Origin of the sequence: Thermococcus thioreducens (genome assembly GCF_002214545.1) — an archaeon.
In the GTDB taxonomy this organism is placed as follows: domain Archaea; phylum Methanobacteriota_B; class Thermococci; order Thermococcales; family Thermococcaceae; genus Thermococcus; species Thermococcus thioreducens.
Genome location: NZ_CP015105.1, coordinates 1,706,252 through 1,760,074, shown reverse-complemented (window position 1 = coordinate 1,760,074; position 53,823 = coordinate 1,706,252). Strand labels below are relative to the sequence as shown.

Below are 53,823 nucleotides of genomic sequence, written 5' to 3'. Positions count from 1 at the left end.
GTCACCCTGACCTCTATGAGAGCCTTCCCCTTGTCCAGCTTTATCTCGTATATCCCGGGCTTCGTGACCGTTATGGAGCCCGAGCCGAGCTGTGTGTTTGAAAAAATGGTGTTGTGCTCCTCCATGCCCACCTCAACAGTTATCGGCTTTATCGGGGAGCACTCCTTGTGGCTGTAGAGCAGGCGCTTTTTTATGTAGCCGTTTTTGCCCTTCAGCGTGTCCCAGTCGTAGTAGAACATATCGATCTTTCCGTCTTTGGTGCCGTGCCCGCTGTGCGTGACCTTATACGTGCCGATTATGTCCGCGTATCCGTTCGCACCGTCGTCCATATCCTCGCTCAGGGACATGCCTATAAAGTACACGTTTACCTGAACCGCAGGCTGACCGGGCGGGTCAAAATCGGCCTCCACGAAAGGGGCTACAATCACCAGGGTGGCAAGAACAGCCACCGGTAACAAATCTTTTCTCACATTTGCCACTTCCAGCATTTCTCCACAGAAAAACGAAACCTTTCAATCGCCTTTGCCACGCCTCATATCAACTTTGTTCAATATATGCGTCAGAAACTTATTAATATGCCTGGACAGATCTGGGTAGGGGAGTGAAATGCTCAGGTTTCCGGATGGATTTCTCTTCGGGACGGCAACGTCTTCCTACCAGATTGAGGGTGACAACGTCTGGAGCGACTGGTGGTACTGGGCTGAAAGGGGAAAGCTCCCGCCAGCAGGGAAGGCCTGCAACTCCTGGGAGCTGTACGAGAAGGACATCGAGCTGATGGCGGAGCTGGGCTATAAAGCCTATCGCTTTTCTATCGAATGGGGTCGCATTTTTCCAGAGGAGGGAAGGCCAAACGAGGAGGCGTTAATGCGCTACCAGGGGATAATCGACCTGCTCAGAGAGAACGGGATTACCCCGATGCTCACGCTCCACCACTTCACACTTCCAACTTGGTTCGCCCTCAGGGGAGGCTTTGAGAGGGAAGACAACCTTGAGCACTGGAGGAGCTACGTTGAGCTGATAGCCGACAACATAGAGGGCGTTGAGCTGGTGGCGACCTTCAACGAGCCGATGGTCTACGTCGTGGCCTCATACGTCGAGGGGATGTGGCCTCCCTTCAGGAGGAACCCGCTGAAGGCCGAGAAGGTCGCTGCAAACCTGATCAGGGCCCACGCCATCGCCTACGAGATTCTTCACGGCAAGTTCAGGGTCGGGATAGTGAAGAACCGCCCGCACTTCGTGCCGGCGAGAGATTCTGAGAGGGATAAAAAGGCGAGGGACGAGATAGACTACACCTTCAACCGCTCGCTCCTTGACGGAATCCTAACCGGGGGATTCAGGGGTTTCATGAGAACCTTCGACGTTCCGGCAAGCAGCCTCGACTGGCTCGGGATGAACTACTACAACATCATGAAGGTCAGGGCTTCGAGAAACCCGCTCAAACGCTTCGTCGTTGAAGACGCCAACGTGAGCAGAAAGACTGACATGGGCTGGAGCGTCTATCCGAAGGGCATCTACGAAGGATTAAAGGCCTTTTCAGAGTACGGCCTTCCGCTCTACGTCACCGAGAACGGAATAGCGACGCTCGATGACGAATGGCGCGTCGAGTTCATAGTCCAGCACCTCCAGTACGTCCACAAAGCTTTGAGAGAGGGTATCGACGTGAGGGGCTACTTCTACTGGTCGCTGATAGACAACTACGAGTGGGCTGAAGGCTTCAGGCCGAGGTTCGGGCTGATCGAGGTGGACTACGATACCTTTGGGAGGAGGCCGAGAAAAAGCGCCCGCATCTACGGCGAAATCGCAAAGAACGGAGGAGTAAGCGACGGGCTGCTTGAGAAGTACGGCCTTTGGGAAAAACTTTAAATGCCTAATCGCAAATATATAACCATGATTATGCAAGAGTTCGTAAACCGCTCTGAGGAGCTGCGGAAGCTGGGGGAGTACCTGAAAAAACGCTCGCTCATCATAGTTTACGGTCGGAGAAGGGTAGGCAAGACGAGACTGATAATCGAGGCCCTGAAAGGCATTCCCCACGTGTACCACTTATGCAAAGAGGAAGAGCCCAGAGAAACGCTCGTCAGCCTCTCTAAAAAGCTCTACCGCGTTACGGGGGATATTAAATTCTTAGAGTACCCACCTTCTTCCTTCGATGAACTCTTTAATCTCCTGAGCGCTAGCGGAACAGTACTGGTTCTCGACGAGTTCCCGGTACTCGTAAAGAACTATCCCCGGATACTGGGTCTTCTTCAGGAGTACTGGGACTTCGGTGAGGGAGGGAGCATCATTCTGTGCGGTTCTAGTGTGTCAATGATGAAGAGACTCACGGACTACGGAAGTCCACTCCATGGCAGAAGAACCATGACAATTAAGGTTAAACCCCTGGAGTTCAGGCACATTGGAGAGTTCTTTCCGGGCTATTCTCCTGAGGAACTGGTTAGGGCATATGGCGTTCTTGACGGTATTCCTGAGTACCTGCTTCGCTTTGACCCCTCCTTATCGGTGGAGGAGAACGTGATTCGGGAATTCTTCGGGAAGGGATACCTCTACGAAGAAGCTGAACTTCTCCTGCGCTATGAGCTCAGGGACCTGAGCACTTACAACACAATCCTTGAGGCGATAGCCTCTGGGTACACGTCCTTCAACGAGATCAGAACCAAAACTGGAATAGACGGCTCGAAACTTTCCCGTTATCTCTCTGTCCTTGGGGAGCTGGAGATAGTCAGGAAAGAATACCCGGTGCTTCCTGGGGTTTCCAGGAGGAGGAAGGGGGCGAGGTACAGTCTATCGGACAACTACTTTGCCTTCTACTACTCCTTCGTCTATCCCTTCAAGGAGGAGATAGAGCTCGGCCTCTCAGATGTCCCTCTTGAGAACTTCAGGAGAAAGTTTAACCTATACCTGGGGAGGGTTTACGAGAAGGTGGCCCTTCAGCACCTCATGCTCCTCAACAGAAATGGAAAGCTTCCCTTCAGGTTCACCCGTATAGGGAGATGGTGGTGGAAGGGGGAAGAAGTTGACCTGGTGGCCCTGGACGAGAAAGAGAAAAAGGCCCTCCTTGTTGAGGTCAAGTGGAGGAAACTGGGCCCCAGAGAGGTCTGGGGAATAAGAAAAGACCTGGAGAGGAAAGCCGCCCTGATGGGACTTGACGGATGGGAGGTTCATACTGGCATAGTTGCCAGGGAGTTCGTGGAACGGCCGGCTCCCCTGCTCTGGGACATTCATGATATCACCGGTGAATAAATCCCTTTATCTCTTCCACATCACCCTCAGTGAACTGTGGCATCATGTCGAGGTGAGCCCTCATCAGCTCGGCCATGGCCCTCAGCCCAGCCTTGGCGTTGTGGACGACCGGGTCGAGGAGCACGGCTTTTATCACCTTCTCAACGTTTCCTTCTACCGCTGCCTCCGCAGATAACCGCTGTATCTCCGCCTGAACTCTGAGAGGGGCTAAAGCCTCCCGCGGGAGCTCGACGCGGAGCGGCTTCACTCCCTTCGGCGAGACCTCGGCCGGAACCTCTACTATCGTGCCTCCAGGCAGGTCGATGTAGTCCCTGTTGGGGACGTTTATGGCCTCCTGGAGCTTTTCCCTGCCCTCAAGCCCCTCAACGACGTTCATGGCAACGTCGGGGAACTTAACGAAGCGGTTGAAGGCGAACTTGGGGACGAGACCGCGGAGGAACAGCCTCAAAAGCCTTCTTACCTCATCCCCCTCCTTCCTGGTTCTCTCTATCCATTTAAGCCCCTTTTTCTCCTCCGGAATCAGCGGCCAGGCGAAGCTCAGGTACTCCCCTATGTGGTTGTCGTCCGGCGAGGGGAATAGGCCGTACGTCCGGTAGAGAAGCTGGCTCAAAGGCTCGAAGTCCGGCCTTTTCTTTAAGGCCTCGTCAAGCTGTGGATATGCATCCTCGCCGTTAATGCGGAGCTCCCTTATCCAGGTGAAGTGGTTCAGGCCGCCGGCGATGAGGCTTATCTCCCTCTCGTCGGCCTTCAGCAAGGGGGCCAGCATTTCCTTCCTCTCAAGGTAGCCCGTGCAGAGGCCGTAGACGTTTTTTAAGCTTGTATAGTTCAGAACCGCGTAGGTCACCCTCGGCTCGGGGTTGGAGTAGATAAACGTGTGCGCATCCCGGTTTATGTCCTCAATGACCCCGGCGATGCTTAAAACCAAGGGGACGACGCGGAGCGTGTGGGAGAGTCCACCTAAACCACCGTTCTCCCCGAGAACCTGCCTGATGCCGTACCTATGGGGAATCTCGAAGTCCAGCCTCCAGCGTTCGTACCGCTCCTTCTCGACGGAGATGACCGCGTAGTCGACGCCGTAGTTTTCAAGCTCCGAAACGTCACGCAGAGGAGTTACTCTGAAGCCTGCCTTGAAGGTCCTCTTTATCTTCTCCGCTAAGGCCGTTATGAACTTTCTCCGCTCGCCCTCTATCTCCACGAGGTAAACCTCAGCGTTCCTCAAAACCTCGCTCGTGGCTATCGTGTAGAGGCCCAGAGGGGTGAATATGCTTCCGGCTCCGATGAAGGCTACCCTCATTCACAGCACCCCCGCAAGCGGGTTTGCGTGGAAGAGAACCGTGGGGAGAATCTTCAGCCCCTCGCCGTATTTGAAGCCCGCTATCTCCCCGTAGAACCTGGCTATGCTCTTCACGAAGACCTCCCACGAACTCCACTCGCTCCCGAACTGGCTCTTGTGGGCTTTCAAGGCCTTCAGCTTGAGCTTGAGGAAATCTCCTATGTCCTCAATGTAGTTTGGATTGTCCGTGTAGTAGAAGCCGAGGAGCCTCACCTCCCAAGGCTCCCCCTCCCCGACGCTTGGAAGGGCGGAGAAGAAGGCCGCCTCCCCGGTTAAGAGCCCCGCGTTCCTGTGGTCTGGATGGACATCGTATGGGAGCCATGGATCTGGAGCGAGTACGAGGTGGGGCTTTTCCGAACGGATTATCCGCAGTATTTCATTCCTGACCTCCCCGCTGTGGGGGAGCCTCGTATCATGGTAGTTGAGCCAGAGGAGTTTCTTGACGCCTATTATCTCCGCCGCCCTCTCCTGCTCCTCCCTCCGGACTTCCTTCAGCTTCTCTGGCGGAACCTCCCTGCTCCCGGCCGATCCGTCCGTGAGGGTGAGGTAGGTTATCTCCCTTCCCTCCCGCGAGAGCTTCGCCAGCGTTCCCCCAACGGCGAGCTCGCAGTCGTCTGGATGCGGCTGGACGCAGAGGATCCTTCTGACGCCATCGAAGGGCCTTTCCACGTCGAAGCCCAGGGCTTCCTTCAAAAGCGCCCTGAACTCGCCGGGCGAAACCCCCCTGAGCTTAGCCCTGGCGAGGAGAAAAGGCTTCAAGCTACATCACCCCCCAAAAGTTCCCAGGTACGCTTCCTGAGTATCCCCCTGACCTCCTCCCTGTCCTTTGGATACTGATGCCTTATCCAGAACCACACGAGGGCGCAGAGCGTCCAGAAGAGCGAGCCTATTATGAGTGTGTACTCGTAGGCCTGGGCGTTGGTGTAGCCCGCTTTTCTGAGCGCCTCGATTAGGAACCCGCCGAAGAGCGGGCCGAGGGCCTTTCCGACGTTGTCTATGATGTTGAACACTCCAAAGACCGTCCCCCTGTCCTCGGGGAGGTTCACCTGGGAGATTATCGCCGTAACGTTCGGTCCCGCGAAGCTGACGAGCTGGAGGAAGAGTACCGAGTAGACCGTTAGTGCGAGCCAGCCCTTGAGGGAGAGTTCCGGTGGGAGCGGATAGACTATGACCCCAATCGCCGCTATCATCCCGAGGAAGACTGCCGCCCCCGTCACCAGCGCCCTGCCCCCGGGGCTTCTCCTCTCGAAGTAGTCCCCGACGTAGCCTCCGACGAGGGTTCCTATCACGGTTGCTATTCCGAGGATCAGCAGAACGAAGGTCGCGGTTTCCTTTGCCATCCCCCTCGTCACTATGAGGAACGAGACGAGCCAGTACATCAGGACGCCCCAGGGGACAGTCCCGGCCAGGCCCTGGAGGAATATGAGGAGGTTTGTCTTCGTCCTGAAGGACTTTCTAACGGCCTCCCAGCTCAGCCGGTAGGTGTACTCCACTCCCATCTCGATGAGCTTCCTGACCTCCTCCTCCCCGGCGCCCCTCTTGGGCTCCTCTGCTATAACGTAGAAGAGGGGCGCGAGAATGAAGTTTGGAACCGAGGCGAGGATGAAGGGGAGCCTCCAGCTCCCGATAAGGCCGGCCATTATCATGCCAAATAGGGTTCCGAAGCCGAAGGCGGTCTGTATGAAGGCGTAGCCCTTTCCGCGCTCCTCGCTCGGGAACATGTCTGCTATGAGGGAGTATCCTATCGGGATTATGGAGCCGACCCCAATCCCAGTGAAGAGCCTCATGAGGAGGAGCTCGTAGTAGCTGCTGACGAAGGCCGTCAGGAAGCAGGGTATCTCACCGAGGAGAACGCCCACAACGAGGAGCTTCTTCCTCCCCTTGATGTCGGAGAGAAAACCCCAGACTATCGTTATCAGGGCGCTCGTTGCAACGAATATCGTCGAGACGAGCCCCATCTGGGTCTCGCTTATCCCGAACTCGGCCATTATCTGCTGGTAGTTGGGGGGAAGCAGGTTCTGGTCGGCCATCAGGAAGGCCGCCATCAGGACGAGAAGGAGTATGGAGAGCCTGTTTCTCAGGTTTCCCATTCACCACCCCTCCAGGCTTCGTAGATGGCCCTAAACGCGTCGAGCCTCCTCTCAGGCAGGGGCTCCCATCCCCTCGCATCGCTGTTCTCTGCGAGGAAGGCCTTCTCTCCCCTCAGATTCCGCGAAAGGAAGTTTAACCTGGCGTTACCGTCGTCGAGGCTCCATATTGCGAGGCTTTTGTCGGGAGTCCAGCTCGAAGTCCTCAGGTAGAGCCTCCTTCCGGAGTGGGGGAGCTCGCTCGGAAGCTTTACCTCCCTTCCCAGGGTATCAAAGACTTCGAGGAAAGAATCGACGGTTATCAGGTAGTCCGCCAATGGACGGTAGCCGAGGAACTCTATGTCGGTGCCGTAGAGGATGATGTCATCGAGGTTTTCCAGCCACTTCGCGGCCTTTCTCGGGTTCATCAGGGGAAACTTTCCGGCACCGAGCATGACAACGGTGTTCACGTTCACCCATACCGGTATCGCCTCGATCTCCTTAACCGCTTTGAGGGTCACCTTGCCCGGAAAGACTAGTTCCAGCGACTTTTTCAGCTCCCTCAGGCCGAGGAGGTAGTTGACGTACCTGTTGCCCTCGCCCCGCTGGGCTTTAATGAGGTGGGGATAGAGGGGCTTCACGGGCTTTATCGCCCTGTTGAGGTGGCTGGAGAGGATGAGGGCTTCTCCGTCAACGAAGACTTCGCTATAGCCGTTGTCCCTAAGTATGGCAGGCAGGACCGGGTCGTAGGCCAGCTCCGGCGGGAAGAAGAGCTTTGGAGAGACTTCGAGCAGGTTCTCCTTTACCTCCCTGTCCCTCCTCACCTGGGCTTCAACCCTGTCGAGGCTCAGGAAGGGCAGTATCGCGTGGCTGTAGGCGGTCCCGGTTACCTCTATCAGCCCCGATTCGATGCCATCGCGTAGAAGCCCCAGCACATCCCCCGGAAGGAGTTCGAGTGTGAAGCCTGTGACGTTGAGGGCGAAGGAGGTCTCCCTTTTGAGGAGCGCCGAGAGAACCGGCAAGTAGGCCTTCTCGATGACCCTCCCTATTTCCCCCTTTGGTATCTCAGCGTACTGCAGGTTGCCGTGGAGGAGGAGAGCGATCAACTCAGACCCTCCTCACGCTCACCCCGTCGCTCGGGCTGACGAGGTGGTAGTCCGGCTCCCAGTTGAAGTGCCTTATGTACTCATCGGTGATCCTCATCGCTATATCCAGGGCCAGATCCCTGGGCACTATGGCCACTGCCGACCCGCCAAAGCCGGCACCAGTCAGCTTGGCACCGTAGGCGCCGAGTTCAATCGCCTTCCTCACGAAGAAGTCCAGCTCCTCGCTTGAGACCTCGTAGTTTCTGGCGAGATCCCAGTGCGAGACCGTCATCAGCTCGCCGAAGGTTCCAATATCGCCGTTCCGCAGTGCGTCCCTCGCCTCAAGGACGCGCCTGTTTTCCCTCACTATATACCCAAAGAAGCGCCGGTAGAGTGATGGAAGGCTCCTGAGGTCGCTCTCCTCAACCTCCTTGGAGGTTCTCCTTCCCAAGAGCCTCAGCGTTTCCTCCGCGACATTCCTCCTCTCCCCGTAGGCTGATCCCGCAAGTTCCCGTTTGACGCCTGTGTAGAACACCAGAGCCTGCACATCCTTCGGAAACCTGATGTACTCATGCTCCAGGGTGTCAGTGTCGAGGAATATCACGTGCCCCTCCTTTCCGTGGACGACCGCGAACTGGTCGAGTATGCCGCAGGGGACGCCGACGAACTCGTTCTCCGCCTTCTGGGCGAGAAGGGCCATCTCTATCGGGGGGAGGTTCAGCTCATAGGCCTCGTTGAGAAAGGCTAAAACGGCCAGCTCAAGGCTCGCCGAGGAGCTCAGCCCGGAGCCTATCGGCAGGTCTCCGCCGAGGATTCCCTTCATCCCCCCTATGGGGTGGCCGTTCTCCCTCAAAACCCAGAATATCCCCCTGACGTAGTCCGCCCAGTCGCTGGCTTTTCTGATTTCATCGAGACCGAACTCCTTCACTTCACGGAAAATCTGGGAGTAAACCCTAACCCTCTCGTTCTTCTGGGCGTGCAGAACCGTGTAGAGGTCTATCGCCATCGGCATGACGTAGCCGAGCGCGTAGTCCGTGTGCTCCCCGATCAAATTGACCCTTCCAGGAGAATCAACGCGGTACATGATTCCACCCAGAGGGTTTAGGCTCGAAAATATTTAAGGCTGACCCCCTCCCCGCCAATGGCGAGGGGTTAAACCCCATGCGGAGAGGTTCGAGGGGTTCTCATCAGGGAACCCATTAAAACGGGTTCTTCGAGCCCCTCTGGCCCGGTCTTAGGCCGGTTACCCCTCCCTTGGGCGTATAGGCCACCCAAGTTCGGGGTTATGGTTTCCACAACCTTCCTCAAAATGTTAAAAGCACCAACTAAATCCGCGTTAAAGATAAGCCCCGTTGCGGGACACTTAAACAATCCTCTAACAAAGCGAGCCCCTTTGTGAGGCTTCCCACAAACGGGGCATGTCTTCGAAGTGAAAGCCTCATTAACAACCAAAACCCGAATACCATACTCCTCAGCAACTTCAGTAAGGCGTTTAATCATGTAATTGAACCGCCAGACGTGAGAGAGGATAAAATTCTGCTTCTTACCCTTATCAGAGTTCCGAGCTATTCCCTTAGGATAGCCGATCACAATCTTAGAAACTCCCAATTCGTAAAGCCTCCTGACAGTTTGCCTCACAGCAGTGTTAATGTAGTGCTTTGCCTGAAGTTTGGCCCTCTCGTGCATTCTTTTGAGTTTCCTACTTGTTTTAGCTCCATTCTTATTGAGTTTGGACTGGTAGTCCGCTATTCTCCTCCGCCAGTAGAAGTCAATGCTTTTGAGAGGTCTCCCATTCACAAGAAAGCTTTCTCCACTCTCCACGTAAACGGCCATTAAGTTGTTCACTCCCAAGTCTATCCCAGCGGAGAGGTTTCCCTTTGGAATTCTCGGGAATTCAATCCACTCCCCGCCTTCGAGTTTTTCCTTCACCGTAACGCTGATGTGAGCGTACCATTTGCGTTTAACCTCGTCATAAGTTATTTCTAAACGCCCTCGCTTGCCTTTCAAATGAATTCTGCCCTTGAACTGGATTTCAAGGCGTTTGAATTTGCCAAGGCCTTTGAGAACCAGCTTGTTCCCCTCAATCCTGTACTGGTCGTTTCTGAGAACGATTAAGGCTTTTCTCCTCCCATCTTCTTTGAGATAGTTTGGTGGTTTTGGTTTGAACCAGTTGGGGAGTTCTCCATTCCGCTTCTTCCGCAGGAGGGAGAAAAACGAACGCCATGCCTCGGCGTTTTTGCGACAGATTTGTTGGACTGTGACTGAACCGATTTCCCGTTTAAACTCCTCATAAACGGTTTTCTGAGTTTTCAGGAAGTCAATGGGGGTTCCCTGAAAGTATTCCTGTCTCCTCAGGTGGTTTGCTCTGTTCCAAGCCTTAGCGCTAATATCTGATAACTCGAAAAGGGCTTTCTCTTGGGTTTTTGAGGGCTGGAGTTTGACTGTTACCGTCCGTTTCATTCTAGTATATAGTATGGATTTTAAGCCTTAAAAAAGTATCACTTTCCTGCTCAAAGGCTGGTTGAGTGGTTTACTGCATCCTAGCAGCGGACGGCAAGATTTTCAAAAGAGAGATACAACGAGGGAGAAAAGAAAAACTTCAGCCCATCTGGAGCGCCTGTCCGCGGAGTTCTCCCCTTTCGAAGCGGTACGGGTCGTACCATTCAACTGGTAGGCTGGTTCCTCCCCTGGTTATGAGGTCGGCGACCATCTCCGCCACCGCCGGCGCCATCATGAAGCCGTGACCGCTGAAGCCTGCTGCAATATAGTAGTCGTCCAGTTCCTCGATCTTTCCTATCGCCGGGTTGCTGTCGGGAGTCTTGGCGTAGTAGCCCGCCCACGTCCTCAGTATGAGGAGTTCCCTCAGGGCGGGAACTATCTTGGTGAAGTAGTAGCTCACCTCGCGCATAAACTCATAGGTTGGGTTGAGGTCGTAGGTTGGCCCGAGCTCGTAACCAACGCCTCCAACGATGCCGCCGTGGGCCGTCTGGGTGAGGTATGCGTGGCCATATTTGAAGGAGATGACCATAGGCTTGATGGCCCCTTTCTTGATGGGCTGGGTTATCACCGCCTGGTGCTTGTAGGGCTCTATCGGTATGTGGGTCTTTATCCCGGCCATCGCGTTGATGAGCTTGGCCCACGCGTTGGTGGCGTTCACAACGATGCCCGTCTTTATGACTCCCCTGCTCGTCTTCAGACCTTTAATCTCGCCGTTCTCGGTTATGAAGTCCTTGACCTCGGTGTACTCAACGAGCTTGGCGCCAAAGCGCTCGGCGTTGAGGGCAAAGGCAGCCGTGGCATAGAAGGGGTCTGCCTTTCCGTCGGTGGGGTTCCAGGAAGCGGCGATAACCTCGCTTATGTCGAGGAGCGGGACTATCTCCTTGGCCTCCTCGGGAGTTATGAGCCTCGTGGGGACGCCGAAGCGGTTCTGTATCGCTATGTTCTCCTTGAACTCGGCAACCTCATCGTCGTCGTAGAGCAGGAAGAGGTAGCCGGTCTGCTCGAAGGAGAAGCCGTACTCCTCGCTATAGCGCTTCCACAGCTCGACGGAGCGCTTCATGACCTGGACGTTGGCTTCGTCGTTGAACTGCTGCCTTATCCCCGTCCCACAGCGGAAGGTCGAGCCGGAACCGATGAAGCGCTTCTCTATTACCGTGACCTCCTCACCGCGCCTGGCAAGCTCGTGGGCGAGGGTTACGCCGACGATTCCCCCGCCGATGATAACTATCTCACTCCTCCCGGGGAGCTCTTTACTCGGCATATTCTTTCACCCCCTCGGCAGTGACCTTCATCCTGACGTTCTTCAGCGGCGGCCTGGCCACAGGAAGGTCGATGTGGCTCATATCTGAGCCCGTTCTCTGCGAGACCACCACTGCCCCGTTGAAGAGGCAGAAGCGTCCCTGGCAGAAGCCCATCGCGAGGTGGGTAAGGCGCTTGATTATCTGCAGGTCTGTTATCCCGCTCCTAACAACATCGTCGACCTTCTTCAGGGAAACGTCGCAGCCGCATATCTGGACGTCCTCAAGGTTTAAGCTCTCGAAGGGTATCCGGTGAACCGCCATAGGAATCGGTTCGTACTCCTTCAGCTTTTCTTCGTAAAGGCACGGGTTTGAATCAAAGCCGAACTCCCTGAGAATGTACGCCCCGACAAGCCTTCCCTCAAGGTAGTTTGCGTAGTGCGGCTTTATGGAGACCGCACTCCCGGCGACGTATATGCCGTCGCGTATCCTGTGCCGGGAGTCGAGGACGGGCATGTAGTAGCCGCGCTTGAACTTCAGCTTTCCGCCGGCCTGGGTTATCGGGTTGATGTCCGGCCTCCTCCCGTCGGAGACGATGACAGCATCCACCTCGTAAACGTGCCCGTTCATGTCGATGAGCCTCTCGACTCTCTCGCTCCCCTCAACGCGCTTTGGATTGGGCACTATCACGTACTCAATTCCCCAGCGTTCAAGTTCTGGGACTATATCCTCGGGCCTGCTGCCCACCACTGCTACTTTCTTTCCCGGGGCGACACCCCAGACGTTCATGACCTCAAGGGCGAAATCGCGCCTGAAAACACCAGGGAACTCGTTGTTCTCGAAGAGGAGGATGTTGTCAACCGCACCAACGGCAAGAACGACGCGCTTGGCCATCAGCTCGATGAGCTGGTTTTTCCCGGTAACTATCGGCACCAGGAAATACTCGCCCTTGTCGAAGACGCCGAGGGCTATCGTGCCTTTAAACACCCGGACGTTTTCATTGAATTTTCCGGTGAGCTCTTTAACGGCCTTCTTTGGGTCACCGAACCCTTCCTGGGGCAGGCCCTTGAGCCACAGGTCTCCTCCGAGCCAGCCCTTCTCCTCGATTATTGCCGCGGTTAGGTGCTCCTGAACCTCAAGTACTGCACCTATCCCTGCAGGCCCCCCGCCAATGACCGCCACGTCAACGACCAGCCTCTCAACGGGCTTGCCCTCGTCGATCTCCACAGTTTCTTGGAACTCTCCGTAGTTCTGGCGCTCTATCCTCATGCCGTCCTTGACCTTGGTCTTCCTCCCGTTGATGTTTTTGATCCCGTTGAGAACAACCGGAACCGGGCCGAAGGTGAACGCTCCCCTTTTCCTGCCCTCCGTGCTGGTCGTTAGCCAGTATATCCCGTTGGCCAGGAGGGCAACGGTGAGCTTTTCCCCTTCGTAGGCTTCCAGGGGCTGACCTTCAAAGTAGATTGTAACCCTTCTAGAAGGGTCTTTCCCTGTCAGGTCGAGCGGTCTCATGCTCCCACCTCAAAAAACTTTGACGTACGTTCATATGTGAACGGAGATGCTTATAAACGTTAGGTTGGCCAAAAATGGTTTAAAACCATAGGTTAGTCTTTTAAGACTCGGAATAGCGTAAGAAATGGCGGAGAAAAATAGAGAGGGTGTCAGGCGAGCCCCTTGGCGAGAACGAACTCGGCAACGTTCTCTACCTGGCTCTTGGCCCTGGTCTCGGTGATGGTCTTCTTGCCGGTTCCCTCGATGGGAACCTTTCTGAATATCTCCTCGTGGAGCTTGACGGCGTCCTCCGGCGGCTTGGTGAGGAGGCTGACGATTATTATTACCACCAGCGTCACGAAGAAGTTGATGAAGAACACCGGTATGCCGTTGAACCAGCCACCAATTGTTCCAAAGAAGCCTGGAGCGTCCGGGTTGAATGCCCAGCCGTACACCTTGGCCTCCAGGAGAACCTCGCTGACCAGACCGTAGGCCATTCCGACTATTGCTCCCTCCTTGGTGGCCCTCTTCCACCAGAGGCTCAGGGTGAGTATCGGACCGAAGCCGACGGCTAAACCTCCCCAGGCCGTTGCGACCATCTGGTAGATGACCTTCGGGCCGGTGATGGCGAACCAGAGGCCGACGAGGGCAACGCCGGCAACGACGAGCCTTGATATGTTGACCATCTGCTTCTTCCCGAGCTCCTTGCCGAGAACCTTGTGGTAGAAGTCCCTCGCTATGGCCGAGGAAGCGACGAGGAGCTGTGAATCTGCCGTACTCATGACCGCAGAGATTATACCGGCTATGACGAAGCCCGCAAGCCAGCTCGGCATGAGCTCAACCGCCATAGCGGGAATGACCTTCTCCGGATCGCTGACCTGCAGTATTCCAGCCTGATACATGGCAAATCCAAGGAATCCTGCAAAGAACGCTCCCCAGAGGACGAGTATCGTCCATGTGCCGCTGATGAATATGCCCGGCCTCCTGAGCTTCCTCGGGTCTTCAACGCTCATGTAACGGGTGACTATGTGGGGCTGGCCGAGGTAGCCGACTATCCACGAGGCATAGCCTATGGCGAAGACTATGGCGGCGAGTCCGGTGGCGCCCCCGAAGGGGTGGAGCTTCGTTGGGTCAGCTGAGGCTATTATCTCCGTGGCCCTCTCAAAGCCTCCTATTTTTGACAGCGCAAGGAAGGGGACTATAATAAGCGTCAGCAGCATAAACGTGGCCTGAACGACGTCGGTCCACACGACCGCGAAGAATCCACCGGTGATGACGTAGGCCGTCAGTATGATGACGGTAATGAGTATCCCCATGTTGTCGCTTATGCCGAAGCCCTCCGCGAAGGTCTTGCCTCCTGCAGTGAACTGGGCGGCCACATAAGCCGTCATGAAGATGATGATTATCAGGGCACTCAGTATTCTTATCAGCTTGGTGTCGTCCTTGAGCCTGGCTTCAAGGTAGTCAGGGACAGTTATGGCCCTGAATTTACCCGCGTAGATTCTCAGCCTCGGGCCAATGAGGACGTAATCGGCGAGGGTGCCGAAGAGACAGCCGATGGCCGCCCAGAAGGCACCGAGGCCGCTCTTAAAAGCCGCTCCTGGATAGCCCAGCATCAGCCAGCCGCTGAAATCACTGGCCTTGTCCGAGAGCGTCGCGGCTAAGACGTGAACCCTTCTACCGCCGACGAAGTACTGGTCCTCTGTCTTGGTGTATCTGTTGGCCCACCAGCCGATGTAGGCCAGCAGAGCCAGGTAAACGAGGAAACCGAGGAGTATTCCGGCGTTCATAGCTTACCCTCCTCCCTAAGCGTTGTCATGAGGTCTTCGTCGTAGGCCAGGATCTCGTCGTCTACGTAGTACTCCTTGCCGGTTATCCTGTCCCAGTAGCCGTAGAGCAACATTGTCAAAATTCCCAAAAGAGTGGGCACCAGCAGAGTTGCCCAGGCCGAACCACTCAAGCCCATCTTACTTCACCTCGATACATCGGTGTGAATTAAGGGACATCAGTCCACAATATAGGTGCATAAAAATATAAACATATTGGTTTAACAGTTCCCGGTCAGGAACGGAATGTTGGAATATTGTGACAAACAAAGGATAACAGTTAATAACATATCTGATGAACAATGACAGGGGTGGATTATGAAGGTCATGGTCATGCGGCCGATATTCAAACCCGGAGAAACCTCGAATCCAGACTTCGTGCTGTACCCTTACCACATATTCCACCTCAGGCTGTTCTACAAGCGGCTGGGAAGAAGCGACCGGGTTTTTGACTACTTCGCTTACGTGGACCTGTACCGCCTCGGGGCGGAGAGGGGGGACGGTTTCATAGATCTCTATGAGTGGGATGTCGAGGAGAAGAAGGTTATGGAACCGCTCGTGGACTACGAGGAGGCAAAGATGAAGGCCTTCGAGAGCGCGATAACCTGGGGCAACTCCCGCGTCGTTTCGTGGTGGCTCCCGAGGATAGAGATAATCAGGGAGGCTCAAGCCTACAAGGTGTTCTGGATCTTTGAGAAGAACAGGGAGAAGTTCCTCATGGACAGCCTTGAGGGCAAGGAGTTCAGCCTAGAGAAGCTCGTCGGGAAGGACGGGAGGAAGTGTAAAGGAGCATGGTGCAGGTAAATGAGCTTGCTGGAGAAAATAAGGGGGCTTCACCTCCATCCTCTCAAGAAGAGCGTCGAGGTTGACGTTGCTACAAAACGGACCCCACCCGGTTTAGTACGGCGTGGAAGTATTTAGGGGTTTCGCTCGCTCCTTTGGATTTTGTATGAATCTTAATGTTCATTATTACCCAATTTTTTGAGCACGTTAAAAGTCCTCTGTAATGGGCTTTCCAATCATCTCTTAGGCCATTTCAAAGCTTCAAAACACTTAAATACCAGATTTTTTAATCTTAAAAAATGTGGTGGATGGTATGAAACCCTTTCCAGAAACCCCGATAATTAAAGTTGAGGAGTTGTATGGCAGGGAGAAGGAAGTTTCCCAGTTGCATCAGCTTGTCCTCGGAAAGAAACGGTGGGCGGCGATCATAGGACCAAGGGCCGTTGGGAAGACCAGCCTCGCGAGGGCGTTCGCAACCCACTATTCTTCCACAACGGGTAAACCCGCGGTTTATTCAAACTTTGCTGGCATTCACAACTTTACCGAATTCGTGGAGAGGTTCGGGCTGGAAGGAAGAGGGAAGAACTCCTCGAAAAATACGGCGAGAGGGAGAAGAACACGCTTAACGACTTGTATCATAAACTTGCGAATAAAATCGTCGAGCTGGCGGAAAAATACGGTGGCCTCGCCTTGGAGGATTTAACGGAAATCAGGGACTCAATTAGGTATTCTGCCGAAATAAATGGTCGTCTTCACCGCTGGAGTTTTAGGAAGCTTCAGAGCATTATCGAATACAAGGCGAAATTAAAGGGCGTTAGGGTTGTTTTCGTTAATCCCGCTTACACTTCCTCCCTGTGCCCGGTATGTGGGGAGAAACTAAGCCCGAATGGGCACAGGGTTTTGAAATGCAAGTGTGGGTTTGAGGCTGACAGGGATGTGGTCGGCTCTTGGAATATTCGTTTGAGGGCCTTGAAGATGTGGGGAGTCACCGTTCCCCCCGAAAGCCGGCCGATGAAGATGGGAGGGTGGAAGGTCAGCCGTAACGAGGCTTACGCACTTTACACAAGTTACGGCTGACCAGAACGGTTTCGCTTTCCTGTTGTCCCGGATTCTGGGTATGTTGCCTCCCCGGAAATGTTCACTTTCAGAATTTGGGCTTTATTTGAGGCAAGGACTATCGGTGAACAACCCTGTTCGGACCCCCTGTGTTACATGGGGGCCCTGTTGTTCGGTCTTCTCCTTTGGGCTTTTTTGTTGGTATTCTTAGCGTTATTTGTAGGCTTTTCTCTGGGAACTGGGGAGAAAAGAAACCCTTACCTCGCGTGAATCTCTACAATATCCCCGTCCTCAAGCACGTGGTCGGCACCAACGCGCTGGCCCGGGAACTTGACGCTCCTGCCCCAGACTCTAGCATAGCGGAAGTTCTTGGCGAAGTCCTTGTGTATCCTCTCTGCCAGATCCATAACCGTTGAGCCCTTCTTCAGCGGCACCGGCGGGTAAGCTGGCTCCTCTCCGGGGCTTTTGGTGAAGACGCGAATAATCCCTGCCAGCTCGTAGAGCTCGTCCTTGAGCTTGTCTAGCTGTATCTTCCTCTTGGCGGAAACGGGGATTATCCTGAACCTGTCCCCGTAGGCCTCAACGAGCTTCTCGTAGTTCTCCCTGCTTCCAGGGGCGTCGCCCTTGTTGGCTATGATTATCGCCCTTCTCCATACGAGGCTCTCATCTAAAGCGTCTGCGAACTCCTCCAGAGTTACGGGCTCCTTGACGGTTATCTCGGCCGAGTGAATCCTCTCCTCCCGGAGCATCTTCATGACCTCGCTTATGTCGCCCTTGATGTTCTCCTGGCCGTTGATGACGATTCCGCCCATTGCCGTCCTCTTTATCTCGACCCTCGGGCGGCGCTTGTTGAGCTTTATCCCGGCCCTTTCAAACTCCTTGAGGAGGGTTTCCATCTGCTTGACCGGGTCCTGGGAGAGGTCAACCACGATAGCTATCGCATCTGCATTCCTTATGACGCTCAGGAGCTGCGGCCCCATACCCTTTCCAAGTGCAGCACCTTCCACGAGGCCAGGAACCTCGACGAGCTGTATCTGGACGTCCTTGTGGTGCATCATCCCGGGAATCGGCTCGACGGTCGTGAACGCGTAGTCCGCAACGTCTATGTCCACGTTTGTTAAAGCCTTCATGAGCGAGCTTTTGCCGACATTGGGCAGGCCGGTAAGGACTATCTGTGCCGCACCTTCCTTCCTCACCGACATCGACGGCCCGCCACCGCCTTTACGCATCTGCCTCTGCTTCTCAAGCTCCTTCCTCAGCTCGGCGAGCTTCCTCTTTATCTGGAGCCTGAGCTTCTCCGTCCCCTTGTGCTTTGGCACAGTGGCGTACATCTTTTCCAGGGCCCGTATTTTCTCCGGGATAGTCTTGGCGTTCCTGTACTCTTCCTCCGCCGCGAGGTACTCCGCTGTCACGTTCGTTGGCATCGCTGACCCTCCCAGAAGTTCTGAATTAAGAAGCGGAGGCCTTTTTATAAAAGTATGGTTTTCCAAAATCGGCAGGTTTATAAAACCTTTCGAAAATTTTTTACCTGCGGTGATGCTCATGCGAACCGGCTTGGACGATACAGACAGGAAGATCCTCTCAATACTCCAGAGAAACAGCAGGACTCCCCTCAGGGAGATATCCAAGGAAGTTAATCTCGCAGAATCGACCGTCTACGAGAGGATTAAGAAGCTGAAAGAGAAGGGCATAATAAAAAAGTTCACCGTGATACTTGACCCCAACGCCCTCGGCTTCGGCATTCTGGCGTTCATACTGATAAAAGCGAAAGCGGGGAAGTACTCCCACGTGGCGAGTGAGCTCAAAAAGTATCCGGAGATAGTCGAGATTTTCGAGACCACCGGGGACTACGACATGCTCGTCAAAATAAGAACCAGGGGTAGCGAGGAGCTCAACGAGTTTCTGGACACGATAGGTGAAATAGAGGGTGTTGAAGCCACCCACACCATGGTCGTCCTCAAGGTTCATAAGGAGACCACCGAACTTCCCCTCTGACCATTTATGTCCAAAAAGTCTTATAAACGTCCATTTCTATTTCTCTCTGAACGTTAGCATGGAGGTGTGCTTATGAAGGTGCTGTTTCTGAGCGCGGACGGTTTTGAAGACCTGGAGCTCATATGCCCCCTCCACAGGATAAAGGAGGAGGGCCACGAGGTCTACGTGGCGAGTTTTGAGAGGGGCAAGATAACGGGCAAGCACGGCTATTCCGTCAACGTTGACCTTGCCTTTGAGGAGGTTGGCCCGGACGAGTTCGATGCCCTCGTTCTGCCCGGCGGAAGGGCGCCCGAGATAGTCAGGCTCAACGAGAAGGCCATCGAGATAACCAGAAAAATGTTTGAGGCAGGAAAGCCCGTCGCCAGCATCTGCCATGGCCCGCAGATACTCATCTCGGCGGGAGTGCTGAAGGGCAGGAAGGGGACTAGCACGATAACCATCAGGGACGACGTGGTAAATGCGGGCGCTGAATGGGTGAACGAGGAGGTAGTCGTTGACGGCAACTGGGTGAGCTCAAGGCACCCCGGCGACCTCTACGCCTGGATGAGGGAGTTCGTGAAGCTCCTGAAATGATTTCCCATTTTATGCGCCTTCCCATCTTGCCACCTTTCTTTTTAACCTCCACTGAGCGTAACCTTTATACGGTGTATGATGAAATCTTCATCGGTGGTATTTATGAGGAGACGGGCTGGCCTCTTGGGAATCTTGGCTGGTATCTTTCTGGCCCTTCTTATCGTTGGCATAGTCGTGACTGCTCTGGCATTTCGGGGCTACATTCACATGGAGGGGACGCCATTCAAGGAGGACGCCGGCCCGGTTAAGGAAATCGGTCGCTTCCACGCCGACTCCATAGTGGTTAGAAACCTGATAGGAAGCGTTGAGGTGGTCTCGTCGGAAACTGAAGGTGTTGTCGTTAAGAGCAACCTGCCGATAAACGTCAGCCTTGAAAACGGCATTCTGACCGTTTACTGTCCCGCTGAAGAGAAGAGAAGCGGATTTGGGATCAGTACCCACAACCTCTGCTCTGAATATCGGAACGGAAAGGTCGTCATAGAGGTGGGGACGGGACTGAGGGATGTGTGGGTTCGGGACACCGTCGGGGATCTTAAGGGGGCCGCCCCGGCGAAATACCGGATTGATGACGTGGTTGGCGACGTTGTGATTCATGCCGGGGGGAACGTTATCATAAACGACGTCGTGGGCGACGTTAGAATACACGTGCCCCCCGACTATACCGTCAGCCTTTCCCTCCACGACGTCCTTGGGAAGGTCAAGAATGCCTACGCCGGCGAGGGAAGGCCAATCACCATCAGGATTTCCGACGTCGTTGGCGATGTGTCCATAGGGCAATGATTTTTAAGCCGGCTTCCTTTTTCTTGTGTGGTGAAGAAGATGGCAAAGAAACTGGTAAGGTCAAAGAAAGACCGAATGTTCCTCGGCGTCCTCGGTGGAATAGCCGAGCCCCTCAACGTTGACCCCACCCTCGTAAGGCTTATCTTTGTCGTTCTCCTGGTGTTCAACCCTGCGGCCATGACGCTGCTCTACTTCCTCGCGGCCCTCGTGATACCTGAGGAGGAAAGAGAGGAGGAAAAATCCCTCTCTGAGAGAATCGAGGAACTGATAGGGGAGACGGGAGAGCGGCTGGAGGATGTGATCTCGGGCAATGAGAACTATAAGGCGGTAGCCCTCCTGCTGATACTTCTGGGCGCAATACTGCTGGCGGGACCGTTCATGCCGTTCCTCCTTCCTGCCATTGATTTCAGGACGTTGCTCGCGGTTGTGTTCCTGGTAATCGGCATAATCCTCCTTTTGAGGGGTGAGTGAGATGAAAACCCTCGGCTGGATACTCGTTTTCCTCGGCGTTCTTCTACTCCTCCGGGAGTTTCAACCGGCCTTCCTCGACTGGCTCAGGCCTTACGCGCCCTACATAAAGGACGCCTTCTGGGGCGTGACGCTCATAGCCTTTGGGCTCTACCTGACGCTCAGAAAAGCGGCAAAGAAGGTTGTTTTAATTCTCTACCTCCTGTACCTGCTGCTTTATTTGGTGGTGTGAATGGAGCGCTTTAAGATAGTCCGTGCCTTCATCCTCGGCCCCCTCCTTGAGGCGACGGTTCCGAAGCCCGGCAACGTGAACCGCTACCGGGACTTCGGGGATCTGACCATCTACAACTTCCTGTTCGCTGATACAGCGGTCATCGGGGTCTACTACGAGGCCGTGAAGACGGCCGAACTCCTGCGAAAGGGCATCATATCCTTCAGTGAGGCTGGCATAGGGGAGCTGATAAAACGCGCGGTTCAGGCCTCGCGTGAGGCCCAGGACGCTAACCCGAATTTTGGCGTCATAGCCCTTTCGGTGCCCCTCATAATGGGGCTGACAGTGGGCCGCAACATTCTCGATGCTCGGGAGAAGGCGAGGCTCCTGATAGAAGAATCGACGGTTCGGGATACGATGGAGCTTTACCGGGCGATAAGGATAGCAAACCCCAAAGGAATCCCCAGCGGAGTTAAGTACGACGTTTACAGTGACGAGTCATTCAGGGAGCTCTTCCGGGACGGTATAAACCTTGCCCGGCTGGCGGAGATGAGCTGTGAAAGGGAGCTCATCTTCTGTGAGTGGATCAACGGCTACGACCTGAGCTATTCAACCTTTGGGCGGCTCTACGGGCTGATAAAGGAGCTCCCGCTTGAGGATGCGGTTGTGGAGGCATTCCTTGAGCTCCTGGCTGAGAAGGAGGACACGCTCATAATGAGGAAGGCTGGAAGGAGGGAGGCCGATCTCGTGAGGAGAAAAGCCAGGGAAGTTCTCAACGGAAATCTTTCCCTGCAGGAGTTTGACGCCTTCATGCGAGAGGAGGGCGATTTAAGGAATCCCGGCAGTCTCGCCGATATAATGGCAGTCTCGCTGAGCCTGCTCGTCCTGCGGGGACTCAGGATGGAAATCAGAAACGGAAAGGTGTGGGGGGTTATAGGACGACCTTAAACCTCTTTGCACCACCGGGGCCGAGCCCGAGGTTTTTGCTGTCTGCGACAACTGCATCGCCTTCCAGCTCCTCGACCACACGTATCTTGAGCCCGGAGAGCTCGAAAACCTCCTCCTCGTCGCCAAACTCCTCGTTGAGCTGCTCCCTTATGAACTCGTAGGCCTTCTTTCCGAGCAGAACCACGTCCGGCTCGTAGCCGTCGAGCTTCAGCTCGTTAGCCTTCTCCTCTATCGTGCTTAGAACACGGATCAGGTCCCCGCGCATTTTGGACACCGTGGGAATATCGGAGGGGGAGTTTAAAAGGGTGTTTGTGGTTCCAAACAGGCTCTGACCCACCCCTGCTCTAAATGGGGACTTAAAGAAGGGAAGGTCAGAGCCCAAACGCCCCCTTAATGCCGTTGATTATCATCTGCACAGCCATGGAGGTCAGTATCAGACCCATCATCCTCGTCAGCACTTTGATGCCCACCCTTCCCAGCCGTTTTTGTATCCTGTTCGAGGAGCAGAGGGTGAGCCAGACGGTTATTCCTATTGCAAGAATGCTGGCTATAACTACCGCCTTCTCGGGAACCTCGCGGCTCTTGGCCATGTAGAGCATGACCGTCGTTATCGCTCCCGGGCCAGAGATAAGGGGTATAGCGAGGGGTATTATGGCGACCTCCTCCAGGGTGACGACGTCCTCGCTGAACTCCTCAGTTTCTTCCCTGCTTATCTTGACCGTCGAGAGCCTTCCGGAGAGCATATCCATTGCCATCTTGAAGAGCAAAATACCTCCGGCTATCGCGAAGGCGTCAACACTCGAACCAAAGAACCTGAATATCCACTCCCCAATGAGGGCGAAGACCACGAGGGTCACCACCACCGTCAGTGCGGTCTTTGTCGCTATTTCGCGCCTCTCTTCCCAGCTCAGGTCATGGGTAACGCTCAGAAAGACGGGGACGGCTCCGACCGGGTTCGTTATTGCAAACAGCCCACCGTAGAGCAGCACGAAGTATTTCAGGTACTCAAGCAAGCTACCACCCGCACCGGCAGGAAAAGATGAGGTTAAAAAGTTAATCCCTAAGCTTTGCCGGGAATTATCTCGAAGGAGTATGTAACTTCTGCCCCACTGAGCTTTATATGGGCCGAGGCGGAGCAGTACTTGTCCTGGCTCAGCTCTATGGCGCGCTTCGCCTTCTCCTTGCTCACGTCGCCGTAAATCCTGTAGTGGATGTGAACCTTTCGGTATATGCGGGGGTGCTCCTCGCGCCTCTCGCCGATTATCTCGACCTCCAGGCCTCTAATCGGCTCTCGCATCTTCTGGAGTATCATGACGACATCATAGGCCGTGCACCCGGCGACGCTGAGAAGGAGGAGCTTCATTGGGCTTATTCCCCCTTCCCCGAGAACCACCGCGCAACTTTCACCCTCTATCCTTCCAATGAACTGGGTTCCTTCCGTCCACCTAAGCTTTCCCTTTATTTCGTCACCCACTTGCTCCACCCGTTCGATAAGACGCAATTCCTTTTAAGGGGTTTTCGTAGGATAAAACATGTACATCCGGCCCTTTGACCCCTGGAAGGCGAGGCTCTGCACCTGCCCCTTTAAGTACACGCTGAACGTCTACACAGGTTGCGACCACGCGTGCGTTTACTGCTACATAACGGGCTACATCCCCAATGCCTTTCGGGTGAGGATCAAGGAAGGGCTCTTGCCGAAGCTGGAGCGGGAGCTCAGAAGGCTCGACAGGCGCTACATAATAGCGCTCTCCTATTCATCGGACCCATATCCAGCGGTGGAGCGTGAGCTGGGCATAACGAGGAAGGTTCTGGAGCTCTTCAGGCGCTATGGTGTCAGGTGCATGATCCTCACGAAGTCGGACGTATTTGAGCGCGATCTCGACATCCTGGCCGAGCTGAAGTGCGCCGTTGGTGTAACTGTGACTACAGTCAACGAGAGGAAGGCAAAGCTCCTTGAGCCGAACGCTCCATCGCCGATGGCCAGAATCCGGGCGCTCCGGGAAGCGAAAGAGGCTGGCATCCCAGTTTACGCGAGGATAGACCCAATAATTCCTTTCTACACCTGGGAGGACTTCGATGAGACGCTCGACGCGCTGGATTTTGTCGACCACATAACCGTTTCAACCCTCAAGCTCCGGCCGGATTCGAAGAGGCGCATGTCCGCCAAGTTCCCGGAGCTGATGGAAAAGCTGTGGCCGCTATACGAGAGGGGTGAGAGGATAGGAGGCTATTACTACCTGCCGCGAGAGCTGAGGTTTGAGATATTGAGAGAAGCAGAGAGGAAGATTCTGGAAAGGGGGATCACGTTTGGTTCGTGTCGGGAGGGCTACCGTTCGTTTCCGAGCTGTGATGGCTCCCACCTTGTCCCTTTGTGAGCTCCTCCCTGAGCTCGGCCTCTATCTCGATCTTTTCCAGCTCAAGCTTTTTGAGGCGATATTCGGCGGCAGCGCGCACGAACGCTTCAAAGACCCTCACCATCTCCGGTAGATATTCCGGCTGCCACTGGAGGCCGATTATGAACCCTTCAGCTCCTTCAATGGCTTCGATAAGCCCGTCCACTGCGTAAGCAACTGGTTTTATCCCTTCCCCAACCCTCTTCACCGCCTGGTGGTGGAAGCTGTTGACCCTCAGATACACCTCGTTCGTACCTTCAATGTCAAGCCCGTCCTTGAGTATTTCGTAGAGCCTTGAGTTGGTCTTTATCCTAACGCCGTGAACCCTCTGGCTAGGTCCTATCAGGTTTACGTCCCAGTCGTGCTTTATGGCCTTGGGAATATCGGTTAGGTCCTGATAGAGCGTTCCCCCGAGGGCAACGTTTATCACGTGCATTCCACGGGAGATTCCCAGTATGGGGACTCCCCTCTCGACGGCCTTTTTGACAAGGCATATCTCGAACTCGTCCCTCTCAACATCGACGTATTTTATGGCACTTGAGGGGTCTTCACCGTAGAAGTATGGATGAACGTCCGGTCCCTCTATGAGGAGTATTCCGTCCACGTGCTCAAGAATCTCATCGGGCGAGCAGTTGATGTTGAAAACCGCCGGAACGCCCCCGGCTTCGGCTATCCTTTCAATATGTCTCCGGTCCAGAAAAAGCCTGTTCTTGGAGGGGTCGGTCTGCCCGATTATACCTATCAATGGCTTCATGAGTACCACCATCCAGGTGTGTGTTATACCAGAATAAAAAGCTTTGCAAGAAGAAAAGAAGGGGTATCAGCCCTTAAGGGCATTCATCTCTTCCTTTATGACCTCTGCCAGCCTCTTAACTCCCTCGCGTATGGTCTCTTCAGGCACGTAGGTAAAGTTGAGACGCATCGTGTTCTTGACGTCGCGGTAGGCGAAGAAAGCCTCACCAGGAACGTAGGCGACGCCCTTCCTTATGGCCTTCTCGGCCATGAGCTTGGTGTCTATGCCCTCCGGCAGAGTAACCCAGATGAACATTCCTCCGTCGGGCTTCGTCCACTTAACGCCCTCCGGCATGTACTCCTCCAGGGCCTCAAGCATTGCGTCTCTCCTCGGCCTGTAGAACTCTATGACCTTCGGAATGTGCTCATCCAGATGGCCGTCGGCGACGTACTTCCAGGCGATAACCTGCCCGAAGGGGTTCGCACAGAGGTCAACGGCCTGCTTGGCTATCTCTATCTTCCTGATGAAGTGTGGGTGTGCCGCTATCCATCCCAGCCTGAACCCCGGGGCGAATATCTTTGAGAAAGTCCCGAGGTACAGGACCCTTCCCTCGTCGTCGAAGTGCTTGATCGGCGGTATGGGCTCGCCGGAGTAGCGGAGCTCGCTGTAAGGGCTGTCCTCGACGATGAGGAAGTCGTACTCCCTGGCGAGTTCTATAAGCTTCTTTCTCCTTTCGAGGCTCATCGTGACCCCTGCTGGATTCTGGAAGGTGGAGACGGTGTAGACGAACTTGACCCTCTTCCCCTGCCTCCTCAGCTCCTCCAGCTTCTCCTCAAGGAGGTCTACCCTCATTCCCTCGTCGTCCATGGGTATGCTTATGAACTTGGGGTCGTAGTACTTGAAGGCGTTTAAAGCGGCCAGGTACGTCGGTCCTTCGACGACAACGATGTCCCCAGGGTTTATGAAGACCCTGCCGATGAGGTCGAGGGCCTGCTGGCTTCCCGCGACCATCATTATCTCGACTTTGCTGGTCGGGATGCCGTAGCGCTTCTCCATCCAGTCCGCCAGCGCGAGGCGAAGCGGGGTGAATCCTTTGGTGGTCCCGTACTGGAGGGCCTTATCCGCGTGGTGGGTTATAACCTCCGCGGTTATCTCCTTGATGATCTCGACGGGAAACGTCTCGGGAGCGGGAAGACCTCCGGCGAGACTTATAACGTCGCCTGCCTCGACGAGCTTGAGGAGCTCCCTAATCTCAGAGGCTTTCATGCCCTGGGCCTTGTCCGAGAAGTACGCCTCAAAATCCAGTGAGCCAGAACTCAGCTTGCGCATAAGCTTTTCCTCCACTTCCGTTCCCCCCATTTAATGCACACTTTTGAACACGTCCCCATGTATATACACGTAAAGGTAGCGGCGATTGGTTATAAATCTTTCTGCAATGGTCGTTAGTGCCGTTTACGTTTGTAAAGTATAGGTGGAGCGCATTTTTAGGAACATCAACGAACAGCAGGGGGCACTGGTGAACACGAAAAGTTCTATAAACCCTCCCGCCATAAATGGGGGTTACCAGAGGGGGTGAACGGAGATGCCGGTAGTGAAGGAAGTGCTTGAAATTGCGGAGGAGATTAGGGACATGAGGATAAGGGGCGCTGGCAAAATCGCCAGGTCGGCGGCCTATGCGCTCCAGATACAGGCCGAGAAGAGCAGAGCCACGGACGTTGACGAGTTCTGGAAGGAGATGAAGCAGGCCGCAAAGATACTCTACGAGACAAGGCCGACTGCGGTTTCCCTCCCGAATGCGCTCCGCTACGTCATGCACCGCGGGAAGGTGGCGTACGCCGGCGGTGCCGACCTTGACCAGCTGAAATTCATAGTCATAAACGCGGCCAAGGAGTTCATCCACAACTCCGAGAAGGCCATCGAGAGGATAGGCGAGATGGGGGCGAAGCGCATAGAGGACGGCGACGTCATAATGACCCACTGCCACAGCAAGGCTGCCATAAGCGTCATGAGAACCGCCTTCGAACAGGGCAAGGACATAAAGGTCATAGTCACCGAGACGAGGCCCAAGTGGCAGGGCAAGCTCACCGCGAAGGAGCTGGCCAGCTACGGCATACCCGTTATATACGTCGTTGACAGCGCCGCGAGGCACTACATGAAGATGACGGACAAGGTCGTCATGGGCGCGGACAGCATAACGGTCAACGGCGCGGTCATAAACAAGATTGGGACTGCCTTAATAGCCCTCACCGCCAAGGAGCACAGGATATGGACCATGATAGCCGCTGAGACCTACAAGTTCCACCCCGAGACGATGCTCGGCCAGCTGGTCGAGATAGAGATGCGCGACCCATACGAGGTCATCCCGAAGGAGGAGCTTGAGACCTGGCCGAAGAACATAGAGGTCTGGAATCCAGCGTTCGACGTCACTCCACCCGAGTACATCGACGTCATCATAACCGAGCGCGGAATAATCCCGCCGAGCGCGGCCATAGACATACTCAAGGAGGAGTTCGGCTGGGCCCTCAAGTACACCGAGCCCTGGGAGGACTGAGGCTTTTTCCTTGTCTCTTTATTCTCCGTCCTTTCGATTGTGAAAAGTGAAAAAGCTTTAACCCTCGATGCTTCCTGCGGTGAAGGCTTTCGCGTAGGCCTTTACGACTTTCTCATCGCCCATTATCATGAGGACTCTGACTAGGTTCATGTCCTTGACCTTAGAGAATTCGACGTAGAGGTATTCGTCGCCTCTACGGTAGAGTTTTGCACTCAACGGTCTGAAGTACTCGTTTTCTACGGGCTCATTCTCCAGAGCGACTTCTTCAAATCCCTTGGCCTTTATGGTCTCGTCGAGTTGAGCAATCATTGCTTCGACGGGGCATGTGCACGTTCCTTTTATCTCCGTTCTTCTTCTCTCCGAGATGCCACCGCTCATCAGGAAGTCAGTCCCATTCGAGTTCGCGATGTTCTCCGTTACTTCCCAGGTAGTGTTTTTGGTTGGCACTACGTAGTGGGCGAAGTAGACGTTTCCAGCGGGCAGTTCAATGTTTTGCCTTTTTATCTCTCCCCTGTTTCCGGCAACTACTGGGTAGTACATTCCCCTCGCGGTGTCGTTGTTCTCGAAGAAGACGGCACTGCCGGCGAGGGTGCACTTGGGCGCTATGCCCATTTCTGCCGGCCAGTCATCTGCGTGAAGGTAACCGCTGCTCGTTCCTTCACTCAGCGATACCTTTGGAACGAACTCTAAGAAGTCGGTGAACTCTACCATGCGGTTGTCTAAGAGCTCCCTGACGCTCCAGCCGGTCCAGGCGTTTGCGTGGGTGAACTGGGGCTCCGTCTCAAGCGTACAGGTTGCGGTGGAGTAGTCCACCCCGTCGCTGGAGTCCTTGCTTGGTAGCTGGTTCCCAGATATGTAATAACCCAGCGCGAGAACCAAAATAAAAGAGAAAACGAGAAATATAACCCTTACATTTCTGTCCACTTCTGATCACCTCATGACTTGACCATTCTGAATTCGTAAGCTGCCAACCTGCCGTCGGGGAAGTAGAGGGGTGTTGGGTTGGTTGGGATTGCCCCGTTGAATTCCGGGAACTTGTGAAGTTCCCTGAGTGCAAGTGCTTTAACCGTGGCTAAGGGCACTGCTTCTGGTTTTTCAACCGGTGCCGCCGTCACGATTCCCCCAATAGGAGGATTCCCAAGAGTAACACTAGTGGGGGTTTCCATTTCACAACTTGCACCTCCGATGGGAGATTGCATTACAAAATATGCCGTTGGATTATTTAACTCTTTCTATCACTAAAAGTGAAACCATGGTCAAAACCAAGTTATATTATGGCGAACCACATACAATTTTATACAGCACCTTACGTGGGGTTCTTAAAACTCTCAGGCTAACAATGCTCATTGACTTTTCTCTTTTCACAAGCCTCGCCCTTTAGGGCGGGGAGGAGGTCAGTGCCAGGGGTCTCCATGGAAGTTGATGCAAAACGAATACACGCAAGGATTTAAAACGCCTAACCCTTTTATACTTCGGAGACAAAAACTGAGAGGGTGATGATGATGAAAGCTTACATAGCGGAGAACGTCAGGGGCATCTACGCCTTTGACGAGGGCGGTAATCTCATTGATCAGAGGGTCTTCTCCGGAAGGCCGGAAGCGAGCCTTGACAGGCTTTTAAAGGGCGAGCCAAGTGACGAGCTGATTTCTTTCCTCGACGAGCTTAAGGGGAGGGGCTACGACGAGTTCGTGGTGGAGGACTCCGAGCTGGGGAGAAAGCTCAAGGAGCTCGGTTACAACGCAACAGCCGAGTTTCCCAACATGGCTGGAGAAAAGCTCCGCTCAAGCCCGGAGGAGTTTTTGGGGGAGAAGTGGTTCGACGAGTACTTCAGCGTCGGCGTTGCCCTGACCAGGCTCCGCATACAGGAGCAGAGCGGCGCTCGCGACAAGATGATAATCCAGGCCATTGAGTCCCTCGACGACATTGACAAGGTGATTAATCTCCTCGTTTCTCGTTTGAGGGAGTGGTACAGCCTGCACTTCCCTGAGCTGGATGAAATCCTTCCCAAGCACCAGCAGTACGTAACCTTCGTCAAGGAGATTGGTCCAAGAGAAAACGTGAGCGAGGAGAAGCTCAAGAGCCTTGGCCTCCCCGAGGGCAAGATTGAGAAGATTATGAGGGCAGCGGAAGCCTCGATGGGTGCCCCGCTCGGAAAGTTCGACGCAGACATCATAATGGAGCTCGCGAGCGAGATAAACGACCTCTACAAGCTCAGGGAGCAGATAGAGGACTACCTTGAGATGGCAATGGACGAAGTCGCCCCGAACCTGAAAGCTTTGGTCGGTGCCAAGCTCGGCGCCAGACTGCTCAGCCTCGCCGGTGGGCTCAAAGAGCTTGCCATGATGCCCGCCTCGACCATACAGGTACTCGGCGCCGAGAAGGCCCTCTTCAGGCACCTGAGGAGCGGTGCGAAGCCTCCAAAGCACGGCGTCATCTTCCAGTACCCGGCCATAAACCGCTCACCGTGGTGGCAGAGGGGTAAGATAGCGAGGGCTTTGGCAGGAAAGCTCGCCATAGCGGCGCGTGTTGACTACTTCTCCGGCGAGTACATAGCCGAGGAGCTGAAGCAGGAGATAGAGCAGCGCATCCAGGAGATAAAGCAGAAGTATCCGAACCCGCCCAAGAGGAAGGCCAAGCCGGAAAAGAAGAAAAAGAAGAAGTTCAAGGGGAAAGAAAAGCGGGGCAAGGGCTTCGGTGGAAAGAAGAAGGAAAAGGCAGGAAGGGGCAAGAAGGGCGAGAAGGGTAAAAAGAGGAAGAAGGGCGGCAAGAGGTGAGGTAGATGAGGATTAGGAAGGGCAAGTTCCCGGGCGTTTACGTCTTTGTTGATGAGGACGGTAGCGAGAAAATCGCAACGAAAAACCTCGTTCCGGGCCAGAAGGTCTACGGTGAGAGGCTGATCAAGTTCGAGGACGAGGAGTACAGGGTCTGGAACCCGAGGCGCTCAAAGCTCGCTGCTGCGATACTCAACGGCCTCAAGAACTTCCCGATAAAGCCCGGCTCAAAGGTTCTCTACCTCGGAGTCGCGAGCGGTACCACCGCGAGCCACGTCAGCGACATTGTCGGCTGGGAGGGGAAGGTATTCGGCGTCGAGTTCTCGCCGAGGGTTCTGAGGGAGCTCGTCCCGCTTGTTGACGAGCGCAGGAACATCGTGCCGATACTCGGCGACGCCACCAAGCCCGAAGGCTACCGCGCGCTGGTTCCCAAGGTTGACGTCATCTTCGAGGACGTCGCTCAGCCTACGCAGGCGAAGATACTCATCGACAACGCAAAGGTCTTCCTCAAGAGCGGCGGCTACGGCATGATAAGCGTCAAGAGTAGGAGCATCGACGTCACCAAGGAGCCCGAGCAGGTCTTCAAGGAGGTCGAGAAAGAGTTAGCCAGCTACTTTGAGGTCGTCGAGAGGCTTTCGCTTGAGCCCTACGAGAAGGACCACGCGCTGTTCGTGGTTAGAAAGAAATGAAAAAGAACCTTTGTTTTTCATTCCCTTTTTGTCGGCAGGTGTGGGGCTATCCAGCCTATAAAGCTGTCCACACTGCGTGTCTGGATGTAGAGCGTCCCCGTTCCGTAGAACTCGGCAACTAGTCCCTCACCGCTGAAGAGCGTGCTCTTGAGCCCTCCGACCCGTTTTATGCTAAAGTCCAGCCCCTCGCTGAAGGCCACCATGTGGCCGGTGTCTATCACGAAGCGCTCGTTGTGGAGCTCCTTCTTATATATTGCCCCAAAGCTGGAGAGGAACACGAGCCCCCTTCCCGTCATCTTGAGGAGGAACAGACCCTCCCGTCCAAAGAAGGTCTTCGCACCGCCCCACTTGGTGTCGATGCTTATCCCTTCCGAGCCCGCCAGGAAAGCACCGCTCTGGGCGTAGAGTGTCCCGTCCAGTTCAAAGACCTCGATGTCGCCGGGATACGCGGGCGCCAGCCCGACACTTCCAGGGCCATCCTCGGCCCTAAAGGTGTTTATGAAGAAGCTCTCTCCACCGAGTACCGAACGCTTTAAGGCCCCAAAAACGCCTCCCTTTGCCTTGGTTTCGAGCTTTATCGTGGGGCTCATGTGAACCATGGCCCCGGACTCCGCCTGTATGGCCTCGCCCCTCTCAAGCTCCACCTCAAGCAGGGAGAAGCTCGGCCTGTGCCTTATCTCGTACTTCATTCCGATTCACCCGGGTAAAGGGTTGCCGTCAACCTTTATATACGTCGGTATAGCCAATCGTCGAAAAAACCTTTTACTTTCACCGAAAGACTTTTATAACGCGCCCCTCAACCTTAGCCGAAGTCACGTTCAGCTTTTGTGGGTGATGCACCATGAAAAAGCTCCTGAAGCCAAGGCGCGAAGTCGGCATCGTCGGCTACGGTGCCTACGTCCCGATGTATAGAATCAAGGCGGAAGAGATAGGACGCGTTTGGGGGGTTTCGAGCTTCCCGATACAGGAGAAGGCAGTCCCCGGCCTTGACGAGGACGCACTCACCATAGGGATTGAAGCGGCGAGAAACGCCCTCAGGAGAGCAGGGATAGACCCGAAGCTTATCCGCGCCGTCTGGTTCGGAAGCGAGAGCAAGCCATACGCGGTCAAGCCCACCGGCACGGTCATTGCCGAGGCCATAGGTGCAACTCCCGATGTAAGCACCGCCGACTTCGAGTTCGCCTGTAAGGCCGGAACCGAGGCACTTCAGACGGCCATAGGCTTCGTCGGCTCGGAGATGGCCGACTACGCGATGGCAATTGGCGCTGATACAGCCCAGGGAAGGCCCGGCGACCACCTCGAGTTCACAGCCGGAGCGGGAGGAGCGGCATTCATAGTGGGTCCCAAGAGCTCCGATACCGTGGCGTACTTTGAGGGCAGCTACTCCTACGTTACAGATACCCCCGACTTCTGGAGGCGCCAGCACGAGCACTACCCGAGGCACGGGAACAGGTTCACCGGCGAGCCGGCCTACTTCCACCACATAGTCAACGCGGCCAAGACCCTCATGGAGGAGCTCGGTTTAACGGTGAATGACTTTGACTATGCCGTCTTCCACCAGCCGAACGTCAAGTTCCCGCTCACCGTTGCCAAAATCCTCGGCATTCCGAGGGAGAAGGTTCTGCCCGGCCTGCTCACCGGAATCATCGGGAACACCTACAGCGGTGCGACGATGGTCGGCGTATCGGCAGTTCTGGACATAGCCAAGCCCGGCGACAGGATCCTGTGGGTCTCCTTCGGTTCCGGCGCGGGGAGCGACGCCTTCAGCGTTGTCGTCCAGGACGCCATTGAGGAGAAGCGTGAGCTGGCTCCGAAGACCATGGACTACGTGAACAGGAAGAAGTACATAGACTACGCCCTCTACGCGAAGGCGAGGAGAAAGTTCATCATGTGAGGTGGTTGGTATGAGGAAGGCAGTCATAATCGGTGCCGGTATGACTCCGGTTGGCGAGCACTGGAAGCTCGGATTGAGGGATCTCGCTGTGGAGGCGCTCCTCAACGCGATGGAAGACGCTGGAATAGATAAGGTCGACTCCCTCTACGTCGGAAACATGATTTCCGGCCCCTTCGTTGAACAGGAGAACCTCGGAGCCCTCATAGCGGACTGGGCCGGACTCGGAAACATCCCGGCTGTCAAGATAGAGGCAGCCTGTGCGAGCGGAGGTGCCGCCGTCCAGGAGGGAGTCAAGGCCGTTCTCAGCGGGCTGGAAGATGTGGTTGCGGTGGTTGGCGTCGAGAAGATGACCGACGCCTGGCCGAGCGACGCCACTAGGTACCTCGCCTACGCGGCCGACGCCGAGTGGGAGCTCTTCCACGGGGCGAGCTTTGTTGCCTTAAACGCGCTCGTGATGCGCTACTACATGAAGACCTACGGCTACACTGAGGAGGATTTAGCTTTGTTCGCAGTCAACGCGCACGCCAACGGTGCCAAGAACCCCTACGCCATGTTCAAGCGCCCGATTAAGGTTGAGACCGTCCTCAAGAGCCCCTACGTTGCCGACCCGCTCAAGCTCTTCGACGCCTCACCGGTCAGCGATGGTGCGGCATCGGTGATAATCACCACTCCGGAGAAGGCTAAGGAGCTCGGCGTTCCGAAGGAGAAGTGGGTTGAAGTGGCTGGAATGGGGCGCGCCATAGACACCATAAGCCTCGCCAGCAGGGAGGATTTACTCACCCTCAAGGCCGCCAAAGTGGCCGCCGAGAGGGCCTACAGAATGGCCGGCGTTGAGGCGAAGGACATCGACTTCTTCGAGGTCCACGATGCATTCACCGTCATGGCCGCTTTAAGCCTCGAAGCCCTCGGGGTTGCCAAGAAGGGGGAGGGATCGAAGTTAGCTAGAGAAGGCCAGATAGCCATTGACGCCGACTATCCAATACAGACTATGGGAGGTCTCAAGGCTCGCGGTCATCCGGTCGGAGCCACCGGCGTTTACCAGACTGTTGAGGCAGTACTCCAGCTCCGCGGCGAGGCGCCGAGCCAGGTGCCCGATGCGGAAATCGGTCTGACCCAGAACATAGGTGGAACCGGTTCGAACATAACGGTCAACGTCTTTAGGAGGGTCTGAAATGGCGCGCCCGATGCAGGTTTCCCGCTACTGGAGGCACTTCCGTGAGAAGTACAGGCTCATAGGTGGAAAGTGCGAGAACGGTCACGTCCACTTCCCCAAGAGGTCGATCTGTCCTGTCTGCGGCTCAAGGAACGTCGAGGAAATCGAGCTGAGCGGAAAGGGCAGGGTCATAAGCTGGACGATAGTGAGGAACCCGCCGAGCGGCTTCGAGTACTACAAGCCCTTCCCCCTGGCGCTGATAGAGCTTGAAGAGGGCCCGGTGGTTCTGGCTCAGCTCACCGACGTTGACCCAGAAGAGATAGACTTCGGCATGGAGGTCGAGGTCGTCACCAAGAAGATAAGGGAGTTCGAGGAGGACGGAATAATCCTCTATGGCTACAAGTTCAGGCCGCCTGTGAAGTGAAGGCCTTTTTCTGCCTCCTTTTTATACTCAACGTGGCTCAGGCCTTCTCAATCCTCAGCCTGTCCCCGTTCTCGAACTCCATCTCCAGCTTTCCGTGCTCGGCGCTGACCTTCACACCGTCGACGACGGCCTCTATTCTCCCGTTCTGCACCTCGACGCCCAGCATCTCCGCTATCTCGCTGACGCTCTTCAGAGAGCCGTTCATAGTGGCCTCAATCCGCTCCCCTTCGCTCTCTATAACGACCCTCAACTTTCCTTTTCCTTCACGTATGAAACTTTCTTCCCTCAAGTCCCTCACCTTCCCGGGCTCGGGCGGTTTTATGCAGGACATCAAACCACCTACTTCCCTTTTTCTGGGGGTATGTCATCCCTTCGCAGGTCTTTCACCATTCGAACCCATATCCCGCTCTGGCCGACGCGTTTGAACCCGTAATCCTCGTAGAACCTGATGGCCTTTTTGTTCTTCTCCCCCACCCACAGCTCTACTCTGTCGTTGTGCTCCCCCAGGTACTCCAGGCACTTTTCCATGAGCCTGTGGCCTATTCCATGCCCCTGGAACCGCTTGTCCACCACGAACTCGTGGATAGCTCCGACCGTTCTTCCTTCGTACTTGCTGTACCAGTCGTTGTCGCAGACTATAAAGCCCGCTATCTCGTCACCTACCTTCGCGATGAAAAAGCCGTCCTTTGCCTTGTCCCAGCACCACCTGAGGTAGCGCTTCGCGTAGCTCTCCCCTTCACCGCCGTACTCGCGCATGCCCTCGTATCCCCTCATGTATATCTCAATGAGCCTCTCCAGCGTTTCCTGGTCGAGCCTTTGGAGCTTCTCTGTCCTTACCCCGCTCATCAATATAAGCTCATCGAGGGGTTTAAAAAGCCTGACTTCGAGCCTTAAGTGGAGCAAGAAGGTGGTTGAGATGGGGAAAGCCAAGCCCAGATACTGCGAGATATGTGGTGCTCCAATAAGGGGGCAGGGGCACAGGATAAGGCTTGAGGGTGCTGAGATTCTCGTTTGCAACCGCTGTTATGAGAAATACGGTGGAAAAAAGCCCGGAACCTTCAGCATAATGCCCACCGGCAGACAGCCCGTCAGGAGAGCATACTCCAGACCGGCCTCAAGGCCTAGGCCGCCCAAACCCAGAACCGAGAGGCCGCTCTACACCGAGGAGATAGTCGAGGACTACGCCGAGAGGGTTTACAGGGCGATACAGCGCTCGGGTAAGAGCTACGAGGAGCTGTCCCACGAGATCGGCCTCTCGATGAACGATTTGAGGGCAATAGCCCACGGCTACCGCGAGCCGACGATAAAGGAGGCCAGGAAGCTGGAGAAGTACTTCAAGATAACCCTCATTGAGGCCGAAGGTGGGGAGCTCCTTGAGAAGAAGACCATCCCGAAGGACTACGAGCCGACGCTCGGGGACATAGCGAACATCAGGATACGGAAGCGGAAGAAGAAGTGAAAGTTTAAATTGCCTTTCGTTTTAATTCTTCCTAGGGGGTCTCATGGGCGAGATAGTTGTGAAGGTTCCCCCTTGGATGGAACGAATCCTTAGGAGGAAAATTGAGATTCTAGTTGAGAGGGAGCTTGGAAAAGGGCTGAAAAGGGATGTTCTCTCCAAGTACCTCGGCAGATTCAAGGGGGATGTAAATGAAGAAGAGTGGTACCCCCAATAAGTTAATCTTCGTGGATTCATCTGTTTTAATTGAGGGTTTGAAAGGTAATCCCCTGGCGGTTTCCCTCTTTGAGGAGATTTCAAAATAAGGGTATGGTTCCCCTCATTAACGACATAGTCTTCAGCGAGTTCCTTTTTCATTACATTGCCCTTAAGACCGGACGTTCGCCGTTTACAATCAAAAAGCGCGGGGAAATGAGCACTGTGATACTTTCTAACGAGCCAAAAGATTTCATTGAACAGTTTCACATACTACCTGCAGATGACGAGGTTCTCGGACTCTCTTATGAGCTTATGAGGGAACACAACCTACTTCCAAACGATGCCATAATCCTAGCTACATGCCTTGTTTATGAGGTTAGTACCTTAGGAACGTTGGATGATGACCTTAAAAACGCGGGAGAAAAAGAGGGTCTAAGGGTCATTCCCTAGAACTCCTCCAGCCCTTCCTCTTCCTCCCTCTTCTTCCTGAGCTCCTCTGCCTTGGTTCTCTTTGGCGGATGGAACCCGCGTAGCTTCTCGAAGCTCCCCCAGAGGCGCATCAGCTCCTCCCAGACTTCGGTGTCCGGTGGGATCACGAGAACGTGCGCCGGTGGATGGATGTCCATAAGCCTGCCGATGGCCTTTGCAGGCGGTAGGTCTATCTGGGCAATCACGTGGGCCCTGAAGCGCCTCCTCGGCTTCTCACCGCTTATCTTTTCAAAAGCCCAGTCCGAAAGTGCAGGCGGTAGTATCCTAGGGTCGCCGCGTATCTGCATGCCACCGTAGCGGACGAGGTCAGCCAATGCTATGCTGGCCTTCTGGAAGTTGTCGGTCCTTACTAAAACCATCGTGTTTCTCACAGGCATCACCGTGCTCTCCTTGTGCCGGCACCTTTTAAGCCTTCTCACCTGAGGTTTCATCGACTCAGAGACCTAAAGCTTTAAAAACTCAACCCGTCTCATTTATAAAGGGTTTTTAAACCCACCATCTGGAGGTGTAAGCCTTGGTCGACATGAGCAATGTAAAGCTCAGAATCGAGAACATCGTCGCTTCTGTGGATCTCTTTACGCAGCTGAACCTTGAGAAGGTCATAGAGATATGTCCCAACTCCAAGTACAACCCCGAGGAGTTCCCGGGGATAATATGCCGCTTTGAGGAGCCAAAGGTGGCGCTCCTTATATTCAGCTCCGGCAAGCTCGTCGTCACCGGCGCCAAGAGCGTCGAGGACATAGAGCGCGCTGTCAACAAGCTCATCCAGATGCTCAAGAAGATAGGCGCCAAGTTCCAGCGCGCACCGCAGATAGACATCCAGAACATGGTCTTCAGCGGCGACATAGGCATGGAGTTCAACCTCGATGCCGTCGCTCTGAGCCTGCCGAACTGTGAGTATGAACCCGAGCAGTTCCCCGGCGTCATATACCGTGTAAAGGAGCCGAGGGCGGTAATACTTCTCTTCTCGTCCGGGAAGATCGTCTGCTCTGGAGCCAAGAGCGAGCACGACGCCTGGGAGGCCGTCAGAAAGCTCCTCCGCGAGCTGGAGAAGTACGGCCTTATAGAGGAAGAGGAGGAGTGGTGAAACCCTCTTGTCCCTTCAGGTTCTTTACTCCCCTATTTTCCGCGGGCATAAACCTGAGGGCTATCACCCGGAGAACCCAAGCAGGCTGGACTACGCTATAAGGGGTCTTTCTGAAGAAGGGCTGTGGAATGACGAGCTGATTCTGGAACCTGAACCCGTATCGCCGGCCGATATCCTTCTGATACATGATGGGGAGTACGTTGAGCGCATCAGAAAACTGGCGAACACCTTTGAATACCTCGACCCGGACACCTACGTAGCCCCCGGCACATGGGAGGCGGCCCTCACAGCCCTTGGTGCGGCAAGGGATGCCGTGAAGTTTGCAGTGAAGAAAAAAGGACTGTACCTGGCCCTAGTCAGACCACCGGGACACCATGCGGGCAGGTCGGGGAGGGCTTTCAACGCCCCAACCCTCGGTTTCTGCATCTTCAACAACAGCGCCTTCGCCGCCTTCGCCCTCAGAGAGCTCAGGGGAAAGGCCATAGTGATTGACTTCGACGCCCACCACGGCAACGGCACCCAGGAGATATTCTGGAACGATGGGGATGTTATCCACATCGACCTCCACGAGCGCGAGGTCTACCCATGGAGTGGCTACGAGCACGACGTTGGCGGGAAAGGCGCGGAAGGGAGTAAGGTGAACGTCCCCCTGCCCCACTACTCCGCAGACGATGACCACATCCTCGCATGGATGGAGGTCGTTCTTCCAATCCTGGAGGAGACGAAACCCGATGTTGTGATCGTCTCAGCAGGATTTGACGGCTTTCTCGGAGAGGGCCTCACGACGCTTAGACTGACGGAACGGTTCTTCCGCTACGCGGGCGCGACGCTCTCAGGTTATTCCCTGGCGGTTCTCCTTGAAGGTGGCTACAACGTCGGATTGATGAAGGGCCTCCCAGCTTTCATTGACGGCTACCTTAAGGGCAAACCGGAGGGAAGACCGATAGAACCGAGCTATGAGGCTCTGTCCACAGTCCACCGTGTCGTAGAGGTTCACAGGGAATGGTGGGGGCTGTAGCTTACAGGGGGTAAGGAGCTTACCCCGGGGAAGTTAATTTACGTTGGTAAGAAGTTAAAAAAGGTCCTTGGAACTCGCCCCAAAATCAGCTGAAGCTCGCGAAGCCTATCTCGTAGAGCTGGCGGAGCATGCGAAGGGTTTTTCTGGCCGTGTGCTTGAAGCGGAAGTTCTCCCTTTGGGTTTCCCAGTCTCTGAGGAGTTCCACAACATCATGCCTTTTCAGTTCTGAAATTGGAGATGATAATAAGAATAATAAACGGGGCGTCAAAGCCCCAGGATCTCTTTAGCGGCTTCAATTCCGAGGTCGAAGGCCTTCATGTTCATGTCGACAGCCTTCGGCGGGACGCTGAGCCTTATGACTTCCCTGACGTGCTCCGCGTCGAGCGGGAACTCGGGGATCTGGGTCAGCGCACCGATGAGGACTGTGTTGGTCGTGACGACGTGACCGGCCTTTATGGCGAGCTCCTCGGCGTTGAAGCCTATCCACTTGGCCTGGAAGTCCTCTTCCACGATCTTCTTTATCTCGTCGATCTCCGGGTAGCGGGCCTTGCCCATCGAGACCTGGACGGGGACGATGGGCTTGGTGTTGACGACGACCATCCCGCCCTGCCTGAGGTGGTTGATGTACCTAAGAGCTTCCACCGGCTCGAAGCCGAGTATAACGTCGCCCTTTCCCTCGGGAACCATCGAGCCGTAAACTTCTTCGCCGAAGCGGACGTACGAGACAACGCTGCCAAAGCGCTGGCTCATCCCGTGAACCTCACCCATCCTCACCTTGTAGCCGGCCCTCAAAGCGGCCCAGCCAAGGATGTTTGCGGCCGTGAGGACACCCTGGCCGCCGACACCGGCGATGACTATGTTGTACTCCCTAACCTTCATTCCTCTCCCTCCTCCACGGGCTTGAAGGCACCGAACGGACAGATCTGCGCGCACCCACCGCAGCCCCAGCACATGCTGGGCTCTATCCTTGCCTGCCTCTTCTCCTCGTCCCAGTAGATGGCAGGACATCCGTAGGCGTTGATACAGACCTTACAGCCGGTGCAGGCCTCTTCGTCAACGTAGTATATTGGCCACTTCTCTCCTCTCCTCCTCATCTGGCCTATCTTGTAGAGGGCACAGACCTGTCTCGACACGACGACGCTGACCCCTTCGACTTCGAGGGCCTTCTTCATGACCTCGTAGGTCTTCTTTATGTCATAGGGGTCAACGACCTCGACGAAGTCCGCTCCCATAGCCCTAGCGACGTCCTCTATCGGGATCCTCTTGCCCATGCCATGAGGCGTCTGGCCGGTGCTCGGGTTGGGCTGGTCGCCGGTCATGGCCGTGACCAGGTTGTCGAGAACCACTATGAGCACGTTAGAGCGGTTGTAGATGGCGTTGGCCAGGGCAGGAAGTCCGGTGTGGTAGAAGGTCGAGTCGCCTATGGTAGCCACTATGACTTTCTTCTCCTTCTTCCTCTGCTCCTCGCTCAGGGAGCCGTGCTGGGCTATCTCAAGACCGTGGGCGATGCCTATTGAGCCGCCCATCGCGACGGTGGTGTCAACCGCATTGAGCGGCGGGAGGAGACCGAGGGTATAGCAGCCTATGTCGCTCGGGTAGATGCCCCTCGCCCTGGTGGCCTTCTTTATGGCGTAGAAGCTGTTCCTGTGTGGACAGGCGGGACAGAGGCTCGGCGGCCTCGGAGGGACTATCTCAAGGGCCTTGTTGTACTTGGCGTCGAGCTCCCCGTAGTCCAGCGGAACATCAATGCCGAGGAACTTGGCTATGGCAGTAACCGCCCTCCTGGTGGTCATCTCGTAGACTCTGGGCACGAGGTCTTTCCCGTGGATCGGGATCCTCAAACCTCTGTCGTATGCCCAGGTCTTGACCTGCTCCTCCACAACGGGCTCAAGCTCCTCAACGATGAGAACCTTTTCAAGGCTGTCCATGAACTTCTCAAGCAGGCCGTAGGGAACCGGGAACGGTGTTCCGAGCTTGAGAACCTTTACGTCCTCAACTCCAAGCCAGTGGAGGGCTTCCTTGACGTAGGCGTATGCCAATCCCGGAGCTATTATGCCGACCTTCGCGCTCTCGTCGCCCTCTATCCAGTTGAAAGGCATGTCGTTGAACTCCTCGCGGATCTTCTCTATCTTCTCCAGGATTATCGGGTGGAACTTTCTTGCGTTGGCAGGAACGTCAACGAACCTGTTCGGGTCTTTTTTGAACTTTCCAAACTTCCTCTTTCCTGCCTTTATTTCCTCTGGAAGCTCGCCAAGAACGACGTCACCGCGAGCGTGGGAGGTTCTGGTGGTCGTCCTCAGAATGACGAAGTGCTTGAACTTCTCGCTGAGCTCGAAGGCGTACTTCGTCATCTCCTTGGCCTCGTGGGGCGAGCTTGGCTCAAGAACCGGGACGTTGGCGAACTTCGCGTAAACCCTCGTGTCCTGCTCGTTCTGTGAAGACCACATGCTCGGGTCATCCGCTACCATTATGACGAAGCCGCCCTCGACCCCCATGCCTACCGAGCTGAGGAAAGTGTCCGCAGCAACGTTGAGGCCGACGTGCTTCATCGCCGTCATGGCACGGAGACCGCTCCATGCTGCCGCTAAAGCCGTCTCAAAGGCGACCTTCTCGTTGGTCGAGTACTCCATGTATACGCCGGCCTTCTTGGCGACGATGGCCATTGTGTCGGTAAGCTCCGAACTCGGGGTTCCAGGGTAGGCGGCGTAAACCGCTATGTTCGCCTCAAGGGCACCGCGCGCTATCGCCTGGTTGCCGAGGAGGAGAACCTTCTCTCCCGGCTTGTCCCATAAAACCATATCGGTAACCTTCGCCATTCACACACCTCCAAACAGTTCCTTGTAGAATTCCTCAACGTCTTTTTGGTCCAAAATATAAAACGCTTTTATGCCGAGCTTTTTGGCCCTAATCACCATGTCCCTGTCCGATGAAACAAGGATCGCGCTGAACTTCTTGGCCGTTGCAATGAAATAGGAATCTGCCGCCCGCGGATGTATACTCCGCGCTATCCCCTTGGCGTCTTCAAATATCCAGTCCTCTGAAACTTGAAGCATCTTTGCATCGATGTATGAAAGGATAACATCAACTACTTCGTCTCTTCCGGTCAGCCTTTTAACCAGGCTAACTGCCTCAACGACCCCGAGGCGGGGGATTATCATAGGGACTCCTCTGCTCTCTGCTGCTGAAATAACTCCCCTTGCCAGCTCGTTCCTTTTCTCTTTCCCCCTTACCGGGATCGTCGCATCTATAAGCGCAGATGTATCAACCACGAGCATCTCTCATCTCCCGGAGGATTTTGTGGGGGTCTTCTTTAAGCTCCCCGATTAGCTCCTTTACTCTCAGGAAAACGTCATCAATGGTCGGGGGCGATGTTTTCCCGGGAGGGGATCCCTTTTTTCCCACCTCGCTCTGCACTGGCATCCTCACTCCTCCTTCAAAACTCCCCTTGCCTTCGCAAACTCCACGAGTGCATAAGCGCCGGCGGCAACATCCTCGGGCCTCTCGTAGCTTGGAATTCCGTTGGCTTCGAGGATCTCTTTGGCCTTTTCACTCACGTAGCCCGCCATGAAGAGGCCGAGGACGGGCTTGCCGTTGTTGACCTCCTTAACGGCCCTGATAACCCCCTCAGCGTGCTCGGTCGGGGTCATCCCCGCGAAGGTGGGGACGACGCAGATGCTTATGAGCATGTCAACGTTCGGATCCTCAAGGAGAAGCTTTGCCGTTTTGTAGTAGTCCTCGCCCCTCGCACTAGCGATCATGTCAACCGGGTTCTTCACCGCGGCCATCGGAGGCAGGAACGAGCGGAGCCCCTCGATGGTCTCCTCCTTAAGATCAGCGAGCTTCAATCCGCGCTTGTCTATCTCGTCGGCGGTGAGAACGCCTGGGCCACCTGCGTTGGTCATTATGGCGACGCGCTTGCCCTTCGGGAGGGGCTGGGTGAAAGCGCGTGCCATGCTTAACATGTCGTCTATGGTCTCAGCAACTATAACACCGCTCTGCTTGAATGCCGCCTCGTATATCTTGTACGAGCCTGCGAGTGAGCCGGTGTGGGAAGATGCCGCCCTTGCTCCGCTTTCGCTCTTGCCCGCTTTGAGGACTATGACGGGCTTCTTTTTGGTCACCCTCTTAGCGACCTCCATAAAGCGCCTCCCGTCCTTGAGGCCCTCGATGTAGAGCGCTATCGCCTTGTCCTCCTTGGTGTCGGCGAGGTATTCCATGAACTCGGCGAAGTCCACATCCGCCATGTTGCCGATGCTCACGAACTTCGAGAAGCCTATCCCTTCCTTAACGGTCTTGTAGATGATTCCCGCTCCGAGGGCACCGCTCTGGCTTATGAAGGCTATGTCGCCCTTCTTCGCGTTCATCACGAAGGTGGCGTTCATGTCGTTGTGGGTGTTCATTATGCCGACACAGTTGGGGCCGACTATACGCATGCCGTACCTGTGGGCTGCCTCGACGAGCTCCCTCTCTTCCTTCTTCCCTTCCTCTCCGACTTCTCCGAAGCCCGCCGTGATGAGGATTATTCCTTTGACGCCCTTTTCGCCGCAGTCTATTATCGTCCCCTTGACGAAGCGCTTCGGAACGACGACAACGGCCAGGTCGACCTCGTCCGGGATGTCCTTTACGTTCTTGTAAGCCTTGACTCCCTGGACTTCATCGTCCTTGACGTTGACGGGATAAACCCTGCCGTCTTTGTAATTCTTGAGGTTCTTGAAGACTTCATAGCCGAGCTTGAGCGGGTCGTTGGATGCCCCAATAACCGCTATGCCCTTTGGCCTGAAGAAGTAATCAAACGTCATCACATCACCGGCCTAAAGTCTGTGGGATTCTATATAAGCTTTCCTAAAAAGGACAGTGAGGCAGATATGAGCATGGACGGGGAAAAGTAAAGCTTCAATGGGCTAAAAAGGGCACCACTGTCCATATTTTGTATCGTCGAAAGACTTAAGTAAGTTCTGGTTATTATATCCGTCGGGGGTGGTATCATGGTGAAGGTGAAGTTTCTGGGCCACGCGGCCTTTCTGATAGAGGGAAGCAAGAAAATCCTGATAGACCCCTTCCTGACCGGCAATCCAGCGGCTGCCGCCAAGCCGGAGGAGCTTGAGGCAGACCTGATCCTCATAACCCACGCCCACGGAGACCACGTCGGCGATGCCGCCGAGATAGCCAGGAGAACGGGGGCAAAAATCGTTGCGATGTACGACATAGCCAACTACCTCGTTGAGAGCGAGAAGGGAATAACCACCATCGGCATGAACTACGGTCCAACTGAAATAGACGGGGTCAAAATCGTCCAGGTTCCGGCCTGGCACTCCAGCAGCGACGGCAAGTACAGCATAGGCAGTGCCTGTGGCTACATCGTCGAGCTCGATGGCGTTAAGATATACCACGCGGGCGACACCTTCGTGTTCAGGGACATGGAGCTCTTTAACGAGCTCTACGGGCCCATTGACGTCGCACTCCTCCCGATAGGTGGCCACTTCACTATGGGCGTTAGAGAGGCCGCTAAAGCGGTGGAGCTTCTCAGGCCGAAGAAGGTCGTGCCGATGCACTACAACACCTGGCCACCGATTTCAGCTGACCCCGAAGAGTTCAGAAAGCTGGTGGGGGACAAGGCGGAAGTCGTAATCCTCAAGCCCGGAGAAACCCTGGAGCTTTGAAAAACCTTTTAAGGAGCTTTTCCTACCCCTTTTTCAGGTGGTGGAATGGTTAGAAGGGCCTTGGCGTTGGCGCTCATCCTGCTGGCATTTTCGTCGTTCCTGCTCCCATTGTCCTCCGCCCAGGATGGGGGCGAGAAGCCCAAATACGATTTAATCATAGTCCGAAACGATGATATGATTGATTACATCGTCGCTCTTCCCTACGCGAAGATGCTTGACGTCCCTATTCTTCCCGTTAATCCGAAGGAACTCGACCCCGGTACTATAGCCCAGCTCCAGAGCTACGCCCAGTTCGGATGGAACCACGTGCTCATAATAGGCGACTCCCAAGCGGTAAGCGACACCGTTCAGGACGAACTGCTCAGGATGGGGTTCATTGTGGAGAGGATAGGCGGCGCGGTTAGAACCGAAACCGCCGCAAAGCTGGCGTTGCGCTTTTATCCCAACGGCTACGAGACCGTTGTGGTGGCGAGCTCAAGCGACTACGGCTCCGCACTGGCCGCCGCCAGGTGGGCGATGATATACGGCTATCCCCTGCTCCTCACCCAGGAAGATGCCCTATCGGACTCAACAGCAAATGCTCTGAAAAAGCTCAACCCGAACCTGGTTCTCCTGATGGGTGCGGGCATGTCCAAGGACGTCCAGAAGAAGATAGAGGAGATGGGGTACGAGACCTACTGGGTCAAGGAGAACCTGGAGATAAGGCTTCCGGAACAGCCAAAGGAGACAAACTGGGTGCTGATAATAGCGGCAGTACTGCTTTCCCTTGCCATCGCGGTTCCGGTTTCCCTTTACTACGCCAAGAAGCGCTGGGCCGCCAACAGGGTTCCCATAGAGGTGCTGACCGAGAAGGAGCGTATAGTCGTCAAGGCGATTCTTGAGAAGGGAGGAGTCATCAAACAGGAGGAGCTGCCAGAACTCACGGGCTACTCCCGTCCGACCATAAGCAGAATCATCCAGGAGCTTGAGAAGAAGCAGCTCGTCGAGAGGGAGAAGGTCGGCAAGACGTTCACGGTAAAGCTCACGAAGGAGATAATAATCCGGGATTAACGGTCGGCAAGCCCGAGACCGCTCATCACTTTTTTCAGACCTGGCCGTTTTCCTCATCCCGAAGAAAAATGGAGAGTCACTTCCTGAAGAGATGGCCGTGGGACCTGTTCACGTGCCTTGTGTAGTCCTTGGAGTTCCTAAAGAGCATTCCGCAGCGCGGGCAGCGGTAGTAGCGGGTGCCGTCGCGGTCGTAGAATATAACCGCCCTCAGCTCCGCCACTGCCACCACCTCCGGCGTTAGGTGAGAAAAGCCCTTTTAAAATTTTACGGATGAGGAAAGCGGGAAAGGGAAATCAAACCCATATCCTGTTGCCCTTGACCTTGAGGTATCCCAGCGTCTGGAGCTCCTTGAGGAAGTCCTCTATGGCATCCTCGTCGAAGTATATGTTGAGCCTCTCGTGCTCGCCCTCAACCACTATCGGTTCCCGCTCAAGAAGGACCTCTATGAGCTCGTTCTTCTTCCGGTGTTTCTTTGCCAGCTCCAGGACTACGTCCGCCAGAACCGAGCGGGCTATGCCGTCGAACATCGCCTCGACTATGCTTTCCTCGGTGGCGTACTCCCCGGCTATCTCAAGCGCCGCCTCGATGAGCTCCCTCTCAACCTCCATTACCTCGACGAAATACCTCTTCTCCATCGTGTACTCGGTGATCATTCCTGTTTCAAAGCGCTTCTCAAATTCCTCAAGGTACTCCTCGACCTCGTCTATCGGGAAGCGGAGCTCCACCCTAAGGCCGTCGAGAACGGGTTTCTCCATGAGCACCAGCTTTCCGTCCTCCTCAGCTACGGCGCCGCTCTCTATCAGCGCTGTGAGCACGAGTAGCCTGCCCAGGTCCGACTCATCGAAGAGCTCTTCTATGGCCTTTTCCTGACCCGGTTCCCAGTTCTCAATTATCTCCTCAAATGCGAACTTCAGCTCATCGAGGCTCTCCTGCAGGGGCTCTATCCCCCCTGCATTTTCGACGAGTTCGGCGTAGGTGCCTTCCACAACAACGTAGTGGGAAATCTCTGGCGTTACCTCCTCACGGGTTCTGTTCATTACCCCCGCCCTGCTGAGTTCCCTTGAGAGGGCGTTCATATCATCTCTATTCAGAACTTCCAACCTCAAGCGTCTCACCGGAGAGAGAACGGCGGGAGGGGTTATAACCTTAGCCCTCTATAATGGTGGACAGGAGGGCCCGTAGGGGCTTGTTGCTGAGGATAGATAGTGTTTCTCTCACCTCTCCCTCCATTTCAGGGCGGTATGTGGAGTACAGGTACAGGGCGTAGGCCATGACCTTTGGATCCCCCTCCTTTGTTTTTTCAACGGCCTCTGCGAGCACTGGGTTGTTGAGGAGCTCCTCGGCGAGACCCTCCATGGCTTTTCTGTCGTCTTTTTCAATGGCCTCGCGCAGGGGGACATAGAAGAGGGAGAGCACAAGCCTTGCGAGCCTTTCCCGTTCCTCAAGCTCGTCCATGGGCGTTTTCGGTTCCTCCCTTCTGCTGAGGTAGTAGTAGGTCAGCGGTAACACAATCACAACGAGCACCACGAAGAGATAGGGGAGCAGCGAGAAGTTGAACCCGTAGGGAAGACGGTGGCTGATGGCTATGAGCGCGAGGAATCCGAGGAGAACCCAGACCGCCATCAGGAGCAGGTAGTAAATGGAATAGTCCTCTCTCCGGAGTGCCCGGTACTTGGACGGGGCGCCTATCCGGTCGAGATAGCGGAGCCTTTCCTCGGCCAGCTCCACCTCTGCTTGGAGGCGCTTTATGCGCCTATCGACCTCCTCAAGAACTTCCTCCCGCCCCATCACGTATCCCCCGCTATAAGACGGGCTATCTTTTCACTAACGACACTCAGAATTGCTTCTCCCTTTTCGACCGTCGCCAGAGAGGGGTCATCGTTCACCCCTTCGGGGAACAGCTCCTTTCCTATGTCTTTTTTGATTATCCTCACCTTTGAACTCCTCTTCTCCCCACGAGCGTTCTCCATCTTCACGAGTTCAGGCCTTATTGCCAGCATTACAGACGTCTCGTCCTGGCCTGCATGTCCCTGGCTGGAGCATATGCTCAGTATGTCCTCACGGAAGTCCAGCCACCAGTTTATGAGCCAAATCTCGGTCTCCGGAAAGTCCACGGTCACTTCTTCAGCCGCAAGAACCAGCGGTGAGTAGTTTCCACCGTGCCCGTTGAGGAGGATGATTCTCCTGAACCCTTCGGCCGCAAACTCTTTTATTATCTCGCGAACGTAGGCCTTGAACGCGTCTCCACCCACGTTTATGGTTCCGGGATACACATTGAGAACGAAGGTATGCCCGTACCATACGGGTGGGGCTGTGAGAACTTCAACACCCAGCCCGCGGAGCCTCTCCTCGACCCGTCTTGCTATCTCCAAGGGGGCAAAGACATCCGTTCCAAGGGGCAAATGCTTGCCGTGGGCTTCAACGCTCCCTATGGGGATTATAACGGTGTTAACACGCTCCTTAAGGCTCTCAAATTCGGGCCACGTTAGCTCCTCCATTCTCATGAGTATCCCCACTGCACTTGGGCATGAACCCTCATAAGCCTTTTCTATGCCTGGGGGGAGAGGGAGAAAAGAAATGGCGTTACTGAGTCCCTTCAAGAAGGTCTCTGACGTATTTCGGCATCTGGAAAAGGGTTTCATGCCTCTCGGGGTCGTAGTAGTACAACTCCAGTTTTTTTGCCCTCTCCATGTCTATCTTTGTGAAGTCAACGTCCCCCTTAACCCCGACGAGGAAGCTCCAGGGGGAAGCGTAGCCGATTACTGGGAAGCTGAAGTAATAAACCCTGTCAAAGACGTTCTTCATGGCCCTGTATGCGTCGAGGAGCTCGTTCGTGAATAGGTAAACGCTCCCCGCCTGGGTGATGTACAGGCCTTTTTCGCTCAGCTTTTCATATGCTGAGCGGTAAAATTCCTCGCTGAAAAGGAGCTTTGCGGGACCAACGGGATCTGTGGAGTCGACTATGATGACGTCGAATTGCTCTTCCGTCTCCCGAAGGTATTTCACCCCGTCGTCGACCATGACCTCCGCACGGGGATCCTCGAAGGCACCCCTGGCAACGTTGAGGTAGAGCTTTGAGATTTCCATGACCATCTCATCTATCTCGACCATTATTGCCCTTTCAACGGTCTCGTGCCTCAGGACTTCTCTGAGAGTCCCGCCGTCCCCCCCGCCGATAATGAGAACCCTCCTCGGATTGGGGTGGGCCAGCATAACTGGATGGACCAGCGGTTCGTGGTAGCTCTCCTCGCCGACTTCTACAAGCTGAACCGTGCCGTCTAAAACGAGGAGCTTGCCAAACCCCTCGGTCTCGTACAGCTCAAGCCTCTGATACTTTGTTTGCGTCTCAAACAGTTTCTCCTTAACCTTAAAGCCCACACCGTAACCCCGGGGATACCATTCTATGAACGCTCTCTCCTTTTCGTTGAATCCCATGAATCTCACCGCCTTTAGGTAGGGTGAGGAGTTTTAAACCTTGAGGTTCGTTTGGCCCCAAGAATATTTTTATAAGGCGGTTATACTACTGTTTAACGATGTGGTGGAAGAAAGTCCATAAGGAGCTCCTAAAGTTCCTTAAGGACTCTGTGCCGGAGATACACGAAGGAATAAGGTACGGCGTCCCACATGTTGTGGGCGAGATACACTTCTCTGAGGATAGCCCGCACGTTGAGCTTTCTCTAATAACCTTCAACGGGAGCAGACATCCGCTGGCATTTAACGACGGGGATTCTGTCAAGTTCATGTATCCCGTTGAGGATACCAACCCGTACATGGCTTTTCTGGAGATTATGAGCTTCTTCGAGAAGACGTTCGACGATTCACGCTTCAGGGTCGTCCTTAGAACCTCCCCCACGGAGTTCCTTAAGAGCATAGGACTTGAGATTCTGTGGACGAATGAGTATCTGCTCGATGGGACTGAGTTCGTTCAGGTCTGGGCGGTTTCTGGGACGACCAGATACAACATCCTCTTTGAGAAACGTGAGAAGGGATTCGTCCTGAGAGATATAAAAATGGTGGGTGGGCTTCAGTAGGGGAACATCACGACCGCGGCTATTGCCGCCGCCGGCCTGTCCTTCACTGTTATGCTTGCGCTCGCGACCTTGAACTCGGCCAGCTTCCAGCCCCTCTGCTCAAAGCCCTCCTCGACCATCTTCCTGACCATCTCCTCCGCCTCTTCTCTAGTGCAGTAGCCGGAGTACTCGTAAATGAGGCCTCCCTCGTTGCCCTCGCTGATGCCTATTCCCAGGGCAGCGCTGATGGTCATACCCGGCTCGTCGCTCTCGATGTGTGCATAAACGGTCGGAAGGAGCATTCCTATCGGGACATCGTGAACCTCCTCGATCCACTCGATGTGCGCTGGGATAACACTGCTGAGCTTAACGAGGTTAACGTTTCCTATGCCGAGCTTGAGGAGTGCGTTGTCAAAGGCGTTGAGTTTGGTTCCTCCCTCAGCGGCAGCGGCACCGATAAAAGCTCTCTTTGGTGTTGTCCAGCTCATCTCGGCTTCCTCCTATCTTTTCTCACACGTTAGACGATTATATGCTAAAGTGACGCTTTGTCTACTCGCTAATTAGAGCCGGGCTTAAAAACGTTTCGCTATATTGGAAAGAGGGGATTATAGGCGTTATTGGGGTTGGATGACCGGCCTCACCCCCGAATTCGCATCAAGCTACGCTTTCGGAGGATTTTGATTGGTAATGGTTGACCGCCCTTCCCAGAGTGGCCGAGGTGAAGATTCCAAGGACGCTGGCGAGGGATGCCATTGCGTACATGTGCTGGCTTAAAACTCCTGAAACGAAGCCTATTTCACCAACGAGCAGGCCGAGGACGCCGAAGCTGGCTATCCCGGCACCCCTCACGACTGACGTTGAAAGGTCACCATGCCTCACCATTACTGTAGAAAGGAGCAGTCTCACGGTATAAACTAGGACGAAGAACTCCACGACCACGAAGGACAGCTCCGTCTCGAAGTTGAGACCGCGCCATGCGAAGAATATCGGGGCAAAGATGCCGTAGGTGACGCCGCTGACTATGGTTGTGAGCCGGTCGTACTGCTTAGTTCCAACCAAGTCGCTGTGCATCATGAGGCCCGCCATGAACCCGCCTATGCTGAAGTGAAGGCCTATCTCGTCGCTGATAAATGCGAGAGATGTGGAGAGCACCATGAAGAGGCCAAAAACAGCCTCGTCGCTCTTGAGCCTGCGGAGGAAGCGTATTATCATGACCTTGTGCTTTATTCCTATTATGTAGTTAACGTACATGAGGACGCCTATGAAGACGGCATCCTTCAGTATGCTCTCAACGACGGGCATGTAGTCCCCGGGGGTCTCGTGTATCCTGACCATCACGTAGACTATGAAGAGGCTCATTATCTCGCTTATGACCGCGTAGGATAGTGCCACATGGATAAAGTCCTCCCCGAAGAACCTCTTGAGCCTCAGGACTATAGGGGCTGAAGCCGTTGAAATTATCGCCGCAACGATAAGGGAGTCAGAGTTAAGCTCCCACCCTGTGAAGGGGAGCGTGACCATCAGCATGACCAGGTAAGTGACCGCGTATAGGGGGAGGGTCTTCTTCCCGGCGTAGTGGAGTTCTTCTGGAGTTACCTCCAGACCTGCCGAGATCATCAGGAAGAACAGGCCGAGCTCCGCCATGAGGAGCATCTGATCCCTCGGCATCTCAAGCAGGACGGCGCTGAGTATCATCCCTGCCGTTATCTCACCAAGGAACCCGGGATAGCCCAGCCTCTCAAAGCCTTCAGCGAGCAGTCTTGCGAAGGCTATGATGACAAACACGTACCCTATGATTTCCATGCTGGTTCATTACGGCGGTGGGTTAATAATCCTTCCGCCAGGCAAGGCTTTTATTCTGTGGGAGGATAGCTCCAACTATGAGGCACTATGAGATAGTGAGGATAAGGGAGAACGGCAAGGTGGAGCTGCCCAAGGATTACGCGTACGAACTGGGAATCGTTGAGGGTGCGTACTTCCTTCTGGAGATAGACACCGACCTCAACGAGGTTCACATGGAGCGAATAGCCCTCCCCGGAAAGAAGCTCGTGGAAGTGGAGCTCATAGTGGAGGACAGACCCGGCGTTCTTGCCAAGATAAGCGGACTTTTCGGGAAACATGGGGCGAACATACTCTTCAGCGAGGCCGAGGAGCTTGAGGGCATAGAGCTGGCCGGAATAGTCGCGGTCATAGATGTAAGCGGGATGAGCGGCACGCTGGAAGAGCTTGGGTCGGAGCTTGAAGGGCTGGACGTCGTGAGGGAGGTCACTCTAAGACCACTGGAGTAGGAGCACCACCAGCATAAAGGCCACAAAGACCGCTGTCAGCATGTTTATCTCCTCCCCCACGCGGTTTCTTTTTACCTCCAGTTCTACCGCCGGAATTCCCAGCTTTTTCAGCGCAAAGAACCCTGGCACCGCGGAGGCAATGTAGACCAGATCGGCGGGCTTAATACCTGCCCCGAGGTATATGCCTCCACCCAGAGTAAGGAGCGCGAGCGCTAGAGCAGAGAGCCTCCAGGAGGGCCTAGTCTCGGGGCTTTCTGCCTTTGAGAGGCGGTAGTTCAGTCCGGTAAATGCAATCATCGTTCCAAGGGTTCCGAGGGGGGTAAGCCAGTCCCAGCCTCCGGGGAGACTGGACGAAAGCAGTCCCTTCGCGTAGGAACCTATTAGGGGTGAAATTCCGCCTATGGCGAGGCTGAGCATGAGCACGGAGAAAGCCATGAGCGGAGCGTTCCTGTAGCCGAACTCCCCGAGTTTCCTCGACTTCCTTCCGAGACTACCGACGCCCAGGAAGAGGCCCCCCTTGGCCAGGGAATGCGCCAGGGCGTAGTAAGCCGCCCCCGTAAAGTTGAAGGTGGCTATCCCAAGGAGCACGTACCCCATCTGGGAGACCGTGGAGTACGCGAGGAAGCGCTTCGCATCCCTCTGGGGGAGCATCATAACTATGCCGAAAAATATCGACGCAACTGCCACGGCCAAGGCGACGGTTTTCAGGCTCTCCCCAACGGGCATGGCCGAGAACAGCAGTATCATGCCGTACGCGGGGGCCTTTACTACTATCCCGCTCAACAGGGCACTGGCGGGTGTTGACGCGACGGAATGAGCATTTGGCAGCCAGCCGTGGAGGGGGAATATGCCCGCCTTCAGGAGGAGCGATGCAAAGGCTATCCCGAGGGCAACGTTAAGCTCCCTGCTCGGGAGGGCGTTTTCTGCAATAAGCTCGATGTTGAGATAGCCAGTCTCCATATATATCAGGCCTATCGCGAAGATGAAGAGGTATGAGGCGAGGAGGGATAGGATAAGGTACTTAAAGGCAGCCTTTTTCGAACCGGGGTCATCAGAGAAGGCCACCAGGGCAAAGGCAGAAACCGAGGCGATCTCCATGTAGATGTAGAAGTTAAAGAAGTCCCTGGCTATAAAGGCCCCCAGCAGGCCGGAGTGCATCAGGAGGAACAGGACGAGGGCCTTGGGAGTTTTCTTATCCCTGAAATCAAAGTAGGAGATGGAATAGAGGGCAACGACCGTGAAGAGCATAAGCTCCCCCGCGATGAAAGGTTCATTGATTCCACCGATTCCGACCTCTATCCCAGCTACCCTGCTCCAGCCCCCGACTATCTCGGCCTTTCCGTTGTCGAGAACGAATATCCCCGCCGGTAGGACCGCCCCGGTAATGAACGCGGCCTTTATTAAAACCTTCCTCGCCCGCAGGGTGTCCAAGATGACGATTATGAACCCAAACAGGAGCGGAAAAGCTACCATCAGCGGAATCACAGGCTATCCCTCCTCATGCGGATTACTATTGCCAGCGCGAGCGACGTTATGGCGACGTCGACGACAAGCGTCGTCAGCATCAGCGTCGCCGGGAGCGGGTCGACAGGATCCGTCGGCATTATCGGGACGTCCCTTCCCGGGGAGTATGCTAGGCCGATGAAGAAGAGCACCAGGCCAAGGGAGACCACGTTTATGGAGAGCACCAGCTTTATAGGCTCCCTCTTCGCCATCAGGCCGTATATCCCTACCAGCATTATGATAACTCCCGCCTGCTCCGGGCTAATCACTTTCGACCCACCTCAGCAGTATGTAGAAGACGAAGGTGAAGGCGGCACCGACCTCAAGGCCCACTATGACGTTGAAGGGGGGTATTATGCCGCCCTCCGTCGGCAGGAAATTAGCGTAAAAGCCCCCGAAGGCCACCCCGGCGATTCCAAGGAGCACGAGCATCGCTCCCGCGGAGCTCTCTATCAGGCTCGCCCAGTTGAACTTGAACCTCTTCCTGACCTTCTTGTAGCCGTGGGCGGTTATGAGGAGTATCACAGCCACCGCGAGAATCACCCCGCCCTGAAAGCCGCCCCCCGGGCTCAGATGGCCGTAGAGCATGAGATAAGCGGCGTATGTTACAAGGAACGGGCTTATCATCTTGGTGGTGCTCCTCACGACAACGCTCATCTTCATTTCTTCTTCCCCCCGAGGAGCAGGTAAAAGCCTATGACCGCGGTAAAGAGAAGGCTCGCCTCGCCAAGGCTGTCGTAGGCCCTCCAGCCAGCTAAGATGGCCGAGACAAGGTTGGGTATCCCGATCTCCCCCCAGTTGGCGACGTAGTATGCGTAGCTTCCGCCGTAGGAGGGAGAGTAGCTCAGGCCAAGCAGGAACGCC

Annotated in this window: 64 protein-coding genes and 2 pseudogenes (2 of these 66 only partly in view); 27 read left to right on the top strand and 39 right to left on the bottom strand. The window is 55.0% G+C overall.

Features of this window, described 5'->3' with window-relative positions; genetic code table 11:
- Positions 1–428 carry the 5' portion of a hypothetical protein gene (locus A3L14_RS09785; RefSeq protein ID WP_143597825.1) on the bottom strand. The gene continues 346 nt to the left of window position 1, outside the view, so only the first 428 of its 774 coding nucleotides appear in the window; the start codon lies at positions 426–428; its stop codon lies beyond the left edge, outside the window.
- A gap of 178 nt (positions 429–606) precedes the next feature.
- On the opposite strand from A3L14_RS09785, the gene A3L14_RS09780 reads away from it, so the two are divergent.
- Entirely contained in the window at positions 607–1,863 is a 1,257-nt protein-coding gene (locus tag A3L14_RS09780) for a glycoside hydrolase family 1 protein (protein WP_055428924.1), read from the top strand.
- Positions 1,864–1,887: 24 nt separating this feature from the next.
- A complete protein-coding gene (locus tag A3L14_RS09775) occupies positions 1,888–3,240 on the top strand; it encodes an ATP-binding protein (RefSeq protein WP_055428923.1) in 1,353 nt (450 codons plus the stop codon).
- Here A3L14_RS09775 and A3L14_RS09770 read toward each other — a convergent pair.
- The 10 genes from A3L14_RS09770 to A3L14_RS09725 all read right to left on the bottom strand — a co-directional run bounded on the left by A3L14_RS09770 (position 3,227) and on the right by A3L14_RS09725 (position 14,918).
- Positions 3,227–4,534 carry a family 4 glycosyl hydrolase gene (locus A3L14_RS09770; protein WP_055428922.1) on the bottom strand — a complete coding sequence of 436 codons (1,308 nt, stop codon included), beginning with the start codon at positions 4,532–4,534 and terminating at the stop codon, positions 3,227–3,229. The genes A3L14_RS09775 and A3L14_RS09770 overlap by 14 nt on opposite strands.
- Positions 4,535–5,332 (bottom strand): PIG-L deacetylase family protein, encoded by a 798-nt coding sequence (locus A3L14_RS09765; protein WP_074631500.1) that lies wholly within the window; start codon positions 5,330–5,332, stop codon positions 4,535–4,537.
- The gene (locus A3L14_RS09760; RefSeq protein ID WP_055428920.1) at positions 5,329–6,663 is read right to left on the bottom strand and encodes an MFS transporter; all 1,335 of its coding nucleotides are present in this window, start codon (positions 6,661–6,663) and stop codon (positions 5,329–5,331) included. Before A3L14_RS09760 ends, A3L14_RS09765 begins: the two co-directional genes overlap by 4 nt.
- Positions 6,651–7,745 (bottom strand): polysaccharide deacetylase family protein, encoded by a 1,095-nt coding sequence (locus tag A3L14_RS09755; RefSeq protein WP_055428919.1) that lies wholly within the window; start codon positions 7,743–7,745, stop codon positions 6,651–6,653. The genes A3L14_RS09760 and A3L14_RS09755 overlap by 13 nt, the downstream gene beginning before the upstream one ends.
- A 1-nt stretch (position 7,746) precedes the next feature.
- Complete coding sequence (locus A3L14_RS09750) at positions 7,747–8,808, bottom strand: galactokinase (RefSeq protein ID WP_055428918.1); 1,062 nt, start codon at positions 8,806–8,808, stop codon at positions 7,747–7,749.
- Between the two features lie 68 nt (positions 8,809–8,876).
- Complete coding sequence (locus A3L14_RS09745) at positions 8,877–10,184, bottom strand: RNA-guided endonuclease InsQ/TnpB family protein (RefSeq protein WP_055428917.1); 1,308 nt, start codon at positions 10,182–10,184, stop codon at positions 8,877–8,879.
- Positions 10,185–10,323: 139 nt separating this feature from the next.
- Positions 10,324–11,484: an NAD(P)/FAD-dependent oxidoreductase gene (locus A3L14_RS09740; protein ID WP_055428916.1), complete on the bottom strand. Its 1,161-nt coding sequence runs from the start codon at positions 11,482–11,484 to the stop codon at positions 10,324–10,326.
- Positions 11,474–12,973, bottom strand: coding sequence for an FAD-dependent oxidoreductase (locus A3L14_RS09735; protein WP_055428915.1), 1,500 nt, complete (start codon positions 12,971–12,973; stop codon positions 11,474–11,476). The genes A3L14_RS09740 and A3L14_RS09735 overlap by 11 nt, the downstream gene beginning before the upstream one ends.
- Before the next feature lie 149 nt (positions 12,974–13,122).
- Positions 13,123–14,742 (bottom strand): sodium/proline symporter, encoded by a 1,620-nt coding sequence (locus A3L14_RS09730; protein WP_074631498.1) that lies wholly within the window; start codon positions 14,740–14,742, stop codon positions 13,123–13,125.
- Positions 14,739–14,918, bottom strand: coding sequence for a hypothetical protein (locus tag A3L14_RS09725; RefSeq protein WP_055428914.1), 180 nt, complete (start codon positions 14,916–14,918; stop codon positions 14,739–14,741). Before A3L14_RS09725 ends, A3L14_RS09730 begins: the two co-directional genes overlap by 4 nt.
- A gap of 178 nt (positions 14,919–15,096) precedes the next feature.
- Between A3L14_RS09725 and A3L14_RS09720 the strand changes: the two genes are divergently transcribed.
- The 3 genes and pseudogenes from A3L14_RS09720 to A3L14_RS09715 all read left to right on the top strand — a co-directional run.
- Positions 15,097–15,582 (top strand): hypothetical protein, encoded by a 486-nt coding sequence (locus A3L14_RS09720; RefSeq protein ID WP_055428913.1) that lies wholly within the window; start codon positions 15,097–15,099, stop codon positions 15,580–15,582.
- A gap of 292 nt (positions 15,583–15,874) precedes the next feature.
- Positions 15,875–16,081: pseudogene (locus tag A3L14_RS11975) on the top strand (AAA family ATPase); the annotation flags it as partial.
- 44 nt (positions 16,082–16,125) lie between these two features.
- A pseudogene (locus A3L14_RS09715) lies at positions 16,126–16,638 on the top strand (RNA-guided endonuclease InsQ/TnpB family protein); the annotation flags it as partial.
- A 236-nt stretch (positions 16,639–16,874) separates the two neighbouring features.
- Here the strand turns inward: A3L14_RS09715 and A3L14_RS09710 are convergent.
- Positions 16,875–18,041 (bottom strand): OBG GTPase family GTP-binding protein, encoded by a 1,167-nt coding sequence (locus A3L14_RS09710; RefSeq protein ID WP_055430218.1) that lies wholly within the window; start codon positions 18,039–18,041, stop codon positions 16,875–16,877.
- Between the two features lie 118 nt (positions 18,042–18,159).
- On the opposite strand from A3L14_RS09710, the gene A3L14_RS09705 reads away from it, so the two are divergent.
- The 6 genes from A3L14_RS09705 (at position 18,160) to A3L14_RS09680 (ending at position 21,592) form a co-directional block, all read left to right on the top strand.
- A complete protein-coding gene (locus tag A3L14_RS09705) occupies positions 18,160–18,612 on the top strand; it encodes an Lrp/AsnC family transcriptional regulator (RefSeq protein ID WP_055430217.1) in 453 nt (150 codons plus the stop codon).
- A gap of 72 nt (positions 18,613–18,684) precedes the next feature.
- Complete coding sequence (gene pfpI, locus A3L14_RS09700) at positions 18,685–19,185, top strand: deglycase PfpI (RefSeq protein WP_055430216.1); 501 nt, start codon at positions 18,685–18,687, stop codon at positions 19,183–19,185.
- Positions 19,186–19,278: 93 nt separating this feature from the next.
- Positions 19,279–19,965 carry a hypothetical protein gene (locus tag A3L14_RS09695; RefSeq protein WP_143597765.1) on the top strand — a complete coding sequence of 229 codons (687 nt, stop codon included), beginning with the start codon at positions 19,279–19,281 and terminating at the stop codon, positions 19,963–19,965.
- A gap of 39 nt (positions 19,966–20,004) precedes the next feature.
- Positions 20,005–20,436 carry a PspC domain-containing protein gene (locus A3L14_RS09690; RefSeq protein WP_198300108.1) on the top strand — a complete coding sequence of 144 codons (432 nt, stop codon included), beginning with the start codon at positions 20,005–20,007 and terminating at the stop codon, positions 20,434–20,436.
- A gap of 1 nt (position 20,437) precedes the next feature.
- Positions 20,438–20,665, top strand: coding sequence for a hypothetical protein (locus A3L14_RS09685; protein ID WP_055430214.1), 228 nt, complete (start codon positions 20,438–20,440; stop codon positions 20,663–20,665).
- Positions 20,666–21,592: a triphosphoribosyl-dephospho-CoA synthase gene (locus tag A3L14_RS09680; RefSeq protein ID WP_055430213.1), complete on the top strand. Its 927-nt coding sequence runs from the start codon at positions 20,666–20,668 to the stop codon at positions 21,590–21,592.
- Here A3L14_RS09680 and A3L14_RS09675 read toward each other — a convergent pair.
- The 3 genes from A3L14_RS09675 to A3L14_RS09665 form a co-directional block, all read right to left on the bottom strand.
- Complete coding sequence (locus A3L14_RS09675; RefSeq protein WP_055430212.1) at positions 21,576–21,857, bottom strand: family 4A encapsulin nanocompartment shell protein; 282 nt, start codon at positions 21,855–21,857, stop codon at positions 21,576–21,578. The two genes, A3L14_RS09680 and A3L14_RS09675, sit on opposite strands and share 17 nt — an antisense overlap.
- 106 nt (positions 21,858–21,963) lie before the next feature.
- Positions 21,964–22,605, bottom strand: a complete 642-nt coding sequence (snatA, locus tag A3L14_RS09670; RefSeq protein ID WP_055430211.1) for a neutral amino acid NAAT transporter SnatA — start codon at positions 22,603–22,605, stop codon at positions 21,964–21,966.
- Between the two features lie 47 nt (positions 22,606–22,652).
- Positions 22,653–23,066: an OsmC family protein gene (locus A3L14_RS09665; protein WP_055430210.1), complete on the bottom strand. Its 414-nt coding sequence runs from the start codon at positions 23,064–23,066 to the stop codon at positions 22,653–22,655.
- Positions 23,067–23,124: 58 nt separating this feature from the next.
- On the opposite strand from A3L14_RS09665, the gene A3L14_RS09660 reads away from it, so the two are divergent.
- Positions 23,125–23,967, top strand: coding sequence for an SPL family radical SAM protein (locus tag A3L14_RS09660; RefSeq protein WP_055430209.1), 843 nt, complete (start codon positions 23,125–23,127; stop codon positions 23,965–23,967).
- On the opposite strand, the gene A3L14_RS09655 is transcribed toward A3L14_RS09660, so the two are convergent.
- On the bottom strand, positions 23,894–24,739 hold the full coding sequence (locus tag A3L14_RS09655) for a gamma-glutamyl-gamma-aminobutyrate hydrolase family protein (RefSeq protein ID WP_055430208.1): 846 nt from the start codon (positions 24,737–24,739) through the stop codon (positions 23,894–23,896). The two genes, A3L14_RS09660 and A3L14_RS09655, sit on opposite strands and share 74 nt — an antisense overlap.
- Positions 24,740–24,805: 66 nt before the next feature.
- Positions 24,806–26,062 (bottom strand): aminotransferase-like domain-containing protein, encoded by a 1,257-nt coding sequence (locus A3L14_RS09650; protein WP_055430219.1) that lies wholly within the window; start codon positions 26,060–26,062, stop codon positions 24,806–24,808.
- Between the two features lie 238 nt (positions 26,063–26,300).
- Between A3L14_RS09650 and A3L14_RS09645 the strand changes: the two genes are divergently transcribed.
- Positions 26,301–27,269 (top strand): ribose 1,5-bisphosphate isomerase, encoded by a 969-nt coding sequence (locus tag A3L14_RS09645; protein WP_055430207.1) that lies wholly within the window; start codon positions 26,301–26,303, stop codon positions 27,267–27,269.
- Positions 27,270–27,326: 57 nt separating this feature from the next.
- Here the strand turns inward: A3L14_RS09645 and A3L14_RS09640 are convergent, their stop codons facing one another.
- The gene (locus A3L14_RS09640) at positions 27,327–28,193 is read right to left on the bottom strand and encodes a hypothetical protein (RefSeq protein WP_055430206.1); all 867 of its coding nucleotides are present in this window, start codon (positions 28,191–28,193) and stop codon (positions 27,327–27,329) included.
- 11 nt (positions 28,194–28,204) lie between these two features.
- The gene (locus A3L14_RS09635; RefSeq protein ID WP_055430205.1) at positions 28,205–28,384 is read right to left on the bottom strand and encodes a hypothetical protein; all 180 of its coding nucleotides are present in this window, start codon (positions 28,382–28,384) and stop codon (positions 28,205–28,207) included.
- 387 nt (positions 28,385–28,771) lie between these two features.
- Between A3L14_RS09635 and A3L14_RS09630 the strand changes: the two genes are divergently transcribed.
- Positions 28,772–30,043, top strand: coding sequence for a C/D box methylation guide ribonucleoprotein complex aNOP56 subunit (locus tag A3L14_RS09630; protein WP_055430204.1), 1,272 nt, complete (start codon positions 28,772–28,774; stop codon positions 30,041–30,043).
- A gap of 5 nt (positions 30,044–30,048) precedes the next feature.
- A complete protein-coding gene (locus A3L14_RS09625) occupies positions 30,049–30,729 on the top strand; it encodes a fibrillarin-like rRNA/tRNA 2'-O-methyltransferase (protein ID WP_055430203.1) in 681 nt (226 codons plus the stop codon).
- Positions 30,730–30,746: 17 nt separating this feature from the next.
- On the opposite strand, the gene A3L14_RS09620 is transcribed toward A3L14_RS09625, so the two are convergent.
- Entirely contained in the window at positions 30,747–31,418 is a 672-nt protein-coding gene (locus tag A3L14_RS09620; protein WP_055430202.1) for a TIGR00266 family protein, read from the bottom strand.
- Between the two features lie 152 nt (positions 31,419–31,570).
- Here A3L14_RS09620 and A3L14_RS09615 point away from each other — a divergent pair, with 152 nt between their 5' ends.
- Genes A3L14_RS09615 through A3L14_RS09605 form a run of 3 tightly spaced genes read left to right on the top strand, consistent with a single transcriptional unit; the run spans position 31,571 to position 34,200 of the window.
- Positions 31,571–32,623, top strand: coding sequence for a hydroxymethylglutaryl-CoA synthase (locus A3L14_RS09615; protein WP_055430201.1), 1,053 nt, complete (start codon positions 31,571–31,573; stop codon positions 32,621–32,623).
- Positions 32,624–32,633: 10 nt separating this feature from the next.
- Complete coding sequence (locus tag A3L14_RS09610) at positions 32,634–33,794, top strand: thiolase domain-containing protein (protein ID WP_055430200.1); 1,161 nt, start codon at positions 32,634–32,636, stop codon at positions 33,792–33,794.
- 1 nt (position 33,795) lies between these two features.
- Entirely contained in the window at positions 33,796–34,200 is a 405-nt protein-coding gene (locus A3L14_RS09605) for a Zn-ribbon domain-containing OB-fold protein (protein ID WP_055430199.1), read from the top strand.
- Positions 34,201–34,237: 37 nt separating this feature from the next.
- Here the strand turns inward: A3L14_RS09605 and A3L14_RS09600 are convergent, their stop codons facing one another.
- Entirely contained in the window at positions 34,238–34,531 is a 294-nt protein-coding gene (locus tag A3L14_RS09600) for a hypothetical protein (protein WP_055430198.1), read from the bottom strand.
- Between the two features lie 8 nt (positions 34,532–34,539).
- The gene (locus tag A3L14_RS09595) at positions 34,540–35,046 is read right to left on the bottom strand and encodes a GNAT family N-acetyltransferase (RefSeq protein WP_055430197.1); all 507 of its coding nucleotides are present in this window, start codon (positions 35,044–35,046) and stop codon (positions 34,540–34,542) included.
- Between the two features lie 70 nt (positions 35,047–35,116).
- Here A3L14_RS09595 and A3L14_RS09590 point away from each other — a divergent pair, with 70 nt between their 5' ends.
- From A3L14_RS09590 to A3L14_RS09585, 3 genes are all read left to right on the top strand, one after another.
- Positions 35,117–35,659: a multiprotein bridging factor aMBF1 gene (locus A3L14_RS09590; protein WP_055430196.1), complete on the top strand. Its 543-nt coding sequence runs from the start codon at positions 35,117–35,119 to the stop codon at positions 35,657–35,659.
- Positions 35,660–35,702: 43 nt separating this feature from the next.
- A complete protein-coding gene (locus A3L14_RS11865; protein ID WP_162840159.1) occupies positions 35,703–35,873 on the top strand; it encodes a hypothetical protein in 171 nt (56 codons plus the stop codon).
- A 92-nt stretch (positions 35,874–35,965) separates the two neighbouring features.
- The gene (locus A3L14_RS09585; protein WP_055430195.1) at positions 35,966–36,304 is read left to right on the top strand and encodes a type II toxin-antitoxin system VapC family toxin; all 339 of its coding nucleotides are present in this window, start codon (positions 35,966–35,968) and stop codon (positions 36,302–36,304) included.
- On the opposite strand, the gene A3L14_RS09580 is transcribed toward A3L14_RS09585, so the two are convergent.
- On the bottom strand, positions 36,301–36,714 hold the full coding sequence (locus A3L14_RS09580) for a DUF356 domain-containing protein (protein WP_055430194.1): 414 nt from the start codon (positions 36,712–36,714) through the stop codon (positions 36,301–36,303). The genes A3L14_RS09585 and A3L14_RS09580 overlap by 4 nt on opposite strands.
- 143 nt (positions 36,715–36,857) lie before the next feature.
- On the opposite strand from A3L14_RS09580, the gene A3L14_RS09575 reads away from it, so the two are divergent.
- Together A3L14_RS09575 and A3L14_RS09570 are read left to right on the top strand one after the other, a co-directional pair.
- On the top strand, positions 36,858–37,430 hold the full coding sequence (locus A3L14_RS09575; RefSeq protein WP_055430193.1) for a TATA-box-binding protein: 573 nt from the start codon (positions 36,858–36,860) through the stop codon (positions 37,428–37,430).
- A 7-nt stretch (positions 37,431–37,437) separates the two neighbouring features.
- A complete protein-coding gene (locus tag A3L14_RS09570) occupies positions 37,438–38,448 on the top strand; it encodes a histone deacetylase family protein (protein ID WP_055430192.1) in 1,011 nt (336 codons plus the stop codon).
- A 264-nt stretch (positions 38,449–38,712) separates the two neighbouring features.
- Here A3L14_RS09570 and A3L14_RS09560 read toward each other — a convergent pair whose 3' ends face one another.
- From A3L14_RS09560 to A3L14_RS09545, 5 genes are read right to left on the bottom strand one after another with little or no spacing between them, the layout of a single operon-like run.
- Positions 38,713–39,327: an indolepyruvate oxidoreductase subunit beta gene (locus tag A3L14_RS09560; protein WP_055430191.1), complete on the bottom strand. Its 615-nt coding sequence runs from the start codon at positions 39,325–39,327 to the stop codon at positions 38,713–38,715.
- Positions 39,324–41,264, bottom strand: coding sequence for an indolepyruvate ferredoxin oxidoreductase subunit alpha (gene iorA / locus A3L14_RS09555; RefSeq protein ID WP_055430190.1), 1,941 nt, complete (start codon positions 41,262–41,264; stop codon positions 39,324–39,326). Before iorA ends, A3L14_RS09560 begins: the two co-directional genes overlap by 4 nt.
- Positions 41,265–41,723, bottom strand: a complete 459-nt coding sequence (locus tag A3L14_RS09550; RefSeq protein WP_055430189.1) for a type II toxin-antitoxin system VapC family toxin — start codon at positions 41,721–41,723, stop codon at positions 41,265–41,267.
- Complete coding sequence (locus A3L14_RS11860) at positions 41,710–41,868, bottom strand: hypothetical protein (protein WP_198300090.1); 159 nt, start codon at positions 41,866–41,868, stop codon at positions 41,710–41,712. Before A3L14_RS11860 ends, A3L14_RS09550 begins: the two co-directional genes overlap by 14 nt.
- A gap of 2 nt (positions 41,869–41,870) precedes the next feature.
- Positions 41,871–43,247: an acetate--CoA ligase family protein gene (locus A3L14_RS09545; RefSeq protein ID WP_074631112.1), complete on the bottom strand. Its 1,377-nt coding sequence runs from the start codon at positions 43,245–43,247 to the stop codon at positions 41,871–41,873.
- A gap of 186 nt (positions 43,248–43,433) precedes the next feature.
- Between A3L14_RS09545 and A3L14_RS09540 the strand changes: the two genes are divergently transcribed.
- A complete protein-coding gene (locus A3L14_RS09540) occupies positions 43,434–44,108 on the top strand; it encodes a metal-dependent hydrolase (RefSeq protein ID WP_074631114.1) in 675 nt (224 codons plus the stop codon).
- 45 nt (positions 44,109–44,153) lie between these two features.
- Positions 44,154–45,158: a cell wall-binding repeat-containing protein gene (locus A3L14_RS09535; RefSeq protein ID WP_055430188.1), complete on the top strand. Its 1,005-nt coding sequence runs from the start codon at positions 44,154–44,156 to the stop codon at positions 45,156–45,158.
- A gap of 76 nt (positions 45,159–45,234) precedes the next feature.
- On the opposite strand, the gene A3L14_RS09530 is transcribed toward A3L14_RS09535, so the two are convergent.
- The 5 genes from A3L14_RS09530 to speE all read right to left on the bottom strand — a co-directional run bounded on the left by A3L14_RS09530 (position 45,235) and on the right by speE (position 48,593).
- The gene (locus A3L14_RS09530; protein ID WP_232473335.1) at positions 45,235–45,384 is read right to left on the bottom strand and encodes a DUF7128 family protein; all 150 of its coding nucleotides are present in this window, start codon (positions 45,382–45,384) and stop codon (positions 45,235–45,237) included.
- A 67-nt stretch (positions 45,385–45,451) separates the two neighbouring features.
- Entirely contained in the window at positions 45,452–46,264 is an 813-nt protein-coding gene (locus tag A3L14_RS09525; RefSeq protein WP_055430186.1) for a hypothetical protein, read from the bottom strand.
- Positions 46,265–46,304: 40 nt separating this feature from the next.
- Positions 46,305–46,946, bottom strand: a complete 642-nt coding sequence (locus A3L14_RS09520; protein WP_055430185.1) for a hypothetical protein — start codon at positions 46,944–46,946, stop codon at positions 46,305–46,307.
- Complete coding sequence (locus A3L14_RS09515) at positions 46,946–47,662, bottom strand: creatininase family protein (protein WP_055430184.1); 717 nt, start codon at positions 47,660–47,662, stop codon at positions 46,946–46,948. The genes A3L14_RS09520 and A3L14_RS09515 overlap by 1 nt, the downstream gene beginning before the upstream one ends.
- Positions 47,663–47,741: 79 nt before the next feature.
- Positions 47,742–48,593 carry a polyamine aminopropyltransferase gene (gene speE, locus A3L14_RS09510; RefSeq protein ID WP_055430183.1) on the bottom strand — a complete coding sequence of 284 codons (852 nt, stop codon included), beginning with the start codon at positions 48,591–48,593 and terminating at the stop codon, positions 47,742–47,744.
- 98 nt (positions 48,594–48,691) lie between these two features.
- Between speE and A3L14_RS09505 the strand changes: the two genes are divergently transcribed.
- Entirely contained in the window at positions 48,692–49,189 is a 498-nt protein-coding gene (locus A3L14_RS09505) for a hypothetical protein (protein ID WP_055430182.1), read from the top strand.
- Here A3L14_RS09505 and A3L14_RS09500 read toward each other — a convergent pair.
- Both A3L14_RS09500 and A3L14_RS09495 read right to left on the bottom strand, forming a co-directional pair.
- Positions 49,183–49,656: a pyruvoyl-dependent arginine decarboxylase gene (locus A3L14_RS09500; protein WP_055430181.1), complete on the bottom strand. Its 474-nt coding sequence runs from the start codon at positions 49,654–49,656 to the stop codon at positions 49,183–49,185. The two genes, A3L14_RS09505 and A3L14_RS09500, sit on opposite strands and share 7 nt — an antisense overlap.
- Positions 49,657–49,822: 166 nt before the next feature.
- Complete coding sequence (locus A3L14_RS09495; protein ID WP_055430180.1) at positions 49,823–50,971, bottom strand: cation:proton antiporter; 1,149 nt, start codon at positions 50,969–50,971, stop codon at positions 49,823–49,825.
- 77 nt (positions 50,972–51,048) lie between these two features.
- On the opposite strand from A3L14_RS09495, the gene A3L14_RS09490 reads away from it, so the two are divergent.
- The gene (locus A3L14_RS09490) at positions 51,049–51,456 is read left to right on the top strand and encodes an ACT domain-containing protein (RefSeq protein ID WP_055430179.1); all 408 of its coding nucleotides are present in this window, start codon (positions 51,049–51,051) and stop codon (positions 51,454–51,456) included.
- Here A3L14_RS09490 and A3L14_RS09485 read toward each other — a convergent pair.
- The 4 genes in view from A3L14_RS09485 to A3L14_RS09470 are tightly spaced (each overlapping or abutting the next) and all read right to left on the bottom strand, a layout consistent with a single transcriptional unit that may run on beyond the window.
- On the bottom strand, positions 51,439–52,941 hold the full coding sequence (locus A3L14_RS09485) for a proton-conducting transporter transmembrane domain-containing protein (protein WP_055430178.1): 1,503 nt from the start codon (positions 52,939–52,941) through the stop codon (positions 51,439–51,441). The two genes, A3L14_RS09490 and A3L14_RS09485, sit on opposite strands and share 18 nt — an antisense overlap.
- Positions 52,938–53,228: a cation:proton antiporter subunit C gene (locus tag A3L14_RS09480; RefSeq protein ID WP_055430177.1), complete on the bottom strand. Its 291-nt coding sequence runs from the start codon at positions 53,226–53,228 to the stop codon at positions 52,938–52,940. The genes A3L14_RS09485 and A3L14_RS09480 overlap by 4 nt, the downstream gene beginning before the upstream one ends.
- On the bottom strand, positions 53,221–53,622 hold the full coding sequence (locus A3L14_RS09475; RefSeq protein ID WP_055430176.1) for a Na(+)/H(+) antiporter subunit B: 402 nt from the start codon (positions 53,620–53,622) through the stop codon (positions 53,221–53,223). Before A3L14_RS09475 ends, A3L14_RS09480 begins: the two co-directional genes overlap by 8 nt.
- Positions 53,619–53,823 carry the 3' portion of a hypothetical protein gene (locus tag A3L14_RS09470; protein ID WP_055430175.1) on the bottom strand. 38 nt of this gene lie beyond the right edge of the window, so only the last 205 of its 243 coding nucleotides appear in the window; its start codon lies beyond the right edge, outside the window — the gene reads right to left on this strand; it ends in the stop codon at positions 53,619–53,621. Before A3L14_RS09470 ends, A3L14_RS09475 begins: the two co-directional genes overlap by 4 nt.

Bases quoted from the DNA above. Each gene is read 5' to 3' on its own strand.
- A3L14_RS09780 (WP_055428924.1), top strand. From the start codon at position 607: ATGCTCAGGTTTCCGGATGGATTTCTCTTCGGGACGGCAACGTCTTCC.
- A3L14_RS09775 (WP_055428923.1), top strand. From the start codon at position 1,888: ATGATTATGCAAGAGTTCGTAAACCGCTCTGAGGAGCTGCGGAAGCTG.
- A3L14_RS09770 (WP_055428922.1), bottom strand. From the start codon at position 4,534: ATGAGGGTAGCCTTCATCGGAGCCGGAAGCATATTCACCCCTCTGGGC.
- A3L14_RS09760 (WP_055428920.1), bottom strand. From the start codon at position 6,663: ATGGGAAACCTGAGAAACAGGCTCTCCATACTCCTTCTCGTCCTGATG.
- A3L14_RS09750 (WP_055428918.1), bottom strand. From the start codon at position 8,808: ATGTACCGCGTTGATTCTCCTGGAAGGGTCAATTTGATCGGGGAGCAC.
- A3L14_RS09745 (WP_055428917.1), bottom strand. From the start codon at position 10,184: ATGAAACGGACGGTAACAGTCAAACTCCAGCCCTCAAAAACCCAAGAG.
- A3L14_RS09740 (WP_055428916.1), bottom strand. From the start codon at position 11,484: ATGCCGAGTAAAGAGCTCCCCGGGAGGAGTGAGATAGTTATCATCGGC.
- A3L14_RS09735 (WP_055428915.1), bottom strand. From the start codon at position 12,973: ATGAGACCGCTCGACCTGACAGGGAAAGACCCTTCTAGAAGGGTTACA.
- A3L14_RS09730 (WP_074631498.1), bottom strand. From the start codon at position 14,742: ATGAACGCCGGAATACTCCTCGGTTTCCTCGTTTACCTGGCTCTGCTG.
- A3L14_RS09725 (WP_055428914.1), bottom strand. From the start codon at position 14,918: ATGGGCTTGAGTGGTTCGGCCTGGGCAACTCTGCTGGTGCCCACTCTT.
- A3L14_RS09720 (WP_055428913.1), top strand. From the start codon at position 15,097: ATGAAGGTCATGGTCATGCGGCCGATATTCAAACCCGGAGAAACCTCG.
- A3L14_RS09710 (WP_055430218.1), bottom strand. From the start codon at position 18,041: ATGCCAACGAACGTGACAGCGGAGTACCTCGCGGCGGAGGAAGAGTAC.
- A3L14_RS09705 (WP_055430217.1), top strand. From the start codon at position 18,160: ATGCGAACCGGCTTGGACGATACAGACAGGAAGATCCTCTCAATACTC.
- pfpI (WP_055430216.1), top strand. From the start codon at position 18,685: ATGAAGGTGCTGTTTCTGAGCGCGGACGGTTTTGAAGACCTGGAGCTC.
- A3L14_RS09690 (WP_198300108.1), top strand. From the start codon at position 20,005: ATGGCAAAGAAACTGGTAAGGTCAAAGAAAGACCGAATGTTCCTCGGC.
- A3L14_RS09685 (WP_055430214.1), top strand. From the start codon at position 20,438: ATGAAAACCCTCGGCTGGATACTCGTTTTCCTCGGCGTTCTTCTACTC.
- A3L14_RS09680 (WP_055430213.1), top strand. From the start codon at position 20,666: ATGGAGCGCTTTAAGATAGTCCGTGCCTTCATCCTCGGCCCCCTCCTT.
- A3L14_RS09675 (WP_055430212.1), bottom strand. From the start codon at position 21,857: ATGCGCGGGGACCTGATCCGTGTTCTAAGCACGATAGAGGAGAAGGCT.
- A3L14_RS09660 (WP_055430209.1), top strand. From the start codon at position 23,125: ATGTACATCCGGCCCTTTGACCCCTGGAAGGCGAGGCTCTGCACCTGC.
- A3L14_RS09655 (WP_055430208.1), bottom strand. From the start codon at position 24,739: ATGAAGCCATTGATAGGTATAATCGGGCAGACCGACCCCTCCAAGAAC.
- A3L14_RS09645 (WP_055430207.1), top strand. From the start codon at position 26,301: ATGCCGGTAGTGAAGGAAGTGCTTGAAATTGCGGAGGAGATTAGGGAC.
- A3L14_RS09630 (WP_055430204.1), top strand. From the start codon at position 28,772: ATGAAAGCTTACATAGCGGAGAACGTCAGGGGCATCTACGCCTTTGAC.
- A3L14_RS09625 (WP_055430203.1), top strand. From the start codon at position 30,049: ATGAGGATTAGGAAGGGCAAGTTCCCGGGCGTTTACGTCTTTGTTGAT.
- A3L14_RS09620 (WP_055430202.1), bottom strand. From the start codon at position 31,418: ATGAAGTACGAGATAAGGCACAGGCCGAGCTTCTCCCTGCTTGAGGTG.
- A3L14_RS09615 (WP_055430201.1), top strand. From the start codon at position 31,571: ATGAAAAAGCTCCTGAAGCCAAGGCGCGAAGTCGGCATCGTCGGCTAC.
- A3L14_RS09610 (WP_055430200.1), top strand. From the start codon at position 32,634: ATGAGGAAGGCAGTCATAATCGGTGCCGGTATGACTCCGGTTGGCGAG.
- A3L14_RS09605 (WP_055430199.1), top strand. From the start codon at position 33,796: ATGGCGCGCCCGATGCAGGTTTCCCGCTACTGGAGGCACTTCCGTGAG.
- A3L14_RS09600 (WP_055430198.1), bottom strand. From the start codon at position 34,531: ATGTCCTGCATAAAACCGCCCGAGCCCGGGAAGGTGAGGGACTTGAGG.
- A3L14_RS09595 (WP_055430197.1), bottom strand. From the start codon at position 35,046: ATGAGCGGGGTAAGGACAGAGAAGCTCCAAAGGCTCGACCAGGAAACG.
- A3L14_RS09590 (WP_055430196.1), top strand. From the start codon at position 35,117: ATGGGGAAAGCCAAGCCCAGATACTGCGAGATATGTGGTGCTCCAATA.
- A3L14_RS11865 (WP_162840159.1), top strand. From the start codon at position 35,703: ATGGGCGAGATAGTTGTGAAGGTTCCCCCTTGGATGGAACGAATCCTT.
- A3L14_RS09585 (WP_055430195.1), top strand. From the start codon at position 35,966: ATGGTTCCCCTCATTAACGACATAGTCTTCAGCGAGTTCCTTTTTCAT.
- A3L14_RS09560 (WP_055430191.1), bottom strand. From the start codon at position 39,327: ATGAAGGTTAGGGAGTACAACATAGTCATCGCCGGTGTCGGCGGCCAG.
- iorA (WP_055430190.1), bottom strand. From the start codon at position 41,264: ATGGCGAAGGTTACCGATATGGTTTTATGGGACAAGCCGGGAGAGAAG.
- A3L14_RS09550 (WP_055430189.1), bottom strand. From the start codon at position 41,723: ATGCTCGTGGTTGATACATCTGCGCTTATAGATGCGACGATCCCGGTA.
- A3L14_RS11860 (WP_198300090.1), bottom strand. From the start codon at position 41,868: ATGCCAGTGCAGAGCGAGGTGGGAAAAAAGGGATCCCCTCCCGGGAAA.
- A3L14_RS09545 (WP_074631112.1), bottom strand. From the start codon at position 43,247: ATGACGTTTGATTACTTCTTCAGGCCAAAGGGCATAGCGGTTATTGGG.
- A3L14_RS09540 (WP_074631114.1), top strand. From the start codon at position 43,434: ATGGTGAAGGTGAAGTTTCTGGGCCACGCGGCCTTTCTGATAGAGGGA.
- A3L14_RS09535 (WP_055430188.1), top strand. From the start codon at position 44,154: ATGGTTAGAAGGGCCTTGGCGTTGGCGCTCATCCTGCTGGCATTTTCG.
- A3L14_RS09520 (WP_055430185.1), bottom strand. From the start codon at position 46,946: ATGGGGCGGGAGGAAGTTCTTGAGGAGGTCGATAGGCGCATAAAGCGC.
- A3L14_RS09515 (WP_055430184.1), bottom strand. From the start codon at position 47,662: ATGAGAATGGAGGAGCTAACGTGGCCCGAATTTGAGAGCCTTAAGGAG.
- speE (WP_055430183.1), bottom strand. From the start codon at position 48,593: ATGGGATTCAACGAAAAGGAGAGAGCGTTCATAGAATGGTATCCCCGG.
- A3L14_RS09505 (WP_055430182.1), top strand. From the start codon at position 48,692: ATGTGGTGGAAGAAAGTCCATAAGGAGCTCCTAAAGTTCCTTAAGGAC.
- A3L14_RS09500 (WP_055430181.1), bottom strand. From the start codon at position 49,656: ATGAGCTGGACAACACCAAAGAGAGCTTTTATCGGTGCCGCTGCCGCT.
- A3L14_RS09495 (WP_055430180.1), bottom strand. From the start codon at position 50,971: ATGGAAATCATAGGGTACGTGTTTGTCATCATAGCCTTCGCAAGACTG.
- A3L14_RS09490 (WP_055430179.1), top strand. From the start codon at position 51,049: ATGAGGCACTATGAGATAGTGAGGATAAGGGAGAACGGCAAGGTGGAG.
- A3L14_RS09475 (WP_055430176.1), bottom strand. From the start codon at position 53,622: ATGAAGATGAGCGTTGTCGTGAGGAGCACCACCAAGATGATAAGCCCG.